At 69.0% G+C, this 47,046-nt stretch carries 52 protein-coding genes and 2 pseudogenes; 30 read left to right on the forward strand and 24 right to left on the reverse strand.

The features are described 5' to 3' along the window. Positions 1 to 190 precede the first annotated feature (190 nt). Entirely contained in the window at positions 191 to 886 is a 696-nt protein-coding gene (gene nucS / locus ACYVHG_RS13700) for an endonuclease NucS (protein WP_461168028.1), read from the forward strand. Continuing rightward, positions 886 to 1,170 (forward strand): hypothetical protein, encoded by a 285-nt coding sequence (locus ACYVHG_RS13705; RefSeq protein ID WP_461168029.1) that lies wholly within the window; start codon positions 886 to 888, stop codon positions 1,168 to 1,170. Before nucS ends, ACYVHG_RS13705 begins: the two co-directional genes overlap by 1 nt. On the opposite strand, the gene ACYVHG_RS13710 is transcribed toward ACYVHG_RS13705, so the two are convergent. Next, positions 1,167 to 2,237, reverse strand: a complete 1,071-nt coding sequence (locus ACYVHG_RS13710; RefSeq protein ID WP_461168030.1) for a hypothetical protein — start codon at positions 2,235 to 2,237, stop codon at positions 1,167 to 1,169. The genes ACYVHG_RS13705 and ACYVHG_RS13710 overlap by 4 nt on opposite strands. Before the next feature lie 108 nt (positions 2,238 to 2,345). Continuing rightward, positions 2,346 to 2,849, reverse strand: coding sequence for a methylmalonyl-CoA epimerase (gene mce, locus ACYVHG_RS13715; protein ID WP_461168031.1), 504 nt, complete (start codon positions 2,847 to 2,849; stop codon positions 2,346 to 2,348). Between the two features lie 51 nt (positions 2,850 to 2,900). On the opposite strand from mce, the gene ACYVHG_RS13720 reads away from it, so the two are divergent. From ACYVHG_RS13720 to ACYVHG_RS13745, 6 genes are all read left to right on the forward strand, one after another. Beyond that, positions 2,901 to 4,115, forward strand: coding sequence for an acetyl-CoA C-acetyltransferase (locus ACYVHG_RS13720; protein WP_461168032.1), 1,215 nt, complete (start codon positions 2,901 to 2,903; stop codon positions 4,113 to 4,115). A gap of 8 nt (positions 4,116 to 4,123) precedes the next feature. Continuing rightward, complete coding sequence (locus tag ACYVHG_RS13725) at positions 4,124 to 4,489, forward strand: DUF3817 domain-containing protein (RefSeq protein WP_461168033.1); 366 nt, start codon at positions 4,124 to 4,126, stop codon at positions 4,487 to 4,489. A gap of 68 nt (positions 4,490 to 4,557) precedes the next feature. Beyond that, a complete protein-coding gene (locus ACYVHG_RS13730; RefSeq protein ID WP_461168034.1) occupies positions 4,558 to 7,503 on the forward strand; it encodes an AMP-binding protein in 2,946 nt (981 codons plus the stop codon). 66 nt (positions 7,504 to 7,569) lie between these two features. Beyond that, positions 7,570 to 8,571, forward strand: coding sequence for a tetratricopeptide repeat protein (locus ACYVHG_RS13735; protein ID WP_461168035.1), 1,002 nt, complete (start codon positions 7,570 to 7,572; stop codon positions 8,569 to 8,571). Positions 8,572 to 8,608: 37 nt separating this feature from the next. After that, positions 8,609 to 9,874, forward strand: coding sequence for an ABC transporter substrate-binding protein (locus tag ACYVHG_RS13740; protein ID WP_461168036.1), 1,266 nt, complete (start codon positions 8,609 to 8,611; stop codon positions 9,872 to 9,874). A 17-nt stretch (positions 9,875 to 9,891) separates the two neighbouring features. After that, positions 9,892 to 11,313 (forward strand): acyl-CoA synthetase, encoded by a 1,422-nt coding sequence (locus tag ACYVHG_RS13745; RefSeq protein ID WP_461168037.1) that lies wholly within the window; start codon positions 9,892 to 9,894, stop codon positions 11,311 to 11,313. A gap of 12 nt (positions 11,314 to 11,325) precedes the next feature. On the opposite strand, the gene ACYVHG_RS13750 is transcribed toward ACYVHG_RS13745, so the two are convergent. Then, positions 11,326 to 12,219, reverse strand: a complete 894-nt coding sequence (locus ACYVHG_RS13750; protein WP_461168038.1) for a LysR family transcriptional regulator — start codon at positions 12,217 to 12,219, stop codon at positions 11,326 to 11,328. A 99-nt stretch (positions 12,220 to 12,318) separates the two neighbouring features. On the opposite strand from ACYVHG_RS13750, the pseudogene ACYVHG_RS13755 reads away from it, so the two are divergent. Next, positions 12,319 to 13,647, forward strand: a pseudogene (locus ACYVHG_RS13755) (malate:quinone oxidoreductase); the annotation flags it as partial. 84 nt (positions 13,648 to 13,731) lie between these two features. On the opposite strand, the gene ACYVHG_RS13760 reads toward ACYVHG_RS13755, so the two are convergent. The 10 genes from ACYVHG_RS13760 to pucL form a co-directional block, all read right to left on the reverse strand. Continuing rightward, positions 13,732 to 14,469 (reverse strand): MBL fold metallo-hydrolase, encoded by a 738-nt coding sequence (locus tag ACYVHG_RS13760; RefSeq protein ID WP_461168039.1) that lies wholly within the window; start codon positions 14,467 to 14,469, stop codon positions 13,732 to 13,734. Continuing rightward, positions 14,469 to 16,661, reverse strand: a complete 2,193-nt coding sequence (gene glgB, locus ACYVHG_RS13765) for a 1,4-alpha-glucan branching protein GlgB (RefSeq protein WP_461168040.1) — start codon at positions 16,659 to 16,661, stop codon at positions 14,469 to 14,471. Before glgB ends, ACYVHG_RS13760 begins: the two co-directional genes overlap by 1 nt. Before the next feature lie 45 nt (positions 16,662 to 16,706). Continuing rightward, entirely contained in the window at positions 16,707 to 18,707 is a 2,001-nt protein-coding gene (locus tag ACYVHG_RS13770) for an alpha-1,4-glucan--maltose-1-phosphate maltosyltransferase (protein WP_461168041.1), read from the reverse strand. Between the two features lie 48 nt (positions 18,708 to 18,755). Further along, a complete protein-coding gene (locus ACYVHG_RS13775; RefSeq protein ID WP_461168042.1) occupies positions 18,756 to 20,789 on the reverse strand; it encodes an ATP-dependent DNA helicase in 2,034 nt (677 codons plus the stop codon). A 68-nt stretch (positions 20,790 to 20,857) separates the two neighbouring features. Then, positions 20,858 to 22,000, reverse strand: a complete 1,143-nt coding sequence (locus ACYVHG_RS13780; protein WP_461168043.1) for a glycerate kinase — start codon at positions 21,998 to 22,000, stop codon at positions 20,858 to 20,860. 8 nt (positions 22,001 to 22,008) lie between these two features. Continuing rightward, complete coding sequence (gene gcl / locus ACYVHG_RS13785) at positions 22,009 to 23,838, reverse strand: glyoxylate carboligase (protein WP_461168044.1); 1,830 nt, start codon at positions 23,836 to 23,838, stop codon at positions 22,009 to 22,011. Between the two features lie 54 nt (positions 23,839 to 23,892). Beyond that, positions 23,893 to 24,774, reverse strand: a complete 882-nt coding sequence (locus ACYVHG_RS13790; RefSeq protein ID WP_461168045.1) for a 2-hydroxy-3-oxopropionate reductase — start codon at positions 24,772 to 24,774, stop codon at positions 23,893 to 23,895. A 24-nt stretch (positions 24,775 to 24,798) separates the two neighbouring features. Then, positions 24,799 to 25,644, reverse strand: a complete 846-nt coding sequence (locus ACYVHG_RS13795) for a hydroxypyruvate isomerase family protein (protein WP_461168046.1) — start codon at positions 25,642 to 25,644, stop codon at positions 24,799 to 24,801. Between the two features lie 322 nt (positions 25,645 to 25,966). Continuing rightward, positions 25,967 to 27,331 carry a nucleobase:cation symporter-2 family protein gene (locus ACYVHG_RS13800; protein ID WP_461168047.1) on the reverse strand — a complete coding sequence of 455 codons (1,365 nt, stop codon included), beginning with the start codon at positions 27,329 to 27,331 and terminating at the stop codon, positions 25,967 to 25,969. A gap of 13 nt (positions 27,332 to 27,344) precedes the next feature. Beyond that, complete coding sequence (gene pucL / locus ACYVHG_RS13805; RefSeq protein ID WP_461168048.1) at positions 27,345 to 28,250, reverse strand: factor-independent urate hydroxylase; 906 nt, start codon at positions 28,248 to 28,250, stop codon at positions 27,345 to 27,347. 162 nt (positions 28,251 to 28,412) lie between these two features. On the opposite strand from pucL, the gene ACYVHG_RS13810 reads away from it, so the two are divergent. Together ACYVHG_RS13810 and ACYVHG_RS13815 are read left to right on the forward strand one after the other, a co-directional pair. Beyond that, positions 28,413 to 28,655 carry a thiamine-binding protein gene (locus ACYVHG_RS13810; RefSeq protein ID WP_461168049.1) on the forward strand — a complete coding sequence of 81 codons (243 nt, stop codon included), beginning with the start codon at positions 28,413 to 28,415 and terminating at the stop codon, positions 28,653 to 28,655. After that, positions 28,648 to 29,019 (forward strand): helix-turn-helix domain-containing protein, encoded by a 372-nt coding sequence (locus ACYVHG_RS13815; protein WP_461168050.1) that lies wholly within the window; start codon positions 28,648 to 28,650, stop codon positions 29,017 to 29,019. The genes ACYVHG_RS13810 and ACYVHG_RS13815 overlap by 8 nt, the downstream gene beginning before the upstream one ends. Here ACYVHG_RS13815 and ACYVHG_RS13820 read toward each other — a convergent pair. Then, entirely contained in the window at positions 29,000 to 29,296 is a 297-nt protein-coding gene (locus tag ACYVHG_RS13820) for a TetR family transcriptional regulator C-terminal domain-containing protein (protein WP_461168051.1), read from the reverse strand. The two genes, ACYVHG_RS13815 and ACYVHG_RS13820, sit on opposite strands and share 20 nt — an antisense overlap. A 133-nt stretch (positions 29,297 to 29,429) precedes the next feature. Beyond that, positions 29,430 to 29,606 (reverse strand): annotated as a pseudogene (locus ACYVHG_RS13825) (hypothetical protein); the annotation flags it as partial. 15 nt (positions 29,607 to 29,621) lie between these two features. On the opposite strand from ACYVHG_RS13825, the gene ACYVHG_RS13830 reads away from it, so the two are divergent. After that, positions 29,622 to 29,909: an alpha/beta fold hydrolase gene (locus ACYVHG_RS13830; protein WP_461168052.1), complete on the forward strand. Its 288-nt coding sequence runs from the start codon at positions 29,622 to 29,624 to the stop codon at positions 29,907 to 29,909. A gap of 6 nt (positions 29,910 to 29,915) precedes the next feature. On the opposite strand, the gene ACYVHG_RS13835 is transcribed toward ACYVHG_RS13830, so the two are convergent. Beyond that, entirely contained in the window at positions 29,916 to 30,464 is a 549-nt protein-coding gene (locus ACYVHG_RS13835) for an isochorismatase family protein (RefSeq protein ID WP_461168053.1), read from the reverse strand. Between the two features lie 10 nt (positions 30,465 to 30,474). After that, positions 30,475 to 31,803 (reverse strand): nicotinate phosphoribosyltransferase, encoded by a 1,329-nt coding sequence (locus ACYVHG_RS13840; RefSeq protein ID WP_461168054.1) that lies wholly within the window; start codon positions 31,801 to 31,803, stop codon positions 30,475 to 30,477. 18 nt (positions 31,804 to 31,821) lie between these two features. Here ACYVHG_RS13840 and clpS point away from each other — a divergent pair, with 18 nt between their 5' ends. From clpS to ACYVHG_RS13895, 11 genes are all read left to right on the forward strand, one after another. Then, positions 31,822 to 32,142 carry an ATP-dependent Clp protease adapter ClpS gene (gene clpS / locus ACYVHG_RS13845; protein WP_461168055.1) on the forward strand — a complete coding sequence of 107 codons (321 nt, stop codon included), beginning with the start codon at positions 31,822 to 31,824 and terminating at the stop codon, positions 32,140 to 32,142. Next, complete coding sequence (locus tag ACYVHG_RS13850) at positions 32,143 to 32,754, forward strand: DUF2017 domain-containing protein (protein WP_461168056.1); 612 nt, start codon at positions 32,143 to 32,145, stop codon at positions 32,752 to 32,754. A 37-nt stretch (positions 32,755 to 32,791) separates the two neighbouring features. Next, entirely contained in the window at positions 32,792 to 33,259 is a 468-nt protein-coding gene (locus ACYVHG_RS13855) for a M67 family metallopeptidase (protein WP_461168057.1), read from the forward strand. After that, a complete protein-coding gene (locus tag ACYVHG_RS13860; protein ID WP_461168058.1) occupies positions 33,259 to 33,531 on the forward strand; it encodes a MoaD/ThiS family protein in 273 nt (90 codons plus the stop codon). The genes ACYVHG_RS13855 and ACYVHG_RS13860 overlap by 1 nt, the downstream gene beginning before the upstream one ends. Next, positions 33,528 to 34,514 carry a PLP-dependent cysteine synthase family protein gene (locus ACYVHG_RS13865; protein WP_461168059.1) on the forward strand — a complete coding sequence of 329 codons (987 nt, stop codon included), beginning with the start codon at positions 33,528 to 33,530 and terminating at the stop codon, positions 34,512 to 34,514. The genes ACYVHG_RS13860 and ACYVHG_RS13865 overlap by 4 nt, the downstream gene beginning before the upstream one ends. Positions 34,515 to 34,555: 41 nt before the next feature. Next, complete coding sequence (locus ACYVHG_RS13870; protein ID WP_461168060.1) at positions 34,556 to 35,209, forward strand: rhomboid family intramembrane serine protease; 654 nt, start codon at positions 34,556 to 34,558, stop codon at positions 35,207 to 35,209. Between the two features lie 28 nt (positions 35,210 to 35,237). After that, positions 35,238 to 35,999, forward strand: a complete 762-nt coding sequence (locus ACYVHG_RS13875) for a cyclic nucleotide-degrading phosphodiesterase (RefSeq protein ID WP_461168077.1) — start codon at positions 35,238 to 35,240, stop codon at positions 35,997 to 35,999. A gap of 62 nt (positions 36,000 to 36,061) precedes the next feature. Beyond that, entirely contained in the window at positions 36,062 to 36,844 is a 783-nt protein-coding gene (rph, locus tag ACYVHG_RS13880; protein WP_461168061.1) for a ribonuclease PH, read from the forward strand. Further along, positions 36,841 to 37,470: an RdgB/HAM1 family non-canonical purine NTP pyrophosphatase gene (rdgB, locus tag ACYVHG_RS13885; protein WP_461168062.1), complete on the forward strand. Its 630-nt coding sequence runs from the start codon at positions 36,841 to 36,843 to the stop codon at positions 37,468 to 37,470. The genes rph and rdgB overlap by 4 nt, the downstream gene beginning before the upstream one ends. A 75-nt stretch (positions 37,471 to 37,545) precedes the next feature. Next, positions 37,546 to 38,772, forward strand: a complete 1,227-nt coding sequence (locus ACYVHG_RS13890; RefSeq protein ID WP_461168078.1) for an LCP family protein — start codon at positions 37,546 to 37,548, stop codon at positions 38,770 to 38,772. Positions 38,773 to 38,840: 68 nt separating this feature from the next. Then, the gene (locus tag ACYVHG_RS13895) at positions 38,841 to 39,122 is read left to right on the forward strand and encodes a hypothetical protein (protein WP_461168063.1); all 282 of its coding nucleotides are present in this window, start codon (positions 38,841 to 38,843) and stop codon (positions 39,120 to 39,122) included. A gap of 163 nt (positions 39,123 to 39,285) precedes the next feature. Here ACYVHG_RS13895 and ACYVHG_RS13900 read toward each other — a convergent pair whose 3' ends face one another. From ACYVHG_RS13900 to ACYVHG_RS13925, 6 genes are all read right to left on the reverse strand, one after another. Next, the gene (locus tag ACYVHG_RS13900; RefSeq protein WP_461168064.1) at positions 39,286 to 40,425 is read right to left on the reverse strand and encodes a tyrosine-type recombinase/integrase; all 1,140 of its coding nucleotides are present in this window, start codon (positions 40,423 to 40,425) and stop codon (positions 39,286 to 39,288) included. Next, on the reverse strand, positions 40,425 to 40,640 hold the full coding sequence (locus ACYVHG_RS13905) for a DUF3263 domain-containing protein (protein ID WP_461168065.1): 216 nt from the start codon (positions 40,638 to 40,640) through the stop codon (positions 40,425 to 40,427). The genes ACYVHG_RS13900 and ACYVHG_RS13905 overlap by 1 nt, the downstream gene beginning before the upstream one ends. Further along, on the reverse strand, positions 40,634 to 41,065 hold the full coding sequence (locus tag ACYVHG_RS13910) for an ImmA/IrrE family metallo-endopeptidase (RefSeq protein ID WP_461168066.1): 432 nt from the start codon (positions 41,063 to 41,065) through the stop codon (positions 40,634 to 40,636). The genes ACYVHG_RS13905 and ACYVHG_RS13910 overlap by 7 nt, the downstream gene beginning before the upstream one ends. A 60-nt stretch (positions 41,066 to 41,125) precedes the next feature. Then, on the reverse strand, positions 41,126 to 41,542 hold the full coding sequence (locus ACYVHG_RS13915; RefSeq protein WP_461168067.1) for a PIN-like domain-containing protein: 417 nt from the start codon (positions 41,540 to 41,542) through the stop codon (positions 41,126 to 41,128). Beyond that, the gene (locus tag ACYVHG_RS13920; protein ID WP_461168068.1) at positions 41,511 to 42,176 is read right to left on the reverse strand and encodes a hypothetical protein; all 666 of its coding nucleotides are present in this window, start codon (positions 42,174 to 42,176) and stop codon (positions 41,511 to 41,513) included. Before ACYVHG_RS13920 ends, ACYVHG_RS13915 begins: the two co-directional genes overlap by 32 nt. A 93-nt stretch (positions 42,177 to 42,269) precedes the next feature. Continuing rightward, complete coding sequence (locus tag ACYVHG_RS13925) at positions 42,270 to 42,839, reverse strand: helix-turn-helix domain-containing protein (RefSeq protein ID WP_461168069.1); 570 nt, start codon at positions 42,837 to 42,839, stop codon at positions 42,270 to 42,272. A 308-nt stretch (positions 42,840 to 43,147) separates the two neighbouring features. Here ACYVHG_RS13925 and ACYVHG_RS13930 point away from each other — a divergent pair, with 308 nt between their 5' ends. Together ACYVHG_RS13930 and ACYVHG_RS13935 are read left to right on the forward strand one after the other, a co-directional pair. Further along, positions 43,148 to 43,363, forward strand: coding sequence for a helix-turn-helix domain-containing protein (locus ACYVHG_RS13930; RefSeq protein ID WP_461168079.1), 216 nt, complete (start codon positions 43,148 to 43,150; stop codon positions 43,361 to 43,363). 60 nt (positions 43,364 to 43,423) lie between these two features. After that, complete coding sequence (locus ACYVHG_RS13935) at positions 43,424 to 43,618, forward strand: hypothetical protein (RefSeq protein ID WP_461168070.1); 195 nt, start codon at positions 43,424 to 43,426, stop codon at positions 43,616 to 43,618. Here the strand turns inward: ACYVHG_RS13935 and ACYVHG_RS13940 are convergent. Beyond that, the gene (locus ACYVHG_RS13940; RefSeq protein WP_461168071.1) at positions 43,615 to 44,295 is read right to left on the reverse strand and encodes a hypothetical protein; all 681 of its coding nucleotides are present in this window, start codon (positions 44,293 to 44,295) and stop codon (positions 43,615 to 43,617) included. The two genes, ACYVHG_RS13935 and ACYVHG_RS13940, sit on opposite strands and share 4 nt — an antisense overlap. 79 nt (positions 44,296 to 44,374) lie before the next feature. Here ACYVHG_RS13940 and ACYVHG_RS13945 point away from each other — a divergent pair, with 79 nt between their 5' ends. From ACYVHG_RS13945 to ACYVHG_RS13965, 5 genes are all read left to right on the forward strand, one after another. Next, positions 44,375 to 45,196: a phage antirepressor KilAC domain-containing protein gene (locus ACYVHG_RS13945; RefSeq protein WP_461168072.1), complete on the forward strand. Its 822-nt coding sequence runs from the start codon at positions 44,375 to 44,377 to the stop codon at positions 45,194 to 45,196. Further along, a complete protein-coding gene (locus tag ACYVHG_RS13950) occupies positions 45,193 to 45,924 on the forward strand; it encodes a hypothetical protein (RefSeq protein WP_461168073.1) in 732 nt (243 codons plus the stop codon). The genes ACYVHG_RS13945 and ACYVHG_RS13950 overlap by 4 nt, the downstream gene beginning before the upstream one ends. Then, positions 45,921 to 46,121 (forward strand): hypothetical protein, encoded by a 201-nt coding sequence (locus ACYVHG_RS13955; protein WP_461168074.1) that lies wholly within the window; start codon positions 45,921 to 45,923, stop codon positions 46,119 to 46,121. The genes ACYVHG_RS13950 and ACYVHG_RS13955 overlap by 4 nt, the downstream gene beginning before the upstream one ends. After that, a complete protein-coding gene (locus tag ACYVHG_RS13960; RefSeq protein WP_461168075.1) occupies positions 46,118 to 46,339 on the forward strand; it encodes a helix-turn-helix transcriptional regulator in 222 nt (73 codons plus the stop codon). The genes ACYVHG_RS13955 and ACYVHG_RS13960 overlap by 4 nt, the downstream gene beginning before the upstream one ends. A 112-nt stretch (positions 46,340 to 46,451) precedes the next feature. Further along, the gene (locus tag ACYVHG_RS13965; protein ID WP_461168076.1) at positions 46,452 to 46,781 is read left to right on the forward strand and encodes a hypothetical protein; all 330 of its coding nucleotides are present in this window, start codon (positions 46,452 to 46,454) and stop codon (positions 46,779 to 46,781) included. Positions 46,782 to 47,046 lie beyond the last annotated feature (265 nt).

Genomic DNA, 47,046 nt, shown 5'->3' on the forward strand with positions numbered 1-47,046 from the left:
GCCGATGGTACTGCACTCGTGAGGGTGTGGGAGAGTAGGACACCGCCGGACTAAAATTAGATACGAGGACCCCCGGGTCGGTGAGCAGAAGTGCTCCCGACTCGGGGGTCTTCGGCGTTGCTGGAGCCGTTTCACGGCTTCTCCGGGCGCGCACAGTGAGGCCCGGTTCGGGTGCCGTAAGGTGAATGTTGTGCGTGTCGTGATTGCCGAATGCCAGGTCGACTACGTGGGCAGGTTGACTGCCCACCTCCCGATGGCCCGCCGGCTGATCCTGGTCAAGGCGGACGGCTCGGTGAGCATTCACGCGGACGACCGGGCGTACAAGCCGTTGAACTGGATGAGTCCGCCCTGCCGGCTGGAGACGTCCCCGAAGGGTGAGGGCGCCGAGGATCTGCCCGAGGGCCAGCAACTGTGGATCGTCCGGAACAAGGCCGACGAGCAGCTGCGCATCCTGATCGGTGAGGTCGAACACGACAGTAGTCACGAGCTCGGTGTGGACCCGGGACTGGTGAAGGACGGTGTCGAGGCCCACTTGCAGGAATTGCTGGCCGAACACACCCACACCTTCGGAGCGGGCTTCACCCTGATCCGCCGCGAGTACATGACCGCGATCGGCCCCGTCGACCTGCTGTGCCGGGACGCCGACGGCCGGACCGTGGCGGTGGAGGTCAAGCGGCGCGCCGAGATCGACGGCGTCGAGCAGCTCACCCGGTACTTGGACCTGCTCAATCGGGATCCGCTGATCGCGCCGGTCACCGGGATCCTCGCCGCCCAGCAGGTCAAACCGCAGGCGCGGACCTTGGCCGAGGACCGGGGGATCCGCTGCGTCACCGTCGACTACGACGTGCTGCGCGGGACCGAGGACACCTCGTACAAGCTGTTCTGATGGCCCGTCGCCCGGTATCACGTCGACGTGCGGGCGGCACACCGCGGCCGCTGAGTGCCGGGGGATTCGGCGAGCGGGTCGAGTTCGAGGATCGGGCCTACCAGGTCCGTACCGTCACCGGGGCCGGCGCGTCCAAGGCCTACCGCTGTCCGGGCTGCGACCAACCGATCGCCGTGGGCGTCGCGCACGTCGTGGTGTGGCCGGCCGCGGAGTCCGGCGGTGTCGCCGAACGGCGGCACTGGCACACCGGCTGCTGGCGCCGTGAGGCCGCCCGGAGGGGCTAGTTCTCGGTGACGGTGACCTTCTCGGAGACCGGCTCGCCGGAATCCTCGGCTGCGGCGAAATCAGCAGCTCCCAAGATGTCCTCAGCACGTTCGGTAGCGGTGGGCGAGACCTCGGTGAGCTGATCGGCCTTGGGCGCTGCGGCAGGTTCGAAACCGGCCGGCGCGACTGTGCGGCCCACCGTCTCGGACTCGGTGTCACCGGTCGCCAGCGCCTCGGGCACGAGCGAGAGCTGACGGCGCACCGTCTCCAATTGATCGAGGATGGACGTGCGCAGCGATTGCATGTCCTCGGTGACCCGCCGCGCCTGCGCGATCTGCGCTGCGATCTTGGTGTTGGTGTCCGCGAGCTTCTGCTCGGCGGTGGCGTTGGCGGTGTTGAGAGTCTGATCGGCACGTTCGTTCGCCGAATCGATGCGCTCGCGCGCCTCCGCCTTGGAGGTGTCCTCCAACTCGGTGATGGTGCGGATGGCCTTGTCCCGGCGCAGGGACATGGCCATGTCGAAATCGTTCTGCACCCGCTCGCGGTTGTCCGCCGAGGAGCGCTCGAGCTGTTCCGCGTCCGCCTGTGCCTGCGCGACGATCCGATCGGCCTCGTCGCGTGCCTGCGACATGGTGTTCTCGTGCTCGACCTCCATGGCCTCGCGCCGGGTGGCCATGTCGGTCCGGATCCGGTCGGCCTCACGCCGGGTGGTCTCGGCCTCCTGGCGGGCCAGCGAACGCACCTCGGCGGCCTCGTTCTCGGCCGCGGCCCGGATCTCGGAGGCCTCGTCGGAGGCCAGGCGCATCATCCGGGCGATCCGGTCGCTCATACCCTCGGCGGTGGTGGGCGGGACGCTGAGCCGGTCCACCTCACGCCGCAGGTTGTCGATCTCGTCCTGGGCCTCGTCGAGCAGGTCGGTCAGCTCGCGGGCGTGCGCCGAGGCGGCGTCCCGGTCCGCCGCGAGAACCCGCAGCTCAGCCTGGTAGCGGCGGAACTGCTCGGTGACCTGGTCACGGTCGTAGCCACGAAGCACCACCGCGAACGGTGCCGGGGCCGAGCCGCCCGAGGTGTTGTCCGAATTCGCCATGCACCGATGGTACTTCGGCGCCGCCCCGGCCTGGTTCCAGCAGGGCCGTAGCGTCCGAATCGTTACCGCTGCGCGAGCCGTTGCGTGAACCGTCCGATGCGGGTGGTCTCAGCTCGCGGGCTCGACCAGCTCCACCAGCACACCACCGGCGTCCTTCGGGTGCAGGAAGTTGATCCGCGAGCCCGCGGTGCCGGCGCGCGCGGCGTCGTACAGCAGTCGGACGCCCTGCGAGCGCAGGTGCGCACTGACCGCGTCGAGATCCGTGACGCGGTACGCCAGTTGCTGCATCCCTGGTCCGTTGCGGTCCAGGAACTTCGCGATCGTCGATTCCGGGGTCAGGGGCGCCAGGATCTGCACCTGGGCCGAGCTCGACGGGGCCGCACCGCCGACGAGCAGGGAGGCGGGGGAGAGCATCGCCTCACGCACCCCCTGTTCGGTGTTGATCTCCTCGTGCGTGCACACCATCCCCAGGACCCGCGCGTACCAGTCGAGCGCGGCGTCGAAATCGGCGACCGCGATACCGACGTGGTCGATGCCCAACAGGTATTGCGCCGGGACGGCGTGTGCCTCGGGAGCACTGTGGCCGGAATGCTGCGATTGGCTCTCAGTCATGTCTCGAATGTAGCTTTATGGGCGAAGACCGATGCCCCCTAGGAGGTACCTGTGGCCCAGTCCGCAACCCGCGAGGATCCCACGGTCATCGTGGCCGGCGCCCGCACCCCGTTCGGCAAGATGCTCGGCTCGCTGAAGTCGCAGTCCGGTACCGATCTCGGTGCGGTCGCGATCCGCGGAGCACTGGAGCGCAGCGGTGTGGACCCGCAGACCATCGATTACGTCATCATGGGACAGGTGCTCACCGCGGGGGCCGGTCAGATGCCCGCACGGCAAGCGGCGATCGCGGGTGGGGTCCCGTGGGACGTGCCCACCTTGACCATCAACAAGATGTGCCTGTCCGGGATCAATGCCATCGCGCTGGCCGATCAGTTGATCCGCGCCGGTGAGTACGAGGTCGTCGTCGCCGGCGGCCAGGAATCGATGACCCGCGCTCCGCACCTGCTCGCCGGCAGCCGCGAGGGTCACAAGTACGGCAGCGCGACGATGCTCGACCACGTCGCCTACGACGGCTTGCACGACGTCTTCACCGATCAGCCGATGGGTGGGCTCACCGAGCAGCTCAACACCACCGACACGGTCACCTACTCCCGGGAGGAGCAGGACGTCTTCGCCGCCGATTCGCACCGCAAGGCGGCGCGGGCCTGGGCCGAGGGCAAGTTCGCCGACGAGGTGGTCCCGGTCGAGATCCCGCAGCGCCGCGGTGAGCCGATCCGGGTCACCGAGGACGAGGGCGTCCGTGCCGACACCACCGTCGAGACGCTCGCCAAGCTCCGTCCCGCCTTCGCCAAGGACGGCAGCATCACCCCGGGCAACGCCTCGCAGTTGACCGACGGTGCGGTCGCCGTGGTGGTCATGCGTAGGAGCAAGGCGCAGGAGCTGGGACTGGACTACCTGGCGGAGATCGGTGCGCACGGTGTGGTGGCCGGCCCGGACTCGTCGCTGCAGCACCAGCCCTCGAATGCGATCAAGAAGGCCTGTGAGAAGCAGGGGATCGAGCCGGCCGATCTCGATCTGCTGGAGATCAACGAGGCCTTCGCGGCGGTGGGCCTGGCCTCGACCGCCGATCTCGGCGTCGACCCGGAGCGGGTCAACGTCGACGGTGGCGCCATCGCCATCGGTCATCCGCTCGGCGCCTCCGGCGCCCGCATCGTGCTGCACCTGGCGCTCGAGCTCGCGCGCCGCGGCGGCGGCACCGGCGCCGCGGCGCTGTGCGGCGCCGGCGGCCAGGGCGACGCCCTGATCATCACCGTCCCCGGGAAGTGAGAACAACTGTGAACGAGTCGATCGCGTCGAAGATCGTCCTGGCGTTCAAGGTCGTGGCCTTCGCCGAGGCCCTCACGTGGATCTGGCTGCTGTTCGGCATGTACGGCAAGTGGGTCGGCGGGAACGAGGAGGCCGTCGCCAAGCCGGGCATGGCCCACGGCATCGTCTTCATGGTGTTCGTGGTACTCACCCTCGTGGTGGCGAAGATCCGCAACTGGGACCTGAAGACCCTCGCGCTGGGACTGGCCTCGACGATCCCGCCGCTGTGCTCGGTGATCTTCGAACTGTGGGCGCAGCGCGCCGGCAAGCTCGACCCGCAGGCGACCTCCGGGTCCGCCCCGGCGGCGCGGAGCACCGACGCGATCGGCAGTTAGGGCACGCCGTGCCGCGCCTGCGGGTACGTTGAGTCCGCGATTCGGTCTGCATTCGACGGAAGGCGGTCATGGTGGACATCCTGGGTGGCCTGCCGGGCGGAAAGGCGCTCGGCGCGTCGGTGAACCGGCTGCGGGCGACCGCGCGTAACGGCTACGAGGTGCTTACTCACGGAGGGCTCGAGACCGGGGCGAAGCCGTCGCCGTTCGCCGTCGTCGAACGATCCCCGATGTATCGGCTGCGCCGGTACTACGCCGATGCCGCGCCGGCACCGGCGGAGGACGACCGTCCGGTGATCCTCCTGGTCCCGCCGATGATGGTGGATGCGAACGTCTTCGACGTGACCGCGGAGAACGGTGCGGTCTCGGTGCTGCACCGCGCGGGCATCGACGCGTGGGTGATCGATTTCGGTTCGCCGGACCGCGAGGAGGGCGGTCTCGAACGCAATCTCGCCGATCACGTGGTCGCGACCTCCCGGGCGATCGACAAGGTCGCCGCGGTCCGCGGCCGCGACGTGCACCTCGGCGGCTACTCGCAGGGCGGTATGTTCTGCTACCAGGTGGCCGCCTACCGTCAGTCCCGGTCGCTCGCCAGCCTGATCACCTTCGGCAGCCCCGTGGACATCTCCGCGGGCCTCCCGCTCGGCGCACCCCCCACCCTGGTCAACAAGGGCGCCGAATTGGTCGCCGATCACGTCTTCAGCCGGTTCTTCCTGCCCGGGTGGATGGCGCAACGAGGCTTCGAACTGCTCAATCCGGTCAAGGCGGTGCGCTCGCGGGTCGATTTCGTGCGGCAACTCCACGACCGCTCGGCGCTGTTGCCCCGTGAGGATCAGCGTCGTTTCCTCGAGGCCGACGGCTGGGTCGCGTACTCGGGCCCCGCGGTCGCGGATCTGCTCAAGCAGTTCGTGGTGCACAACCGCATGCTCACCGGTGGCTTCGCGATCGACGGTGAGGCGGTCACCCTGGCCTCGATCACCTGCCCGATCCTCGCCTTCGTGGGACTCGCCGACCAGATCGGACGTCCCAGCGCGGTGCGCGGCATCCTGCAGGCCGCGCCGATGGCCGAGGTGTACGAGGCCCAGGTGTCGGCCGGGCACTTCGGGCTGGTGGTGGGTTCGTCCGCCGGCGCGATCACCTACCCGACGGTGGCGCGGTGGGCGAAGTTCCAGGACGGAAGTGGGCCGCGCCCGGAGAACATCGAGCCGATGGCGCCGCACGACGGCAGTGACGGGGCGGTCAACCCGCTGGTCGCAGGGGTCGCGGGTATGGCCACCGTCGGGTTCGTCGCGGCCCGCGACGTGCTCGACGCGGCCTCCGCCACCGCGGCCGGTGCCTCGGCGGTGGCGCGGGAGGTCACGCGGGGTCTGCCGAAGCTCGCACGACTGGGGCAGTTGCAGGCCCATACCCAGGTTTCGCTGGGCAAACTGCTGGCCGAACAGGCGGCGCGGGACCCGCACGGCGAGTTGTTCCTCTACGAAGACCGGGTGCACACCAAGCAGGCGGTCAGCGAGCGCATCGACCGGGTGGTCAGCGGACTGCTGCAGGTGGGTGTGCGGCAGGGCGAGCACGTGGGAGTGCTCATGCACACCCGCCCGTCGGCGCTGGTCGCCATGGCGGCGCTGTCACGACTCGGCGCTGTCGCGGTGCTGCTTCCGCCGGGAATCGACTACGGCGCGGCGCTCGGGCTCGGTGAGGCGACCTCGGTGATCACCGATCCGGAGCACGCGCAGGATGCGACCGCGGTCGCGGAACGGGTCTTCGTGGTGGGCGGCGGCGACCGCCGCGACCGGCCCGGTGCCGCTTCCCAGGACCTCGCCGCCGAACTGGTCGACCTGGAACAGGTCGACCCCGACGATGTGCGCATCCCCGGCTGGTACCGCCCCGACGCGGGCCTGGCCCGCGATCTGGCGTTCGTGATGTTCTCGGTGGTCGGGGAGTCGCTGCGGGCCAAGCGGGTGACAAACGGCCGGTGGGCGTTGTCGGCGTTCGGCACCGCGTCCGCGGCTCGGCTGTCCGAGAGCGACACCCTCTACTGCCTCACTCCGCTCAGCCACAGTTCCGGACTGATGACCAGCCTCGGCGGTGCTCTGGCCGGGGGCTCGCGGATCGCCCTGACCCGCGACTTCGATCCCACCCGGTTCATGGTCGAGGTGCAGCGCTACGGCGTCACCGTGGTCTGCTACACCTGGAACCTCATGCGCGCGGTGCTCGACACCCCCGATCTGCAGGTTCCCCGCTACCACCCGGTCCGGGCGTTCATCGGTTCCGGGATGTCGGCCGAGCTGTCCCGGCGGGTGTCCGAGGTCTTCGGTGCCCAGGTGGTCGAGTTCTACGCCTCGACCGAGGGCGAAATCGTGCTGGCGAAGGTCCGCGGCGACAAGCCCGGCGCCAAGGGCCGCCGGTTGCCGGGCAGCGCCGAAGTGGCTCTGGTCGACTACTACTTCGATTCCGGGCGGTTCGTGGAGAACGAGGAGGGCTACCTCCAGCAGGTGCAGCGCGGCGAGGTCGGTGTGCTGATCGGCCGTGCCGATCCGGACACCACGCACCGGGACGCGCTGCTGCGCGGGGTGTTCCGGCCGGGTGATGCCTGGTTCTCCACCGGCCACCTGTTCCGTCAGGACGACGACGGTGACTACTGGCTGGTCGACGACCTGCGCACGGTCGCGCTCACCGATCGCGGCCCGGTGTACTCGATCCCGATCACCGATGTGCTCGAGCAACTCGGGCAGGTCGATCACGCGGTGGTCTACCAGGTTCCGGACGACGGGCTTCAGGCCTCGACGCGGGTGGTCGCCGTGGTCACGCTCCGCCCCGGTGGGACGCTGACCGCGGACGAGGTCACCGCCGCGTTCGCCGGCCGGCAGGGCCAGTACCCCGATATCGTCTCGGTGGTCGACGAGGTCCCGCTCACCAGCTGGTTCCGGCCCCGCCATCGCGCACTGGTCGAACGCGGCGTACCGGAGCCCGGCCCCTCGTCCTGGCGGTTCGATCCGGAGCACGGCCGATACCTGTGACCGGTGCTCGCCGAGGGCGAACACCGCGGGCCGGGCGGGCCTGGCGCGGCGTGCCAAAATGGTGGGGTGACTACACCGCGCGCCCCGCGAGGCGCTTCGAAGCAGGATCAGGAGCGCGCTCTGCGCACTGCGGCGGCCATGGCGGGAGCGGTGGACCTGTCCGCGCTCAAGGCCCGTGCGGATGCCGCCGCGGCCCAACAGGCGCGAGCGGCCGGTGGCGCCGCGGACGCCGCCGCGTCTGATTCCGCGGCACCTGCGCCGGGACCTGCGGGATCCGGTGTCGGTGTGATCGACGTGACCGATCAGAGCTTCCCCGCCGAGGTGATCGACCGCTCGGCGAATCAGCTGGTGGTCGTGCTGCTGATGGCCGGCTACAGCGAGCAGTCACAGGCCATGGCCGCGATGCTGGGTTCGCTCGCCGCCGCGGACGGTGGCCGGTGGACTCTCGCGCGGGTCGACGTCGACGGCGCCCCGGGCGTCGCGCAGGCGTTCGGAGCGCAGTCGGTGCCCATGGTGATCGGCGTGGCAGGGGGCCGTTCGGTGACCGCGTTCGCCGGCGCGCAGCCGGAGCCGGCGGTGCGTCAGTGGCTCGGAGATGTGCTCGCGCAGTTGCCGCCCGAGTTCGGCGGCGGGCCGGTGGACCGGGCCGAGGCCGCGCCGGACCCGCGTCGGGAGGCGGCCGAGCAGTTGGCCGCCGATGGCGACTACGAGGGGGCGCGCGCGGCGTACGAGGCGATCGTGCACGCGGATCCGGGCGATGCGGAGGCGGCCGCTGCGGCCCGGCAGATGGCGTTCTTCGCACGTGCCACCACTGTGGAGCCGGGTGCGGCCGCGCGGGCGGAGTCCGCCGGCGGTGACGTGTCCGCCGTTCTCGACGCCGCCGACGAGGAGCTCATGGGCGGAGCGCACGAGGCTGCGTTCGCCCGCCTGATCAGTGCGATCCGGGTGTCCGCCGGTGACGATCGCACGGCGCTGCGGACCCGCTTGATCGAGCTGTTCGATCTCTTCGATCCCGCGGATCCGTCGGTGCTGGCGGCCCGCCGCGATCTGGCAGCCGCGCTGTTCTGAGTGTGGGCACTCGGAACCGGTTTGACATACTGATCCAGTGATTGCGAGAACGTGGGCGACGGTGCCGGTGTCCCGTCGTTCCGTACTGGCCGGACTGGGAGTTGCGGGGCTGTCCGGCACCGTGGCGGCGTGCGGTCGCACCGGCCCGGAAGTGAGCCGCCGGGATCTGCAGGCGTGGTTCCACCAGTACGGGGAGAAGGGCGCCTCGGAGGCGCTCGACCGCTACGCGGCACAGTTCCCCGGCGGTGGTGTCCGGGTGGGGATCTTCCCCGGCGACTACGAGCAGCGGGTGACCTCGGCGCTGGCCGAGGGCACCGGACCGGACGTCTTCGAGTTCCCGAACGGTCCGTCCATCGACATGATCGCCGCCGGCCAGGTGGTGGACCTGACGGATCTGTTCGGCGACGTCCGTTCGGACTTCACGCCGGCGCTGCTGAACCGGATGACCCACCGCGGCCGGATATTCGGGATTCCCCAGGTCACCGACGTACAGCTGCTGGTGTACCGGCGTTCGACGTTCGCGCAGGCCGGTGTGGTTCCACCGCGCACCCTGGACGAGCTGATCTCGGCGGTCAAGGAGCTCGACCGCGGAGCGATGAAGGGCCTGTTCCTGGGGAACAGCGGCGGCGCGGATGTGCTCGGTGGTGTGCTGCTGTGGTCCTCGGGGCACGACTACATCACGCCGGAGGACGAGCCGGGCTTCGTCGACGAGGAGGTGGCCGTCGGTCTGCGTGCCATGCGTGAGCTGTACACCTCGGGGAATCTGCTGCTCGGGTCGCCGCAGGACTGGGCCGACCCGGCTGCGTTCATCGAGGGCCGCACCGCCATGCAGTGGACCGGTCTGTGGGCGCTCCCGGCGATCCGGGCAGCGCTGGGCGACGACTTCGGTGTGCACCCGTTCCCGGCGATCGGCCGCAACGGCGGCGCGAGTGTGCCCTTCGGTGCCTACGGAACCTGCGTCAGCGCCGGCGGCGACGTGGCCCGGGCCAAGGAGTTCGCCAAGTGGTTGTGGATCGAGCGCAGTGACCTGCAATTGGACTGGGCGCAGGCCTACGGCCTGCATGTTCCCGCGCGACGCTCGGTGTTGCCCGCGGCCACCATCCTGGCCACCGGCGCCTACAACGAGGCGGCGCAGCTGGTCTACTCGGTGGGGCGCCCGCAGACGCCGCTGCTGTGGACCGCGCGCAGTGCCACCACCTACCGTGACGCCCTCGACCGAGTGATCCGCGGTGGCGCGGATCCGATGACCGAACTGCGGGCCGTGGCGGCCGTGGTGCGGGAGGAACTGAAGCGCCTGCGCTGAGGCATAGGCTGGTTGCCATGCTCCTGCCGTACACAGTGACCCCCGTTCCGCCCGGCTCCGACGAGACGCCCGCGGTGACCGTGGACGGTCGCACGCTCTCGCGCACCGATCTGATCGGAGCGTCCACGGCGGTCGCCGAGCGGCTCGGCGGCCTGGGTGTCCGCGGACCGGTCGCAGTGTGGGCGGAGCCGACGCTCGCCACCGTCGTCGCGCTGGTCGGGGCGCTGCGCGCCGGGGTGCCCGCGGTTCCGGTCCCTCCTGATTCGGGCTCCGGCGAGATCGAGCACATCCTCACCGACTCCGGCGCGCAGGCCTGGTTGGGTGCCGCGCCGCGGACTGCGGGGGTGCAGCTCCCGACGGTTCCGGTCCGGGAGCACGCCCGGGGCTGGCACAGCCTGCCGGAGCCGCATCCGCGGTCGACCGCGCTGATCATGTACACCTCGGGGACCACCGGTGCACCCAAGGGGGTTCCGGTCCGGCGGGAGGCGATCGCGTCCTGCATCGACGCCCTGGCCGATGCGTGGTCCTGGACCGATGCCGACACTCTGGTGCACGGTCTGCCGCTGTTCCACGTCCACGGACTGATCCTGGGGATGGTGGGTGCGCTGCGCGTGGGCGGCCCCGTCGTGCACACCGGCAAGCCCACGCCGCAGGCCTATGCGCAGACCCCCGGCACGCTCTACTTCGGTGTGCCGACGGTGTGGTCGCGGATCGCGCGGGATCCGGAATCGGCTGCGGCGCTGAAGCGGGCCCGATTGCTGGTCTCCGGGAGTGCGCCGCTGCCCGCGCCGGTCTTCGAGCGGATCGAGGAGCTCACCGGACACCGGATCGTCGAACGGTACGGGATGACCGAGACCCTGATCACCGTCAGCGCCCGCGCCGACGGTGAGCGGCGACCGGGATGGGTGGGACTGCCGCTGTCCGGTGTGCAGACCCGCCTGGCCGGCGAGCACGGTGAGCCGGTCCCGCACGACGGTGAGTCGATCGGTGCCCTCGAGGTCCGCGGCCCGATGGTCGGCACCGAGTACCTGGGCAGGCCGGAGGCGAGTGCGCGATCGTGGTCCGCGGACGGCTGGTTCGCCACCGGCGACGTCGCGGTGATCGACCCGTCAGGGCTGCACCGCATCGTGGGCCGGGCCGGAACCGACCTGATCAAGACCGGTGGCTTCCGGGTGGGAGCGGGGGAGATCGAGGCCGCCCTGCTCGGGCACCCGCGGGTGCGGGAGGCGGCCGTGATCGGCATCGCCGACGACGACCTGGGGCAGCGGCCGGTGGCGTTCCTCGTCACCGACGGTGCCCGGGATGAGGCGGCGGCCACCGAGATCATCGAATTCGTCGGCCGGACGCTCTCGAAGCACAAGCGTCCCCGGGAGGTCCGTTTCGTCGATGAACTCCCGCGCAATCCGATGGGCAAGGTGCAGAAGTCGCTGCTGGAGTAACAGCCGGAGCGATCAGAACACCGGGTCCGGTCGGCGGGTGAGGATGAACTCGTGCAGCCGTCGGGCCGGCGGGGCCAGTGTCGCCGTCGCCCGCGCGAGCGATATCGCGCGTCGGTGGGAGCCCGCCAACGCCACCTCCACCATCGCCGACGGGGCTCGATCGTCGTGGGGCAGGAGCGCGACTCCCAGGCCGCGCGCCACGAGCTCGCGGATGGTCGCGAACTCGGTCGCTTCCATCGTGATCGAGGCGGTGAATCCGGCGTCGGCACACCATTTCTCGGTGATCGTGCGCAGGTGGTAGCTGGGTGGGTTGGCGATGAAGCTCTCCCCGCGCAGTTGGTCGAGCCGGATGCGCGCCTCCCCGGCGAGGCGATGATGGCCGGGGAGCGCCGCGAAGACCTCCTGGGCGCCGATCACCTCCTGGTGCAGCCGCTGCGGGGGAGGGATCACCACGGCGAGATCGAGTGCCCCGGTGTCGAGATCGCGCACCAGCTCGGATCCGTGTGCCTGTTTGAGATTCACCGTGACGCCGGGGTGGCCGCGACGGAAGGCGGACAGCAGGTCGGGGATGGTCCCGGTACCCATGGTCAAGGGGAAGCCGAAGCGTACGGTGCCGTTCTCGGCGTCGGAGTCACCGGTGGTCTCGTCGATCGCGAGCGCGAGATCCTGGAGCGGCTGCCGGATCCGTTGCGCGAGGTGCGCTCCGGCAGGGGTGAGCCGGACGGTGCGGCCGGAGTGGATGAGCAGTGGCGTCTTCAGGTCGTTCTCCAGGGCGTGGATCCGCCGGCTCATCGACGACTGCGGGACACCGAGTGCGGCCGCCGCACGAGTCATGTGTCCGTCGTGCGCGGCCAGTGCCGCGAGTGCGGCGAGCTGGGGCGTGAACAGACTCAGCGACTGATCCATATTCAGATCATATCTCTGCAATAGCTCATTGGACGGATGGATTGCGGGTCGCGGAGGCTGAGAACGGCTCGCAGTACCGACAGTCTCCGGGAGGAACCGATGACCAGCAGCTCCGCACCGCACTTCGACGCCGACGTGGTCCTGATCGGCGGCGGCATCATGTCGGCCACGCTCGGCGCCATGCTCGCCGACCGCCCCGGATTGCGGATCCTGATGCTCGAACGCGGCGAAGCACTCGCAACCGAGAGCAGCGGCCCGTGGAACAACGCCGGAACCGGGCACGCCGGCTTCTGCGAACTGAACTACATGCCCGACCCTGACGATCCGGCCCGTGCCCTGTCGATGGCGCAGCAGTACCGGCAGACCCGCGCGTGGTGGCAACGATTGATCGATGCCGGCCGGCTCGACGGTGCCTTTCTGCGGCCGGCGCCGCACATCAATGTCGTCTTCGGCGAGCGGGACCGGGATTACCTGCGGCGCCGTTACCAGAGCCTGCGCCGGCATCCGGACTTCGTGCAGATGCAGTTCACCGAGGACCCCTCGGTCATCCGGGAGTGGGCACCGCTGGTGATGCACGGCCGTGCCCCGGGATCGATGTGGGGGCGCATCGCAGCGACGCGCCACCCCGGCGGCACCGACGTCGACTTCGGTGCCCTCACCGAGGGGCTGACCGAGATCATGCTGCGGGCGGGCGGTGAGGTCCGATTCGGGCATGAGGTGACCCGGCTGCGCCGTGATCTCGCCGGCTGAACGGTGCGCGGACGCCACTCGGGCGGGCGTTTCGAGATCCGCGCCCGGCGGGTCTTCGTCGGGGCGGGCGGCCAGGCGCTGCGGTTGTTGCAGAGCGCCCGCCTGCCGGAGGTGCGCGGTTACGCGGTGCTTCCGGTGGGGGCGGCGTTCCTGCGCTGTTCGGCACCGGAAGTGGTCGCCCAGCACGATGGAAAGGTATACGGGCAGGCCGCGATCGGGGCCCCGCCGATGTCGGTGCCGCATCTGGACCGGCGCAGTGTGCAGGGCCGGGACTATCTGATGTTCGGCCCGTACGCCACGTTCAGTACCAAGTTGCTCAAGCGCGGCAGCCGCGCGGACTTCTTCCGCACCCTGCGGCCCGGGAATCTGCACGTGATCGCCGCTGCGGTGGCACAGAATCCGCTGCTGGTGCGCTACCTGGTGACCGAACTGGCCGCGGGGAGGAAGAAGCGGTTCGCGCAATTGCGGCAGTACTTCCCCGACGCCGATCCGGCGCAGTGGGAGTTGATCACCGCCGGGCAGCGGGCGCAACTGGTGACCGGCGATCCCCACCGTGTGGGAGTACTGCAGCAGGGGACCGAGCTGGTCACCGGAGCGGACCGCACCGTGGGCGGTCTGCTCGGCGCCTCACCCGGGGCCAGTACGGCCGTCCCGATCATGATGGAACTGTTGCGGCGCTGGGAGATCTGACCACCGCGGTGCCGTTGTCATACATGGCGCCGCGGTGGCCGAATCGCCCTGCGAGGGCGGAGATCGGGCGGATCAGAGCGCGGCGCGAGCCTGCGCCACAGCGTCGGCCGGGTTGCCGCGCCACGGCTCACCGTGCCCGGGAGCGATGGTGTCGGCGTCGAGATCGGCGATCGCGTCCAGGGTCCGGGCGGTGCCCGCCGGGTCATGACTGAAGAAGCCGGGCAACAGCTGCGGGCCCGTGCTGCCGGACAGCGGGTGCCCGGTGACCAGCGCATCTCCGGTGGCGACAACGCCGCCGGGCAGCAGGAATGCGGTGTGTCCGGAGGTGTGGCCCGGGCACGGCACCGGTACCGGAGCGCCCGGCAGATCCAGGGCGGCACCCGCTGCGGGCACCGTGAACGGCTGTGCGTAGGGCATCTCCACATGATCGAGCGCACCCACCCGGATCACCCCGGCCAACCACTTGAGGGTGCGTGGGCGCCAGGCGATCGGCACCAGGTCGAGCGGCTTGGCCTGCTCGTGCACCTCGCCGTGCGCGTGCGCGATCTCATCCGGATGCGCGAGCACCGTTGTGCCGTAACGTTCGTGCAGTTTCGCGATGCCGCCCACATGGTCGATGTGCGCGTGCGTCACCAGGATGGCCCGGACGTCCTCGGGGCGGCGTCCGATCGACGCGAGCTCCGCCTCCACCCGGTCGACGTCGCCCGCCCAGCCCGCATCGATCAGGGTGACGCCGTCACCGTCGACCAGCGCGAGGAAGTTGACGTGCGTGCCGCGACCGAACCAGACGCCGCTCGATAGTTCTTGCATTACTTTCCTTCGAATGTGAGCCAGACGGCGGAGTTCGGCCCGAGAACGACCTCCGCGGAGGCGGAACGGCCGTGCCACGGCCGTTCTTCAGCCATCACGCCGCCCATGTTGCCGGCGCCGGATCCATAGTACGCGCTTGAATCAGTGTTTACTATCTCTTGCCAATAGCCTACGTGGGGCACTCCCACCCGGTAGCGCTCATGCGTCTGACCGGAGAAGTTGTAGAGGCACAGAACTACGGATCCGTCACTGCCCCAACGCAGGAAGCTCAGCACGTTGTTCTGCGAGTCGTTGGCATCCACCCACTCGTAACCCGTCGGGGTGCTGTCCCGGCTCCACAGCGCCGGATGCGCCCGGTACGCGGCGTTGAGATCGCGGGTGAGCGCCTGAATGCCGGTGTGCAGCTCACCCTCCCAGCCCTCGAGGTCGTCCCAGTTCAGGCTCCGCTCCTGCGACCACTCGCCGACCTGTCCGAACTCCTGGCCCATGAACAGCAATTGCTTACCGGGGTGGCCCCACATGTACGCCAGCAGCGCTCGGACACCGGACGCCTTGGTCCGCGCGTCGCCCGGCATCCGGGTCCACAACGTGCCCTTGCCGTGCACCACCTCGTCGTGACTGATCGGCAGGACGAAGTGCTCACTCCACGCGTACATCAGCGAGAACGTGATCTCGTGGTGGTGGAAGGAGCGGTGCACCTGATCGCGCCCCAGGTATCCCAGGGTGTCGTGCATCCAGCCCATGTTCCACTTCATGGTGAATCCGAGTCCACCCAGTTCTGTCGATCGGGTCACCCCCGGCCAGCTGGTGGACTCCTCGGCGACGGTCACCACGCCCGGGAAGTGCTTGTGGACGGTGGCGTTCATCTCCTGCAGGAACTCCACCGCTTCCAGGTTCTCCCTTCCGCCGTGGACGTTCGGCGTCCAGCCGCCGTCCGGGCGCGAGTAGTCCAGGTACAGCATCGAGGCCACTGCATCGACCCGGAGACCGTCCACGTGGAACTGGTCGAACCAGTACAGCGCGTTGGCCACCAGGAAGTTGCGCACCTCGCGGCGCCCGAAGTCGAAGACGTAGGTGCCCCAGTCGAGTTGCTCACCGCGTTGCGGATCACCGTGCTCGTAGAGCGGGGTGCCGTCGAACCGGGCCAGCGCCCACGCGTCCTTGGGGAAGTGCGCGGGCACCCAGTCCACGATCACGCCGATGCCGCGGGCGTGCATCACGTCGACGAACTCGCGGAACTCGTCCGGGCTGCCGAACCGCGAGGTGGGGGCGTAGTAGGAGGTCACCTGGTAACCCCAGGAGCCGCCGAAGGGATGCTCGGCGACCGGCAGCAGTTCGATGTGGGTGAACCCGATCTCGCTGACGTAGTCCGCGAGCTGGTCCGCCAGCTCCAGGTAGTTCAGTCCCTGCCGCCACGATCCCAGGTGCACCTCGTAGGTGCTCATCGGGTGGTGGGTGGGGATCTGCTTGGCGCGCTCGGCGATCCACGACCCGTCGCGCCAACGGTGCGCGCTGGTGGTCACGATCGACGCGGTGGCCGGCGGCCGTTCGGTGCGCCGCGCCATCGGGTCGGCCTTCTCCACCGGGCCGTTGCCGGTGAAGATCCGGAACTTGTAGGCCGCACCCTCGCGCACGCCCGGTACGAAGACCTCCCAGACACCGGAGGAACCCAGCGAACGCATCGGATAGGACTCGCCCGCCCAGTACTCGAAGTCGCCGATCACCGTGACACCACGTGCACTCGGTGCCCACACCGCGAACGAGGTGCCGTCGACCTCACCGTCTGGGGTGGTGTAGCTGCGCACCTGCGCGCCGAGCACCTCCCACAGCCGCTCGTGCCGGCCCTCGCCGATCAGGTGCAGGTCCATCTCGCCCACGGTGGGTAGGAACCGGTAGCCGTCCGCGACGACCGTTCCGCCCGCCGGGTACTGGACCTCGAAGCGGTAGTCGATCAGGTCCTCGATCGGGACCTCGGTGCCCCACAACGGACCGTCGATGCGGGCCAGCGGGAAGTGCTCGCCGCCGATCACCGCGGCGACGGCGGTGGCGCCGGGTTTGAGTGTGCGCAGCACCGTGCCGGTGGGGGTGGGGTGGGCCCCCAGGATCGAGTGCGGGTCGTAGTGCTCTCCAGACAGCAGGCGCGCCACGCTCTCCGGGGCGACCTCCGCTGCAGCGGAGTGGTTGTCGTTCATCCGGTCACACCTTCCTCGCCGGTTCGGCGGATCGCTCGGGATTCGCTAGGGCTCCCGATACGACAGCTCCAGGCATCGTTGCCGATCCATCCGGGGCAGCGCCAGGATGTGCGCCACATTCCGCCACGGCTCGAGCCGCACGAAGTTGTCGGCGCCCCACTGGTACACCTCGCCGGAGACCTCGTCGTGCACCTCGAAACGCTCGTGCCAGTCCCGGCCGATCGCCGGCAGATCCAGGCGGACGGTGCCGGACTCGGACCCGAACGGGTTGAGGTTCACCACGATCAGCACCAGATCGCCGGTCGAGGCGTCGTACTTGCTGTACGCGATCAGAGCGTCGTTGTCGCTGTGGTGGAAGTGCAGGTTGCGCAACTGCTGCAGGGCGGGGTGCCGACGGCGGATCTGGTTGAGCCGCGCGATCCACGGTTCCAGCGACTCCCCGCGGCTCTGCGCCTGCTTGTAGTCGCGCGGCCGCAGCTCGTACTTCTCGGAGTCGAGGTACTCCTCGCTGCCCGCGCGCACCGGGACGTGCTCGTAGAGCTCGTATCCGGAGTACATGCCCCAGCTGGGGGAGAGTGTCCCGGCCAGCGTCGCGCGGATGGCGAACATCCCCGGACCGCCGTGCTGCAGACTCTCGTGCAGGATGTCCGGCGTGTTCACCCAGAGATTGGGGCGGCACAGATCGGCGTTGGCGGCGTGCTCGCGACCGAACTCCTCGAGTTCCCACTTCGCGGTCCGCCAGGTGAAGTAGGTGTAGCTCTGCGTGAACCCCGCCTTGGCCAGGCCGTACATGCGGGCCGGGCGGGTGAAGGCCTCGGCCAGGAACAGTACGTCCGGGTTGACCCGCTTGACCTCGGTGATCAGCCAGTGCCAGAAGTCCGGCGGTTTGGTGTGCGGGTTGTCCACCCGGAAGATCTCCACCCCGCGCCGTACCCAGAACATGGTCACCCGCAGCAGTTCCCGGTAGATGCCGGTGCGGTCGGTGTCGAAGTTGATGGGGTAGATGTCCTGGTACTTCTTCGGCGGGTTCTCCGCGTACGCGATGCTCCCGTCGGGCAACACGGTGAACCACTCCGGGTGCTCGGCCGCCCACGGATGATCAGGTGCGGCCTGGAAGGCCAGATCGAGGGCTATCTCCATCCCGAGCTCCCGCGCCCGGCGGTTGAACTCGTCGAAGTCCTCCAGCGTGCCCAGGGCCGGGTCCACCGCGTCGTGACCGCCCGCAGCGGAGCCGATCGCCCAGGGCGAACCCACATCGTCCGGCTCGGGGGTCAGGGTGTTGTTGCGTCCCTTCCGGTTGACCGTGCCCACCGGGTGGATCGGGGGGAGGTAGACGACGTCGAACCCCATCTCGGCGATTCGGGTCAGATCCTCGGCGGCGGTGAGGAAGGTGCCGTGCACCGGCCTGCCCTCGGTGTCCCAGCCGCCGGTCGAGCGGGGGAACAGCTCGTACCAGGAGCCGAACAGCGCGCGATTGCGGTCCACCCACACCCGGAAGGTCCGGGACTTGGTCACCAGCTCACGCACCGGGCGGTCGGTCAATAGCGCGGTGACCTCCGGGTGCAGCGCCGGGCTGGTGCGTTCGACCAGGCTGCGGTCCTCGGCTCGCAGTGCGTGCGCGGCGGCCGTCAGTGTGTCCCGGGCCGGACCTTCCAGCTCGGTGGCGGCACGATCGAGCAGGCGCGCCCCCAGTTCCATATCGTTCGCCAGTTCCGTCGTGCCCTGGCCCGCGGCGAGCTTCTTGCGCACCGCATCACGCCAGGTGCTCGCCGGATCTGACCAGCCCTCGATGCGCAAGGACCAGTATCCGGTGCGGTCCGGACGGAACACCGCGTGGAAGCGGTCGGGCTGCGCCGACTCGGTCATCCGGACAGTGGAGGAGATGCCGTCCGGGCCGGTCACCACGACCGATGCCGCGACCGCGTCGTGGCCCTCGCGCCACACCGTCGCAGCTACCGGCACGACCTCGCCGACCACTGCCTTTCCGGGGTACTGCCCGCAGGACACCACGGGTTCGATCTCGTCGATACCGATGCGGCCGGTCACGTCGTCAACGGTAGTCGACCTGTCCGGATCGTGTGTGGCTACTCCGGCTCAGGACTGCGCCAGCCGCTGGAGCGCGGCCACAGCGGTATCGCGGTCGGCGGTCTCCCAGAACGGGGGCAGTGAGGCACGCAGGAAGCCTCCATACCGGGCGGTCGCGAGCCGTGGATCGAGCACCGCCACCACCCCGCGGTCGTCGGTCGAGCGCAGCAGTCGGCCCACGCCCTGCGCGAGCAGGAGGGCCGCGTGGGTGGCGGCCACAGCCATGAAGCCGTTGCCGCCGCGGGATTCGACGGCGCGCTGGCGGGCGGTGAGCAGCGGATCGTCGGGCCGGGGGAACGGGATCCGGTCGATCAGCACCAGTGACAGCGACGGTCCCGGCACGTCGACGCCCTGCCACAGGCTCAGGGTGCCGAACAGGGAGGTCGACGGGTCGGCGGCGAAATCCCGCACCAGCTGACCGGTATTGCCCTCGCCCTGGCACAGGATCGGCAGGTCCACTCGCTCGCGCAGCGCCTCGGCGGCGGCCTTGGCGGCGCGAGTGGAGCTGAACAGGCCCAGAGTGCGGCCACCGGCCGCGGTGAGCAGGGTCTCGATCTCATCGAGGGTCGCGGTGGCGGTGCCGTCGCGACCGGGTGGTGGCAGCTTGGTCGCGACGTACAGGATCCCGGACCGGGCGTAGTCGAACGGTGATCCGACGTCGATGTGGCTCCACTCCAGTCCGGCCTCGGGGGGCCTGCCCGAGGCGAGTGCCGGATCACGGTCCGGGGCGGCGCCGCCGGAGCGGGGCAGGCCCCAGGACCCGGCGACGGTGTCGAATCCGCCTCCCACGGCCAGCGTCGCGGACGTGAGTACCACGGTCGACTCGCCGAACAGGCGCGAACGCAGCAGCCCGCCCACCGACAGCGGCGCCACGAACAGTGCGCGGCGGAAGCCGCCACCCTTGACCGGGATGTCGGAGGTCCACACCACGTCCCGGCGCTTGGCCTCATCCGGCTCGTCGAATGCGGTCAGCACCCGCACCGCGGTGTCGTGCACCTCGTCGAGTGCGGTGATCGCGGCGCTGCGAGCGGCGGCCGCATCGGAGTCCAGGCTCGCCCCGCGAGCAGGTCCCACGGCGGTGCGGGTCGCCCAGGCGGCGTCGCGCACCGCGGCCAGGGCCGGACCCCCGCCGTCGGGCAGGCCGAGCCAACGCCGCGCACCCGCCGCGTCCAGCAATTGCGTGAGCCCTTCCGAGGCCGCGACCAGGGCGTCGGCGATCTCCTCCTCGACCAGCTTGCCGGCGCGTCGGGCCGCGGCTGCCACGGCCGGGCCGGTGAGTTCGGCGGTGGCCACCGAGGTCACGCGGTCCACCAGTTCGTGCGCTTCGTCGACGATCACCGCGTCGTGCTCGGGTAGCACGTTGACCTCGGTCATCGCGTCGATCGCCAGCAGGGCGTGATTGGTCACCACCACGTCCACCCGGCCGGTGCGTTTGCGGGCGGCCTCGGCGAAACAGTCCTGCCCGTAACTGCAGTTGGTGGCGCCCAGGCATTCGCGGGCGCCCACACTGACCAGCCGCCAGGACTGGTCGGAGACCGCCGGGGTCAACTCGTCGCGGTCACCGGTCTCGGTGTCACTGCTCCACTCGCGCAGCCGCTTCATCTCACGTCCCACCCGTGAAGCGGCGAACGGATCGAACAGTTCCTCACTGTCCGGCTCGGAGGCCACTGAACTGTGCAGCTTGTTCAGGCAGAGGTAATTGCCCCGGCCCTTGAGGATCGCGAACTCGGGTTCGCGTCCCAGGGGCTTGGCGAGCGCCTTGGCCAACCGCGGCAGGTCGCGGTCCACGAGCTGCTGCTGCAGGGCGATGGTGGCAGTGCTCACCACCACGGTCTTTCCGGAGGTGACCGCATGGCGGATCGAGGGCACGAGATAGGCCAGGGATTTGCCGGTGCCGGTGCCCGCCTGGACGGCGAGGTGTTCGCCGGTGTCCAGGGAGTGCGCCACAGCGGCGGCCATCCGCACCTGGCCCTCACGCTTGCTGCCGCCCAGTGCGGTGACTGCGGCGTCCAGCAGTTTCGGCACGATCGGCGGCTCGGTCACCCGGAGAGTCTAGCGGCCCGGTAGTGCGAGGACGGCGGCCCGATCGCCGAGTGCGTCCCCGGTTCGGGTCACGCGCGTCTGCCCGCGCATCCGGAGGCGATCGACCTGCCGACGGTGCGCAGCAGTGCGGCTGCGTCGGTCATACACCGCTGCGGATCGGGTTCGAGCGCGGACAGCGCGATCGCGCGACGGAAGCCGGCGCGGTGGATCTGGTCGGCGTCGAGTGTGCTGCGACCGGCGACTGCGAGCACCGGGACCCCGCGCTCACGGGCGGCTGCCGCGACTCCGGCCGGCGCCTTGCCGTGCAGTGTCTGTTCGTCCAGGGAACCCTCACCCGTGATGACCAGGTCGCAGGAGGCCAGCTTCACCGCGAAATCGGTGAGCTCGAGCACGATCTCCACTCCGGGGCGCGCCCGGGCGCCGAGGAGCGACATCGCGCCGAACCCGGCGCCGCCCGCTGCGCCGGCACCCGCGGCGGCGCGCAGATCCCGCCCGGTCGTGGCCCTGACCAGGTCCGCCCAGGTGCGCAGGGCATCGTCGAGCACCGGGATGTCGGCCGGGTCCACTCCCTTCTGCGGGCCGTACACCGCCGCCGCCCCGTCGGCCCCGAGGAGGGGATTGTCGACATCGCAGGCCAGGGTGAACCGGGCGCTGCGCGCCGCGCGATGCAGCCCGGACAGGTCCAGCCGTGTCGCCTGCAGCAGTCCGCCGCCACCCGGTGCGACGGGTCTGCCATCGGCGTCGGTGATCTCGGCTCCGAGCGCGGTGAGCATCCCCGCTCCGCCGTCGGTGGACGCGCTGCCGCCGAGACCGATCACGATCTCCCGGGCGCCGTGGTCCAGAGCGTGTGCGATCACCGTTCCCAGGCCCGCGGTGCCCGCCTGCAGCGGGGCGAACCGGCCGCCCGGGAGTAGTCCCAGGCCCACCGAGGAGGCGAGCTCGACCACCGCTTCGTCGCCGCGGCGGGCGTAACCGGTGCGGTGCACCTCACCGGTCGGGCCGGTCGTGACCACGTGCACCCGGTCCCAGCCGGCCGACACCGCGGCGTCGACGGTGCCCTCACCGCCGTCGGCGATCGGGGCCCGGACGCACAGCCAGTCCGGGGCGACGTCGGCGATGCCGCGCGCCAGCGCGTCGGTGACCGCCGCCGCGGACAGTGAGCCCTTGAACTTGTCCGGTGCGAGCAGCACCGTCGTCGGATCGGCGGTCATGCACCCTCCTAGTCCAGCAGCAGGAGCGCGGTGGGCGCATCGCCGCCGGCGGTCGCGAGGTCCTCGAACTCGGTGACGTCGTCGAGTTCGGTACCCATAGCGATGTTAGTGACCCGTTCCAGGAAGATCTCGACGATCACCGGAACCCGGTGCTCGCCGGCCAGTGTCCGGGCTCGGTGCAGTGCCGCGGCGATCTCCGCCGGGTCGATCACGCGCAGTGCCTTGCAGCCCAGGCCCTCCGCCACCTTGACGTGGTCGACGCCATAGCCCTTGGGAACCGGCGGCATCCGGTCGGCGCCGCCTGAGCTGTCCGCAGCGGTGCAGTCGTCACTCTCGGCGTTGATGTTGTCGAAGCCAAGCTGGACGCAGAAGTCCATATCGAAGATGCGCTGCGCCTGACGGATCAGACCCAGGTAGGAGTTGTTGACCACCACGTGCACGTAGGGCAGGTTGAACTGCGCCGCGACCGCGAGTTCCTCGATCATGAACTGGAAGTCGTAATCACCGGAGAGGGCTACCACGTCGGCGCCGGGCTCGGCCGTGACCACGCCCAGTGCCGCTGGGATGGTCCAGCCCAGTGGCCCGGCCTGGCCGCAGTTGATCCAGTGCCGCGGTTTGAAGACGTGGAGGAACTGCCCGCCGGCGATCTGCGACAACCCGATCGTGCTCACGTACCGGGTGTCCCGGCCGAAGACCCGGTTCATCTCCTCGTACACCCGCTGAGGCTTGACAGGGATGTCGTCGAAATGGGTGCGGCGCTGCATCGTCCGCTTCCGCTCGGCACACTCGCCGACCCATGCGGTGCGGTCCGGGAGGGTTCCGGCGGAGCGGCGTTCGCGGGCTACCGTCACCAGGAGGTCGAGTGCTGCGCCGGCATCGGAGACGATGCTGTAGTCCGGAGCGAAGACCCGTCCGATCTGCGTGGGATCGATGTCGATGTGGACGAATCTGCGCCCCGCGCGGTAGGTGTCCAATCCGCCGGTATGACGGTTCGCCCACCGGTTGCCGATTCCCAGGACGAAGTCCGAGGCCAGCAGGGTGGCGTTTCCGTACCGGTGCGCGGTCTGCAGGCCCACCATCCCCGCCGCCAGAGGGTGATCGTCGGCGATGGTTCCCCACCCCATCAACGTGGGGATCACCGGTACGTTCAGCAGCTCGGCCAGCTGCACCAACTGCTCCGCGGCGTCGGCGTTGACGATGCCGCCACCGGCCACGATCAACGGGCGGTGCGCGGCCGTGAGCATGTCCAGAGCCTTCTCGGCCTGTGCGCGGGTGGCGGCGGGCTTGTGCACCGGCAAGGGGGCGTAGGTCTCGGGGTCGAAGTCGATCTCGGCGAGTTGTACGTCGATCGGCAGGTCGATCAGTACCGGACCGGGCCGCCCCGAGCGCATCAGGTGGAAGGCCTGCGCGAACACCCCGGGAACCTGAGCGGGTTCGAGCACGGTGACGGCCATCTTGGTGACCGGGGCGGCGATCGAGGCGATGTCGACCGCCTGGAAATCCTCCTTGTGCAGGCGCGCCACCGGCGCTTGGCCGGTGATCGCCAGGATCGGGATCGAATCGGCCATCGCCGAGTACAGGCCGGTGATCATGTCGGTGCCCGCCGGTCCGGAGGTACCGATGCACACACCGATGTTCCCGGCCCTCGCCCGGGTGTACCCCTCGGCCATGTGGGAGGCGCCCTCGACGTGCCGGGCCAGTACATGGCCGATCCCGCCGTGGGCGCGTAGCGCCGCATAGAACGGGTTGATCGCCGCACCGGGTACGCCGAACGCCTGGGTGGCGCCTTCGAGTTCGAGGATCCTGGCCGCTGCTTCGGCGGCGCGCATACGAGCCATGTCGGTTCTCCTGTCGGGGACTGGTACTGGGGCTGGAGCTGAGATCTGGCGGGTTCACCCGGCGCGGCCGGAGAGCCGCTCGACGCCGCGCAGCAGTGCGCTGTGGTCGAGACCGGCGTCCCCGTTGACGCGGGCCGAGGCCATGAGCTGTGCGACCAGTGCGCCCACCGGAGTGACCACACCGGCCTCCCGAGCGGCGGCAGTGACGATGCCGAGATCTTTGTGGTGCAACTCGATCCGGAACCCGGGTTCGAATTCGCGGTCGAGCATCCTCCGTGCCTTCTGATTCAGCACCGCCGACCCGGCGAGTCCGCCGCCGAGGACCTCGACCGCGGCGGCGGTGTCCACCTCGTAGGCCTCGAGGAAGACGATCGCCTCGGCGAGCAGTTCGAGGGTGCCGGCCACGATCAGCTGGTTGGCGGCTTTCACGGTCTGGCCCGACCCGTTGGGGCCGACGTGCACGACGGTCCTGCCCACCACGTCGAGGACCGGGCGGGCGGTGTCGAAGTCGTCCGGTGAGCCCCCGACCATGATCGAGAGCGTCGCGTTCACGGCTCCGGCCTCACCCCCGGAGACCGGCGCGTCGAGCATCCGGAAGCCCCGGGTGCCGGCCTGTTCGGCGAGCGAGCGGGCCACGTCGGGCCGGATACTGGAGAAGTCGATGATCAGGGCGCCGTCGGGGGCGTTGTCGAAGACCCCGCCCTCCCCGGCCAGGACGGTCTCGACGTCGGGGGAGTCCGGGACCATCAGGGCGATGATCTCGGCGTCCGCGACGGCTTCGGCGATGGAGGACGCCCCCGTTCCGCCGGCGTCGATCAGTGGCGCGGTGCGTTGTGGGGAGCGGTTGAATCCGGTGACGGTGTGTCCGGCCTCGGCGAGGTGCACGGCCATGGGGCTGCCCATGATGCCGAGTCCGATGAATGCGATGTTGGTCATGTCAGACTCCTTGGTGGGTCGAGTTCAGGACGCGGAGAGACCACGGGCCGAGCCCGCAGCGCGTTGTGCGCGGGGGAGCCAGGCGAACGGATCGGCGTGGGTCTGCTTGTACTCCAGTCCGATCGGGCCGGCGTATCCCACCTGCAGCAGGTGCCGGAGATGATTCTCGAGGTCGAGTGCGCCGGTGCCGGGCTCGCCTCGCCCGGGCGCGTCCGCGATCTGGACGTGGCCGATCCGGCGGGCATGGGTGTCGATCACCGCGGTCAGGTCGTCACCGTTGACCTGCAGGTGGTAGAGGTCGGCGAGGAGACGCAGGTGATCGGGTGCCCCGGTGGCGTGCACCCGGTCGATCACGGCGATCGCGTCCGCCGCGGTCTTGAGCGGGTAGCGCGGGGCGCCGCTGACCGGTTCGATCAGCACCACAGCGTCGATGGCTGCGGCGGCGCGGGCCGCTGCCGCCAGGTTCTCATCGGCGACGTCGTCCTGGGCCCCGGGGTGCATACCGTCGATCCGGTTGCCGTACAGGGCGTTGAAGGCCGGTGTGCCCAATCGCTGGCCGATGCCGATGGTGATCGCGATGTTGTCGCGGAACTCCGCCGCGCGGGCGGGGTCGGAGAGGATGCCACGGTCGCCGCCGGGCATGTCCCCGGCGGCGAAGTTCAGCCCGGTGAGCCGGACCCCGGCGTCGTCGATCGCGGTGACGAAGGCGTCGACCTGCCGGTCGCTCGGAGTGGATGTGGGGAAGGGCCACCAGAATTCGACGGCATCGAAGCCTGCGCTCCGGGCTGCGCGGGGCCGGTCGAGGACCGGAAGATCGGCCAGCAGGATCGAGCAGTTGACGGTGTAGGTGAAGGTGGTGTTCGCGTTCATCAGGACTCCTTCGTCAGACCGGAGGGAGGTGCAGAGGATCAGTGGGCAGCCGGCCGCACGGAGCCGGGACCGGGCGCAGGCGCCGGAGTGGGACGCAGGAGTCCTGAGCGCGACATTGAGACCAGGACGCTTCCGTATATCGAAAGAAAATGTTCCGCCCAATGGAATAGTTGCATGTGATGCCCATCACGTCAAGGTCTTACGAGGATCGGCTGGGGGCGGCCAGCGGGGTGAGGGCGATCGAGTGGACACGACGGAGATCGGGAGGTGCGCAGCACATCCCGATCTCCAGCCGACACCGTCGGGCCGGCTCGTCGGTGGTTCAGCCGGGGGGCCGATTACCCCGCTCGTCGCGTGCGGCTGCCACGACCGAGACGTCCGGCCGATTACCGGCCCTGATCTCGTTGAAGACAAGGTTGAGGGCCACCGCCACCACTGCTGCCGCGCTGATCCCGGAATGCATGACAGTGCTCACCGAAGTCGGGAACGCGTCCCAGAACGTCGGGGCGGCCACCGGAATCATGCCCATGCCCAAGGCGACCGCCACGATCACCATGTTCAGGTTCCCCTCGTAGTCCACCCGGGACAGGGTCTTGATCCCGCTCGCGGCGACCGATCCGAAGAGCACCAGACCGGCCCCGCCGAGGACCGGATACGGGATCGCGGCGACCACCCGGCCGACCACCGGGAGCAGGCCCAGCAGCGCCAGGATGCCGCCGCCGACGGCGACCACGTATCGGCTCTTGATCCCGGTCAGTGCCACCAGTCCGACGTTCTGCGCGAAGGCGGTACAGGGAAACGCCCCGAACAAGGGGGCCACGGTGGTCGAGGCCATATCCGCGCGCAACCCGTCGGCGACCCGCTTGCGGTCGACCGGGGTGCCGACGATCTCGCCGATCGCCAGGATGTCTGCGGTGGTCTCGGTCATGATCACCAGGATCACGATGGTCATGGAGATGATCGCGCCGATCTGGAAGGTCGGCGACCCGAAGTGCAGGACCGGTGGCAGGGCGAAGACGGGGCCGCTGCCGACCTTGGAGAAGTCGACGTCACCGAGCAGGGCGGCCACCGCGGTGCCGATCACGATGCCCAGCAGAATCGACAGCCGGGAGATCGCGCCCTGGAAGACCCGGCTGATCGCCAGGATGATCAGCACCGTCAGTGCGGCCAGCCCGATATTGGCCATCGACCCGAAACCTGCTGCGCCGGCGCCGCCTTGAGCCCAGGTGAAGGTCACCGGGAACAGGGACAGGCCGATCACCGTGATGATGGTGCCGGTGACCACGGGCGGGAAGAACCGCACCAGTCCGGCGAACACCGAACTCAGCGCCAGACCGATCAGCCCGGCGACGATGATCGCCCCGAAGATCGGTCGCACGCCGCCTTCGTCGGCGATCGCCACCATCGTCGAGACGCTGGCGAAGGATAGTCCCTGCACGATCGGTAGACGGGCGCCGAAAGGGCCGATGCCGATCGTCTGCAGGACGGTGGCCAGACCGCTGAGGAACAGTCCCGCCGTGACCAGCAGGCCGACGTCGGAGGCGGACAGCCCGGCCGCGGTGCCCACGACCAGTGGTGGTGCGATGACGCCGCCGTACATGGTGAGGATGTGCTGCGTCCCGTAGAGCAGGAGCTTGCCGAAGGGGAGCCTCTCGTCCTCCGGGCGCGCGATCGTTGCTGAGGTCATCGTGGTGCCCCGGTCAGCAGAATCCGGGTACGCCGTGCCAGGCGGAGCCGGGGTCGGAGGCGTCGTCGCGCACCACGCTGGCCTCGATCAGGCCGTAGGGGCGGTCTGCCGCGATGAAAACCTCACCTGGATTGTCGACGCCGAACGGCGACAGATCGACCAGGAAGTGGTGCTTGTTGGGCGCCGAGAACTTGATCTCGGACACCTCGGGGTGCTGCTCGAGCACGCTCTCGCCCATACCGTAGAGCGTCTGCTGGAGAGCCTTGCTGTGGATCTGTGCGAACCGTTCCAGCAGGAGCGCGCGGATCGAGGCGAAGGAGGCGTCCCAGTCCACATCGGTGTGTTCGTACCGCCACTTGGTGACCAGCGAGGTCGCCAGAATGCGATCGTCGGTCTCCTGCAGTGTCGTGTACTTGTCCTTGAGGAAGCCGTGGAACTCCGAGCCGGTGGTCTTGAGCAGGGTCAAGTCGTGGATGCCCGAGACGACGTGTGCCGTGCGGTCGGGGCCGCGGCCGTCGATGTTGACGACGGTCGACCGCACGCCGCCGCCGGCCCGGACGAAGGAGTGATCGTGGCCCGCACCGTCGACCTCGATCCGATCCCACGGGTACTCGTGCACTTCGATGCGGGCACCGTCGGCCCGGGGCGTGGAGTCGATGAAGTGTCCGCCCAGGGTCAGCGCGTACTCCTCGATCGCTCCCACGCCCTGTTCTTTGGCGAAGGCGAAGGCGGTGTTCTTCTGGGTGTCGGTGGGCAGGACCGCGCCCTGGTCGCCGCTGATGTGCGCGTCCCGGAAGTCGCCGCGGAGAGCCGATGACACGTTCAGGTCGCGGAGGTGATGGCGCGCTGTGTCGCGGTACACGCGGACGACGCGGTTCTCGGCCTTGCCGTACTGGTTGGGACCCAGGTGGACTGCCATTCTGACCAGCTTCTTTCGTGTGTGGGGTGGGGATCGGGCTGATTCGAGGTCGGAGTTCTTCTTTCGTAATGCGGAAGCGGTGTTCCGATGATCGAAGAATGGCATGTGATCTCCATCACGTCAACAGTTTGTTGAAATCAGCTCCGGGGCTACCATTCGGCCATGCGATTGAGTGCGGAGTTCACCAGCGAACCTTTCCGCGGGGAGGGGGAGGTGCCCTCGCACGCCGAGCGCGCGGTGGCCGCCATCCGGGCCTTCGGGCTCGACCACGACTTCGGGCCGTTCGGCACCTCGGTCAGCGGCGACGCCGACGCGGTCCTTCGAGTTCTGAGGTCGGCGCTCGCCGAAGCCTTCGCCGCCGGCGCGGCGCGGGTCACTGTGCAGGTGGACCGGGCCGATGATTGAATCCGAGCATCCGCTGGTCGGAGCGGTCGCGGAGTTGGTCGAGCGGGTCGGTGGTCAGATCGTGCCGATCGACCGGATCGCCGACGGTGACGTGCCGCTGGTCTGGGACGGGGGCGCCGTCGCAGCGGTTCGCCTGCCGGCGAGCGCCTCGCCGGCCGGAGACCTCGGCGCCCTGCTCGCGAGCCTGGCTGCGGAGTTCGGGGCACCGCTCGACGGCCTCGATCGTGCCGGGAAACAGCGCGCGGTGCGGATACTGGAGGAGCGTGGCGCCTTCACCTACCGCAAGTCGGCGGAGACGGTGGCTGAAGTCCTCGGCGTCACCCGGTTCACCGTCTACAACTATCTCAATCGGATCCGGGGCTGATCCCGGCGAGCGCGCAGATCGCCGCCCTGGCCTCGTCCGCGGTGGTGACGCCGATCAGAACGCGGTAGGCGAGACCGTCCGCGGCGGCCAGCAGTGTTCGTGCGCGGTCGCGGTCTCCGTGAAGGAGGTCGGTGGCGAGATCTTCGGTGCCGCGCAGCGCCTCGTCGACGATCGCCCGCAGGCCGGCGTCGGTGACCGCTTCGGCGAGGAAGGCGTACCAGACCTTGGCTCCCGGCCGCTGCGTGCCATCGGTTCCGATCGCGTGCGTGAGCAGCATCAGGAGGGCTTCGTCGAGGTCGTCCGGGATCGGGATGCGTCTGCTCGGCGAGCGCGAGGTAGGACGTGAGGGCGTGGCGGATGATGGTTTCGCGGGTGGGGAAGTAGTGCTGGACGCGCCCCATGGAGATCTCCGCCTGTGCGGCGATGCTGCGCAAGGTGACCGCCGCGATGCCGCGTTCGGCGATGATCTCCCACACCGCCCGGTCGATCGCCGCCCGGCGCGCTGCGTGATCCACCTGCTTCGGCATCGGGGCCACCATAGCAATGCAGCCGCATCGGCACATTGATACAATGCGAGTGCATTGCATCGGAAGGGGTGCGAGATGGGGCGACGAACCCGGATCGACGCCGGCGCCGTCGGATATCGGGCGCAGCTCCCGACACCCGAACTGCCCGGTGCCGAGGCGCTCGCCCGGCTGGCGATGCCGGTCTTCGTCGGGCTCGGCGCAGGCAGCGCGGTCACCGACACCGCGGCGGCCGCTCGCAGGGCCCGCACCCTGCCCGGCGCGACGGTCCGCGTCTGGCCGGACGGCACCCATTCCCTCCCGATGCAGTACCCCGACGCGCTGTGCGCCGAACTGGCGGCGTTGATCGCCCGGCAGCCCGGCTGACCGAGCTCAGGCGACGGTGATCCCGGCTGCGGCGAACTCCGCCAGGGTCGCGTGGGTCGAGGCCTCGGCCACCCCCGCTGCGTAATCGGTGAGAACGCGCACCGTCAGGCCCGCGGCGCGAGCGTCGAGCGCAGTGGCGCGCACGCAGTAGTCGGTGGCGATACCCGCCACGTCCACCGTCGAGATCCCGTGCGCGGTGAGCCATTCCGCCAGCGAGGCGCCGTCGGCATCGTGTCCCTCGAATCCGGAGTACGCCGCCGAGTACGCGCCCTTGCTGAACACCGGCACGCCGTCCGGTAGGCGCAGATCCGGGTGGAACCGAGCACCGTCGGACCTGGCGCGGCAGTGCGGCGGCCAGGTGTTGACGAAGTCCGGCGTCGGCGAGAAGTGTGAACCCGGATCGATGTGCCAGTCCCGGGTCGCGACCACCGTCGAGTACCTGCCGAACAGATCCCGGCCGATGGCCCGCGCCACCCGCGCGCCGCCGTCCACGGCCAGCGAGCCGCCCTCGCAGAAGTCGTTCTGCACGTCCACGACGATCAGTGCGGTGCTCATCCGGTTCTCCTCAGGGGCGTTCGGCGGGAGGGGCTTGGAAGCGGGTGGAGATCGCGGGTTCGCCGTTCGACAGGCCCAGGCCCTCCCACGGCAGGGTCACCAGAGCCTCGCGCAGGTGAGTGCGCGCATCCTCCAGGGAGGGCAGGTCCGGCACCTGCTCGCCGCCCCGGACCAGGGGGATCTGCAGTTCGATCGCGGTCAGATGCGACGGGACCGCCGGGATGTCGCCGGGACGCAGCAGCACCTCCTCGACGATCGTGCCGGTGGAACGGGCGAGTCGGACCGCTCGCTTCTCGCCGCCGTGGGTCTCCTTGTGCGAGCTGCGCTTGGCGACCGGCCGGCCGTCGACCTCGACCAGCTTGTAGACCATGCCCGCGGTGGGGGCGCCCGACCCGGTCACCAGGGACGTGCCGACGCCGTAGACGTCGATCGGCTCTGCGCGGAGCGCACCGATCGCGTACTCGTCCAGATCGCCGGAGACCACGATCTTGGTCCGCTCGGCGCCCAGTCCGTCGAGCTGAGCCCGTACCTGACGGGTGATGATGCCCAGGTCGCCCGAGTCGATCCGGACCCCGCCCAGCTCCGGCCCCGCCGCACGCACCGCGCGGTTGACCCCCTCGGTGATGTCGTAGGTGTCCACCAGCAGAGTGGTGCCGGGCCCCTGCGCCGCGACCTGCGCCGCGAACGCGGCCTCCTCGTCGGGGCCGTCCGGGCCGGTGTGCAGCAGGGTGAAGGCGTGCGCCGCGGTACCGCCCGACGGTACGCCGTAGGTCCGGGCCGCCTCCATGTTCGAGGTGGTGGTGAAACCCGCCAGGTAGGCGGCACGGGCGGCCGACACCGCGGCCCGCTCGTGGGTCCGCCGCGAACCCATCTCGATCAGTGGCCGGCCCGCGGCCGCGGAGACCATACGTGCGGCGGCCGACGCGATCGCGCTGTCATGGTTGAGGATCGACAGGATCAGCGTCTCCAGGATCACCCCCTCGGCGAAACTCGCCCGCACCGTCAGGACGGGGGACCCGGGGAAGTACAGCTCACCCTCGCGGTAGCCGTCGATCTCACCGGTGAACCGGTAGTCACGCAGCCAGGCCACGGTCTCGGCGTCGAGGAAGCGCTCGGCGATTGCCAACTCCTGCGGGCCGAACCGGAAACGGCGGAGTTCGTCGAGAATACGAGCGGTACCAGCGACGACGCCGTACCGCCTGCCCTCGGGAAGCCGGCGCGCGAAGACCTCGAAGACGCACGCGCGGTGCGCCGTGCCGTCCTTGAGGGCGGCCGCGAGCATGGTCAGCTCGTACTGATCCGTCAGGAGTGCGGAACTGGCTCTGTCATCCACCGTCACACTGGGTACCCTAGAACCATGACCGAGAGCAGCGCAGGGGCACCGGGCGCAGGCGCGCTGCCCGGCTCGTCCGCGGTCCTCGAGCGCAAGTCCGAAGAGGCGATCGACAAACCCTGGGTCACCATCGTCTGGGACGATCCGGTGAACCTGATGTCGTACGTGACCTTCGTTCTGCGCAAGATCTTCGGTTTCAGCACCGCCAAGGCGAAGGAACTGATGATGCAGGTACACACCGAGGGCAAGGCGGTGGTCTCCACCGGAGACCGTGACAAGGTCGAAGGAGACGTCCGCAAGCTGCACGCAGCCGGACTCTGGGCGACGATGCAGCGAGACGACTGAGTGCGGAACTGGCAGATCAAGCGAGGTGGACGCGGAGAGATCCGGTTCGTCTCGAAGATGGACCCCGAGGAAGTGGGGCTGGTGCGATCCCTGGTCGGGTCGCTGGTCGAGTTGTTCGACGAGCGGGAGGATTCCGCACCGCACGACGAACTCGCCGAACTGACCGGACTGCGGACCGGGCACAGCGAGCCGCCGGCTGAGACGGTGTTGCGGCGACTACTGCCGGACTTCTACCGCCCCGACGCGAACGCCCCCGGCGCCGTCGAGGTGCCCGTCGGAGAACACGCCCGGGACCTCAACGGTGCGTTGCGCTCGCTCAACGAGCCCGAGGTGATCGACGCCAAGCGCACCGCCGCGCAGACGGTCCTGGCCACCCTGCCCGAACGGGCCGGAACTGTCAGCCTCACCCCGGACGAGGCGCAGGACTGGCTGACCTGCATCAACGACCTGCGGCTGGCGCTCGGCACACTGCTCGGCATCACCGCCGACCTACCGGACGGGCCCGCATCGGCCGATCCGGCGCGAGCCGGACACGTCGACGTCTACCACTGGCTGTCGGCACTGCTCGACGTGCTGGTCTCGGTGATGCTCGACCACCAGGTGGATCAGTAGCCGGAATACCCGGCGCCGCGACCGGGTTGTTCGAACCGTGACCGACGAGACCGAGACGTCCGGCCCGTCCGGCGGCCCCGGCCCCACGGGCCTGAGGATCCGCCGCGCGCTGGTGGAGCAGATCATCGCGCATGCGCGCCGGGACCACCCCGATGAGGCCTGCGGTGTGATCGCCGGCCCCGAGGGCACCGACCGCCCGGAGCGGCTGATCCAGATGCTCAACGCCGAGCGCTCGCCGACCTTCTACCGATTCGACTCCGGTGAACAGCTACGGGTCTGGCGGGCGATGGAGGAGGCCGGCGAGGAGCCCGTGGTCATCTACCACTCGCACACCGCCACCGAGGCGTATCCGTCACGCACCGATGTCGCGTTCGCATCCGAGCCCGGCGCCCACTACGTGCTGATCTCGACCCGCGAGGAGCTCGGCGCCGACGCCGAGGTCCGCAGTTTCCGCATCGTCGATTCCGTGATCACCGAAGAGCCCGTTCACATCCTGGAGGTCTGATGTCCGTCACCGTGTCCATCCCCACCATCCTGCGCCCACTCACCGGGGACCAGAAGCGGGTGCCCGCCGACGGTGCCACGCTCGCCGCCGTCATCGACGACCTGGAGACCCGTCACGCCGGGCTCAAGGACCGCCTGATCGCCGACGGCGCTCTGCACCGCTTCGTCAACGTCTACGTCGACGACGAGGACGTGCGGTTCACCGGCGGCCTGGACACCCCGATCTCCGACGGTGGCACCGTCACCGTTCTGCCCGCAGTGGCCGGCGGATGAGGTTCGACTCGCTGCTCGACTCGCTGGGCGGGACTCCGCTGGTCGGGCTGCCCCGGCTGTCGCCGCGCTGGTCCGGCGACCTACCCGGCCCGGACGGCCGCCCACTGCCGCATGTGCGACTGTGGGCGAAACTCGAGGACCGGAATCCCACCGGGTCCATCAAGGACCGCCCGGCGCTGGCGATGATCGAGCAGGCCGAACGAGAGGGGCGGCTGCGCCCCGGCGACACGATCCTCGAACCCACCTCCGGCAACACCGGGATCAGTCTGGCGATGGCCGCCAAACTCAAGGGCTACCGGCTGGTGTGCGTGATGCCCGAGAACACCTCGGCCGAGCGACGACAACTGCTCACCATGTACGGCGCGCGGGTCATCGGCTCACCCGCCGAGGGCGGCTCGAACCGCGCCGTGGCCCGGGCCAAGGAACTCGCCGCCGAACACCCCGACTGGGTGATGCTCTACCAGTACGGCAACCCGGCCAACGCCCGCGCCCACTACCGGGGTACCGGACCCGAGCTACTGGCGGACCTTCCGGAGATCTCGCACTTCGTGGCGGGCCTGGGAACCACCGGAACCCTCATGGGCACCGGCCGGTACCTGCGGGAGAAGGTCCCCGGCGTGCAGATCGTGGCCGCCGAGCCGCGCTACGGAGAACTCGTCTACGGGCTGCGGAACCTCGACGAGGGTTTCGTCCCCGAGCTGTACGACGAATCTCAGCTCACCCGGCGGTTCTCCGTCGGCGCGTACGACGCGCTGCGCCGCATGCGGCAGCTGATCGACGAGGAGGGGATCTTCGCCGGGGTCTCCACCGGTGGAGTGCTGCACGCTGCGCTGGGCGTCGCGAACAGGGCCCTGGACGCGGGGGAACGGGCCGACGTGGCCTTCGTGGTCGCCGATGCGGGATGGAAGTACCTGTCGACCGGTGCGTACGACGGTACGTTGGAAGATGCGGAGGAGGCCCTGGAGGGCCAGTTGTGGGCCTGAACCTCATCCGGTACGCGGGTCGCCCGCTTGAGGAGGTCACCATGACGTTCCCCGGCAACGACGATGCCCGGACCGGGACGCGTTCGCGCAGCGCCGGTCGCGCGGTGGTGCGTTCGATGATCGCCATCGGTGTCTTCGTCGCCGGCCTGTGGTTGCTGGAGGGCATCGACACCGCGATGGGCAATGCACTCGACCAGTGGGGCATCCACCCGCGCGGTCCGGAAGCCGTCCGCGGGGTCGCGCTCGCCCCGCTGCTGCACGGGGGGTGGGGTCACCTGGCCGCCAACAGTGTGCCCGCTCTGATCCTCGGCTTCGTCGGACTCGTCGCCGGGGTGTGGCGGTTCGCCTTCGCGACCGCGGTGATCTGGCTGGTCTCCGGCGTCGGTGTGTGGTTCACCGGCGGCACCGGAACCGTGGTGGTGGGTCTGTCCGGGGTGCTGTTCGGCTGGATGACCTACCTCGCTGTGCGTGGCCTGTTCACCCGCAAACCGCTCGATCTGACCGTCGGACTTGCTCTGATGCTGCTCTACGGCGGCATGTTGTGGGGCGTACTGCCAGGTCAGCCGGGGGTTTCCTGGCAGGCGCATCTGTGGGGCGCGGTCGGCGGAATCCTGGCTGCGGTGCTGCTCGGCCGGCGTTCGCGGACCGGCGGCGCCGCCCGCGACTCGCGTCAGGTCGGCGCGATCGCCTCATGACGATCGCGGATCTGGCAGCATGAGCGGCATGCGTCTCACCATCCTCGGGTGTTCCGGTAGCGTCGGCGGTCCCCAGTCGGCCTGCTCCGGGTACCTGCTGGAGGTGGACGGCCAGGATCCGGTGGTGGTGGACTTCGGCCCCGGTGTCCTCGGTGAGCTGCAGCAACGCGTCGATCCGAACACCGTCACCGTGTTGCTCTCACATCTGCACGCCGACCACTGCCTGGACCTGCCCTCGCTGCTGGTGTGGCGTCGCTACCACCCGGTTCCGGCGCAGGGGCGGCAGCGGCTGCTCGGCCCGTCGGACACCCCGGAGCGGATCGGCCGCGCCTCCGCGGAATCGGCGACGATGCTCGACGACATCTCCGACACCTTCGATTTCAGCGCCTGGCGGGAGAACGAGGACCACACCGTCGGCGCTCTGGCAGTGCGCCCGCTACGCATGTTCCACCCGCCGGAGTCGATGGGGCTGCGGATCACCGGTCCGAGCGGTGCGGTGCTCGCCTACACCGGAGACACCGGTGTGTGCGAGAACCTGGTCGAACTCGCCCGCGGCGCCGACGTTCTGCTCGCCGAGGCCAGTTGGACCCATGACCCGGGCAACCGCCCGGTCGGCGTGCACCTGTCCGGCCTGGAGGCGGGGGAGGCCGCGGCTGCGGCCGGTGTCGGAAGGCTGCTGCTCACCCACATCCCGCCCTGGACGTCCCGTGAGGCGGTGATCGCCGAGGCGCGCTCGGTGTACCACGGCCCGGTGGACGCCGTCAGCGGCGGTGACGTCTTCGAGCTCTGACGCACCGGCGGACTCGGTCGCTCTCCCCGTGCCGGACCAGCGCGAGACGATAGGCTGAGCGGGTGAGCAGACGCGCAGACGGCAGGGCCGACGACGAACTCCGCCCCGTGACCATCACCCGGGGATTCACCCGTAATCCCGCGGGATCGGTGCTGGTGGAATTCGGTGAGACCAAGGTGCTGTGCACCGCGAGCGTCGAACTGGGAGTCCCCGGCTGGCGCCGAGGTTCCGGCCAGGGATGGTTGACCGCCGAGTACGCGATGCTGCCCGGCGCCACCCACGAGCGCAGCCGGCGTGAATCCACCAAGGGCAAGGTCGGAGGCCGCACCCACGAGATCTCCCGGTTGATCGGCCGTTCCCTCCGGGCGTGCATAGACCTCGCCGCGCTCGGTGAGAACACCATCGCGATCGATTGCGATGTGCTGCAAGCGGACGGCGGCACCCGCACCGCCTCGATCACCGGTGCCTACGTGGCACTCTGCGACGCGGTCACCTACCTCGGTGCCGCCGGGAAACTGACCGACCCGCAGCCCATCTCGTGCGCGATCGCCGCCGTATCAGTGGGCGTCGTGGACGGCCGGGTCCGCCTGGACCTGCCCTACGAGGAGGACTCCCGCGCCGAGGTGGACATGAACGTCGTGGCCACCGACACCGGCACGTTGGTGGAGGTCCAGGGAACCGGTGAGGGCGCGACCTTCGCGCGCACCACCCTGGACTGGATGCTCGATTCGGCGATCGCGGGTACCGAGAAGCTGTTCGCGGTCCAGCGGGAGGCGCTCGCCGCACCGTACCCGGGCGCGTTGCCGGAGACCGAGGGCGAGCCGAAGAAGAAGTTCGGCCAGTGACCGGCGGGCGCCTGCTGCTGGCCTCACGCAATGCCAAGAAGCTCCGCGAGCTGCGGCAGGTGGTCGCCGACGCGGGCATCGTCGGCCTCGAAGTGGTGGGGCTCGACGAGGTCGCGCCCTTCGACGAGCTTCCCGAGGATGCGCCGTCGTTCGAGGGCAACGCGCTGATCAAGGCCCGGCAGGGCTACCGCGAGACCTCGCTGCCGTGCCTGGCCGACGATTCCGGGATCTGCGTGGATGCGCTCAACGGTATGCCCGGCGTGCTGTCCGCGCGCTGGTCCGGCCGGCACGGTGACGACGCGGCCAACACCGCGCTGCTGCTCGCCCAGCTCGCCGACGTCCCTGATCAGCGCCGCGGTGCCGAGTTCGTCTCCGCCTGCGCTCTGGTGATCGGGCCGGAGGAATCGGATCGGACGACGGTGCGCGGCACCTGGCGCGGCACGATCGTGCGCGGGATGCACGGCGACGGCGGATTCGGCTACGACCCGGTGTTCGTGCCGGAAGGCTCGGAACGGACCGCGGCGCAACTGACCCCGGAGGAGAAGAACGCCGTGAGCCACCGCGCGCGGGCCCTGGCCCAGCTGGTCGAACCGCTGCGCGCACTCGCGGCGCGCATCCCCGAATAGGGAGGTTCTACGCGGTAGCCTCTCCGCGTGAACCGCAGACCGTCCGGGTTGCGTGGGGGCCGCGTGGCCCTCGCGATGCTGTCTGCTGTGGTTCTCGCGCTCAGCGGAACGCTGTGGTGGAGCAGCAATCTCGTGATCGGCGGATTCAACGTCTCCGGTGCGCTCGCCGAGGCCAAGGTGGCGAAGTCCACCGGTGGCGCCCGCAACATCCTGCTGATGGGCCTGGACACCCGTCGCGACCAGAACGGTGATCCGCTGCCCGCGGATGTGCTCAGCCAATTGCACGCCGGCACCAGCGACAACGGCGGATACAACACCAACACGCTGATCCTGATGCACGTGCCGGCGGACGGTAGGAGCGTGACCGCGTTCTCCATCCCCCGTGACGACTACGTCCGGCTCGAAGGCGTGCAGACCCGCACCAAGGCGAAGATCAAGGAGGCCTACGGCTTGCGCAAGGCCGAGGTCGAGGATCGACTCGCCGCCGAAGGGGTTTCGGACCGCCGGGAGATCGAGCGCCGCAGCCGCGAGTCCGCGCGGGCGGCGACCCTCGCCACCGTCGAACGGCTCGTGGGTGTGCCGATCGATCATTTCGCGGAGGTGAGCCTGGTGGGCTTCTACGACCTGGCGAAGACCCTCGGCGGAGTCGAGGTGTGCCTGAACAATCCTGTGCGCGACAGCTATTCCGGGGCTGCATTCCCGGCCGGCCGGCAGAAGCTCAACGCCGCACAATCGCTGGCCTTCGTGCGGCAACGGCACGGTCTCGCCGACGGTGACCTCGACCGTACGCACCGCCAGCAGGCGTTCATCGCAGGTGTCATGAACGCGCTGCAGAAGCAGGGCGTGCTCGCAGACATGCGGAAGATGCAGTCGCTGATCTCGGTGGCGCAACAGGACGTGGTGGTCTCGGACGGCTGGGATCTGCAGCAGTTCGCCAAGCAGGCCGGACGGATCGCGGGCACCGACCTGACCTTCACCACCCTGCCGGTGCTGGGCTACGACATGATCGACGGCCAGGCGGTCAACATCATCGACCCCAAGGCCGTTCGCACCCAGGTGCAGAAGGCCTTCGGGCAGTCGGTTCCCGAACCGGACGGATCCACACCCGATGACTCGACGCCGGTGCCGGGCACTGCGGCGGGGGCCGCGATCGCGCCGAATCAGGTGGGCTTCACCGCACCGCGGCAACCCGCGACGACCACTGTGCCGCCGACCGGGCAGACGGTGCCGGTGCGCCCGGCCGGGCCGGTTCCCGATGCCGGGACGACCTTGCGCGGTGGCGGGATTCCGTGCGTCGACTGATCGTCGCCGGGCTAGTGTCATCGCTGTCCGATGTTCGTTCAGAGTCGACCAGAGCAGAGAAGAGACCCATGACTGAGAGCAAGATCGGCATCCGCCTCGGAGCGGTCGTCCTGACCGTCGCCGCACTGGTCCTGGCCGGTTGTTCGAAGCAGGGCGCCGACACCACCTGTGAGAACTACCAGAAGATGTCCGACGCCGACCAGCGCGAGCAGGTGACCAAGCTGTACAAGGACAAGCACGGAGAGGAACCGTCGTCGATCGTCGTCGGCGGGCTGCAGCAACAGGCGATTCTGTTCTGCAAGACCGCCGGGAAGCCGGACTCCAAGATCAAGGAGATCCCGATCTCCTGATCGGACGGCGATCAGCGGTGGGCCGAGGTCGGGTCTGCGCGGCGCGGTCGAGGATCACCGTTGGTGGGTGCGCCCGGGGAGACTTGAACTCTTTCCCGACCCCTGGTCAAGGGGCTGGAATAGCCCCTGACCTCGCGATATGGTCACAGTCGGTCACTGGCTATCACCGCTGTTCGGCGGGAAGTGTGCCCAAAATGTGCCCACGGGCGGTGTCCATCGCCGCCGCCACCACATCCAAGTCCTCGTCGAACAGGTCGCTGTACACATCCAGCGTCATCGCGGCCGACTTGTGCCCCATCATCGCCTGAACCGCTTTCACGTGCGCGCCGGCCTGCACCGCCAGGGACGCCGCCGTGTGCCGCAGATCGTGCGCGGTGACCCTCGGAACCCCGGACCGCTTCACGGCCTGCTCCAGCCATCCTGTGCCGTTCTCCGGCAGCTTCTGATGCCCCCCGTCCGCGCCCGGGAAAACCAACTCGTCCCCGTCTCGGCCCTCCACGTGCTCGGCGAGCATCACGGCCAAGAACGCGGGCAGGCCGACCGTGCGGGACTCGTGCGCCTTCGGCGTGCCGACCACCACGGAGCGCTTGACGAGTACCGCGTTCTCGACGACTGCGATCCGGCGGCGATCGAAGTCCAGGTGCTTCACGCGCACCGCGGTCGCCTCGCCCCATCGCAGCCCCGTGTACGCGAGCATGTACACCAGCACCTCTCGTGTGCCCGCCTTGGTGGCGAGGTCGCGCACCTGCTCGTGCGTGAGGTACGTCCGCGGTCGCTGCGGCTTCCGCGGGAGGTTCTCGACGCCGCGCGCCGGGTTCTTCGCCAACCGGTTCGCCTTCACCGCGCTGTCGAGAATCCCTGCGAGGATGCTGTGCGCCCGGAGCACCACCACCGCTCCCGCGCCACCACGAACCACGTCCCCGCCGCCATCAACCTCATCCACCTGCATCGCGGTGATCCAGTCCTCGACTGCGGCGCGGGTGATCGTGTTCACTGGCCGGTCGGCCCACTTCGGTTGGACGTGGACGCGCCACGCGGTGTCGTACGAGTGGTACCCGGAGGGTTTCATCGACACCTTCTTCCCGGCGAGCCAGTCCGGCGCGAGCTCGCCGACGGTGATGCGGCCGAGGGCAGGCGCGACGTAGTCGCCGGTGAGCTTCTGCACCTCGACGGTGCTTGCGAACGTCTGGGCGTCGCGTTTCGTTGTGAACCCGCGCTTCTTGGTGGTCGCGCGGTCGGGTGTGCGGTACCGGACCATGTATCGGCGGCCGGCCTTCGTCTCGTACGGCTCGATGGTGGCCATCAGCGCGATCCCTTCCGGGCGATCCGCCGCAGCCGCAGCACGACGCTGGGGGAGTAGGCCAGCGCCTCCGGCCGGTCGATCAGTCGGATGAGCTGCTGGTAGTACCGCACCGGCGTGACCCCGAACTGGTCGGTGATGGCGTCCTCCTTGGCGCCCCGCTGCTGCCACCACTGGGCTTCGAAGTCCAGGATCGCGCGCTCACGGTCGGTCAGCACGGCCAGTCCTCCACTCGTTCGTCCACCCAGGCTCGTTCGTCGTCGTCGAGGGCACGCACCCGGGTGAGGAGTGTGGGCACGTCGACCCACAGTTCGTCTGCGACTTCGGTGGCGTGCCGCGCCCAGCGGAGGACGTCGACGAGGTCTTCGAGTTCGATGAGCCGGCGCGCCGCGATTGTGTGGACGGCGGTCTCCTCGCGGGCCTGCAGCACCGGGTCGCGCGGGTAGACGCGGCGTTCGTCGTGGACGAGTTCGTGCGCGATGGTGCATCGGCGTTCGGCTTGGGTGAGGTCGTCGGCGAGGTGGATTCGGCGGCCGTTGATGCACCCGGCGATGGTGCTGTTGCCGAGGTCGCTGAACCGGATCTCCAGCCAGTTCCGGCCGCGGGCTTCCCGCCAGGGATGCCACGGTGTGGTTCTCGTCATACCGGCTGTTGTACACGTACGGACCGACAGAAAACGCGCTGACCAGGAACTACACAGATGTCATTCGAGGCGCCGGCGAGTGGGTGGACCGCTCGTAATCTGAATGAATGCAGGGCCTGGCGTCTTGATGACGCTCTTAATCAGCCGAATGTTCTGGCCGACCACCATCGCCGATTCGAGCCGACTCATGGTCGCCTTCATAGCGATGAGCCGAGCACCATACTCGCGCACGCAGGCGATCTCGTGGGGGACCTTCCAGATCTCGGGATTGGCTGTCAACGCGACGACTCCATTGCGCCCGCAGTACTCGATCCACTCGACGTCGGGCATCGTCTGCGAGTACTCCTTGCCGAAGACATCAGCCAGGGTCGCAGTCCTGATCTGGTACAGCCTGCCCAACGGTGCCACAAGCTTGGGGCTCGCACACCTGTCGATCAGGACGTGCTCACGCGAACGCAATGAGTTCGTCGCGGTCATCGACCACCCGCTGCACGTCGTGCTCGTCGAGATCGAAGTCCTCGGCCACGCTGCGTATCGAGTCCCCAGCCTCGACCGCTCCGAGCACCGCGAAGGCCGGAACGCCGTTCCGGAACGAGGGCCTGCCTGCATTCAGCCGTGGATCGATGTACAGGATGGCTTCGTCCTCCCCAAGTTCGACCTTGAACCTTATGGGTACGTCCTGGTCGTCCAGATCCACCGCCCGAAGGTATCGGTCGAAGATCTTCGGGGCCTGTACCTGCTGATCCGCGATTCGGATGAAGAGGTCGCCATCCGCGTCGGGTGCCTGTTCGTAGAGGTGCCCGACGGCGTCGACGAACAGCTTCGGCTTGGCCAGGACGAACTGGTCGCCGGTTCGTTCGCGGAGCATCTCGACAGCTGGCGCGATCTTCTGCATCGAGGTCATCTTGCGTAGGGCGCTTAGCGACCACGCCTCCACGAGGCCAGACAGAGGGATTGTCGGCCAGCCGCGGCGAGCGTTCGGCACGACGTGCACGAGAGGAGCGCGTGTGGCAGTGGGCTTTGCCCACGACCGCAACGTGGCTTCCTTCATGCCGACGATTCGCGCCACTTCGGGGAAGGTGCAGATCGGCGACGTGTTGGCGATGGTCATCTACACCCTCTCCTCTCGCTACGGCGGATGTTAGTTGCTGCTGCTGATTCTTCGCTGGGGGTGTGACAGATTTCGCCTGATTGTTCCATCTGCTCACGCGCCACCCTCCGGGCCGTCGGGATCCGGCAGCTCGCCGGCCTCGTCCTGGCGGCGTCGGATCTTCCGCCCGACCGGCTCGTGGCCGAGGTCACGTGCGGCCCACTGCTCGTCGTTGGGGAGGGGTGGGGGCTTGCGGCGGCGGTCCGCTAGGTTGCGGACTTGCCCAGGTGTCTTCTGGGTTTGTCTCGGCGGGTCCTCGGTGCCCTTGGGCGGGGCCGGCGCAACAGAAGTAGACGTAGCAGCATGATTGATTCGCCTCCGGATCTCGTTCAGCAAGGCGTCCGTGGACACCTCGTTGAGGGTGATCGTCAGGGCGGTTCCGTCGTCGCTGTAGTCCGCGAGTGATCGAGCAGCCGCGATGCGCACGGTCTCGGCGGGGATGCCGAATCCGCGAGCGAGCCCAGTGATCGTCGCGGCGTCCGGCATCTGCCCGAGGTGTTCCCGGTTGTCTCGCAGGATGTTGGACACCAGCTGACGACTCAGCCCTGAACGTCGCACGAGGTCGGTCTGCCGCCAGCCGCGGGCGTCGAGCTCGCTCTGTACGAACCGTTGGTACTCGTGCATGTGGACGACCTTCTCGGGTATGGCGTGGTGTGTCTACGGCGCGCTGCCTGCGGTGTCAACAAGGGTTTAGTCTCTCGGCAGCCCATTGTGTCAAGCAGTTGGCGACACGTCCAATGCAGCTTTGACCTGCTACGTGCTGAATCACAGGGGTGTAACTGCTTGACTATCTGTCCGGTTGGGATGGACACTTGTCGTGAAGCGCTTGACAACCAAGCTGAGAGGGGAGCATCATGAATCACGTCACCCGCAGGAAGCGATCGAAGGGAAGGTGGATGCGGCTTCGCGACACGGCGCTGTTGGTCGACTACATGAACGCGCAGAAGTTCTCGCAGGCGCGGCTTGCGCGATACGCCGGGGTGTCACGACAGTTCGTCAATCAGCTTGTGCACGGGGATCGACGTACGTGCACGACTCAGGTGGGCCGGCTCATCGAGGAGGCGCTGTGCGTCCTCCCGGGGACGCTGTTCGTGCGAGAGGAGTCGCCCACTACGACTACGTCCGTCAAACGGACTACGGCAGCCTGACGAAAGCAGAAGCCCCGCCGGTCAGGGCGGGGCTTCCAGAACAACAAGAGGAGGTGAGAGGTGACATGGGATCCAGCACAGTTCTCGGGCGAGCAGCGGCACGCCGCAACGCTGGCACTACTCGAAGCGCAAGGCAAGGTGTGGCGGCTGGACACCGAGGTTTTCGGGCCGGAGCACTCGCAGGCGATGCGCTATGCGTACGGCCTAGTCGAGGACGTGATCGTGGAGATGGCCTTGGCTTGGAAGCCGAGCTAACTGAGCCCCTTCAGCGCGAGCAGAGCGGTTCCGCTCGACAGCCCTGCCAGGGTCGATGTGGCGTACGGGTACACGAACGTGTGCAGGAGAGTCTTCCATCGGCCGACGGACTCGGGGTCCGTATCGGACTCAGCGGTGACACCAATCGCTCCGAGGAGACGTTCCAGGGCTGTGGCGAGCTCGAAGTCACCCGCTGCGTCGAAGTGGTCCAGGCACCACTGTGCATGGTTGATCACGTTGACGAGGTGCATGCGCAGGTGTGCGGGCGCGCCGCTGTTGTTCAACACCTGCGTCGCCGCGCTGAGGAAATCCTGCACGGACTGCCGGGCTTCCGGGGTGGCCTCGGGCACCTCGTAGTCGAGCAGCCCGCTCAGAGCATGCAGAAAACGAAGCGACTGGACGTCAATCCCTCCGCTCCCAGCGGCCACCCAGCCGCTTCCGAACGCGAATACGTGCGCGCACCAGTTGGAGAACTCGTCGCGGTAGACCGTGACGTTCCGCCCCTTGCTGCTCATCAGGTTCAGCAACTCGTCGATTGCCTCGAGGTGGCGAACGGCTTGTCGGTGCGCGCTCCACGTGACCGATTCGGTTCCCATTTGGCGCGCATCGTTCGCGGGCTGGCTGGGCGCGTTCCACGCGGTCAGTTGCGCATGCAGCAACTCAGCTGGGTTCGCCATCGGACTCCTTCGTCCTACAAATCACCCCCCGCCCGGGCATGGGCGAGGGGCAATCACAACAACTGATCGGAGAGATCAAGTGCACAACAACGATATCAGCCCGGCATTGCCGGAGGGTGGCTCGCCACTCGATGCGGGCCGGACGCCGTGCCCACAGGGTGGCGAGGACCGCTGGTCGACCCGATGGCTCATGGAGAAGATGGGCTACCCCCGGTGGAGCGACTTCGAGCCGGTGATCGAGCGGGCCAAGACGGCCGCTGCGAACCAGGGCTTCAATGTTCGGACCCTTTTCAGGATCAACCCTGAAAAGACTGGTGGACGCCCCCGGACTGACTACCAGGTGACCCGATTCGCCGCGTACCTGATCGCGATGAACGGCGACCCGCGGAAGCCCGAGGTTGCGGCGGCACAGGCGTACTTCGCGATCCGCACCCGCGAGGCTGAGACCCGTCCCGCAGTGAACGGCTCGGACATCACCCGCCTCGAGTTGATCGAGATCGCGCGCAACGCGGAGATGGAACGTCTCGCGCTCAAGGCGGAGAACGAGCAGCTCGCCCCGAAGGCCGAAGCGTTCGACAGCTTCATCGACGCGACCGGCAAGTACGGGGTCGGTGCGGTGGCGAAGATGCTCGGCACCTCGCAGAACAAGCTGTTCCGGGATCTCCGCAACGCGGGCGTCCTGATCGCGAAGGGCTCGATGCGGAACACCCCGTACCAGCAGTACATGCGGTACTTCGAGGTGAAGGCGCATGAGTACGAGCGGAACTCGGGTGAGATCGGCTGCTCGTACACGACGTATGTGCAGCCTGCGGGAATCGCGTTCATTCAGCGGAAGCTGGGATTGCCCGCGATCGACCCGATCCACGAGTCCGCGCTGACCGGTGAGGCGGTGGACGCATGACGACCATCAAGATCACCGTCGGCGGCACCGTCGTCGAGGTCGAGCCCGCGAAGCCGCGTACGACGACGGTCTACAACGTCGGCGTCTCGTCGCCGCAGGCCGTGATCCAGCGGATCGAGGAAGCGCAGCGGCGTGAAGCGGCGATGCGTCGAGCCGGCATGGCCGACCCGACGACCCCGTCACCGTCCGTCGATGATTCGCCGCTCGAGGTTGCCGATCGCCGTGACGAACAGGGACAGGGTGCGCCCGAGATCGCGGTCACGATCCCCAGTGCGCTCCTCGCCAGCCTGAATCACCTGCTCGATGAGGGCGGCTGTGATTGGCATGTCCGCGGGGATCTTCCCCTCGAACGCGGCGCGGAACTCATCGGCGCTGGGCGGGGGTCCGCTGCGGTCGCTGAAGTCGACCATGATTCTTCTCCTTCGTCGGGTTGTGGTGACACGACGGTAGGAGATGGTGGCGGGCCGGGCAGCCGAATCGAGCAGCCCGGTCCCGCGCCGACCGTCATCCTGAGCCGGTTCATGGACGCGCTCGGCGTGAAGCCGGCCGCGCAGGAGGAGTGCGTGGAGTTCTTCCTCCGTGGCGACGACGTCGGTCAGGTGTTCGGGCTCGATCCGGTGGCGTACCTGCGTCGCTGCTACGGGCTGGCAGCTGAGTTCCAGTTCGAGCCATATCAGGCGGGGCTCATGATCGACGCTCTCGCGACGGCCCTGCGGGGTGCGCGATGACCGCCGCGGTTGTTCGGTCGGTCCGATTCCCCGACGGCAGTGTCCTCGACGGCCTGAACGTTGCGGTGCTGCAGCGGGACCAGTACGTGGACAACGACACCGGGGAACTGGTCGTCGATTGCCTGGTCCAGCACGAGGTGTTCGCGGAGCCGTACCCGATGCGGGTCGAGGCGTCCCGGATCGAGGTGATCGCGTGAGCGCGAAGTCGTTGCGACCGGAGGCGCCGCTCGCAACATCCAGGCAGGTCGCAGACCACTTGGGTGTCGACATCGAGACGTTGGCGAACTGGCGGTACCTCGGGAAGGGGCCGGTGTTCGTGAAGGTCGGCGGCGCAGTCCGTTACGACTGGGCGGACGTCGCCACGTGGATCGCGGGGCAGAAGTGCCAGCGCACGGACGTGAAGGCGGCGTCATGACCTGGCTGTTCGAGGTGCTGCAGGGCGTGAACGGGTTCCTGTTCCTGGTGCTGGCGCCACTGTCGTTGGTGCCACTGCTGGTGCATGACCGTCGGGAGCGGAGGGCCGGCCGGTGACCCCCGCAGATCAGGAGATGGAGCGGGTCGTGGCCGCGCAGGCGAAAGCCAGGCACGACGATCCCGCCGCGGTGATCGGCCGACTCAACGTCGAGTTGGATCGGGCGGCTGATGACCGGCGGTGCTTGATGGCTCAGGTCGCGGACATGGGTGGCCGTGTGCGGCAGATCGCTTCACCGCTGTGTGTGGCGTTAATGCGGGATGACCTGGACGAGTTGGGTTTGCGGGAGGTCATCGCTGCTGCTGTGGACGCGCTGGATGACGCTTCTGCCCAGCCGGCGCGGGTGTTGTCGCAGTTGGCGGACACGTGGAGGGCTGAGCGGTGAGCGCGGAGGCGGTGCTGGCTGTGGCGGTGATCGCCGTCGGCTTGCTGGTCGTGTGCGTGTTGTCGGCGGGGATGGCTGTGCTGCAGCGGCGTGTGGATGCGCTGGATTCGCGGTCTCGGTCGGCGGTGGAGGAGGGGTGCGGTGGGGATGTCGCTGCACTCGCGGACGAGAGGCACCCGGAATGAGCTGGGTGATGACGTGGGAGCTTGCCCCGGTTCTCCGGACACCTGATCTGTAGCGTCGTTGCTACAGGAGAGGAGTCCAT

The organism is Tsukamurella serpentis (assembly GCF_054780975.1).

Excerpts from the sequence above, each read along its gene's own strand:
- ACYVHG_RS13705 (WP_461168029.1), top strand. The coding sequence starts at position 886 with ATGGCCCGTCGCCCGGTATCACGTCGACGTGCGGGCGGCACACCGCGG.
- ACYVHG_RS13710 (WP_461168030.1), bottom strand. The coding sequence starts at position 2,237 with ATGGCGAATTCGGACAACACCTCGGGCGGCTCGGCCCCGGCACCGTTC.
- mce (WP_461168031.1), bottom strand. The coding sequence starts at position 2,849 with ATGACTGAGAGCCAATCGCAGCATTCCGGCCACAGTGCTCCCGAGGCA.
- ACYVHG_RS13730 (WP_461168034.1), top strand. The coding sequence starts at position 4,558 with ATGGTGGACATCCTGGGTGGCCTGCCGGGCGGAAAGGCGCTCGGCGCG.
- ACYVHG_RS13745 (WP_461168037.1), top strand. The coding sequence starts at position 9,892 with ATGCTCCTGCCGTACACAGTGACCCCCGTTCCGCCCGGCTCCGACGAG.
- ACYVHG_RS13750 (WP_461168038.1), bottom strand. The coding sequence starts at position 12,219 with ATGGATCAGTCGCTGAGTCTGTTCACGCCCCAGCTCGCCGCACTCGCG.
- ACYVHG_RS13760 (WP_461168039.1), bottom strand. The coding sequence starts at position 14,469 with ATGCAAGAACTATCGAGCGGCGTCTGGTTCGGTCGCGGCACGCACGTC.
- glgB (WP_461168040.1), bottom strand. The coding sequence starts at position 16,661 with ATGAACGACAACCACTCCGCTGCAGCGGAGGTCGCCCCGGAGAGCGTG.
- ACYVHG_RS13780 (WP_461168043.1), bottom strand. The coding sequence starts at position 22,000 with ATGACCGCCGATCCGACGACGGTGCTGCTCGCACCGGACAAGTTCAAG.
- gcl (WP_461168044.1), bottom strand. The coding sequence starts at position 23,838 with ATGGCTCGTATGCGCGCCGCCGAAGCAGCGGCCAGGATCCTCGAACTC.
- ACYVHG_RS13790 (WP_461168045.1), bottom strand. The coding sequence starts at position 24,774 with ATGACCAACATCGCATTCATCGGACTCGGCATCATGGGCAGCCCCATG.
- ACYVHG_RS13795 (WP_461168046.1), bottom strand. The coding sequence starts at position 25,644 with ATGAACGCGAACACCACCTTCACCTACACCGTCAACTGCTCGATCCTG.
- ACYVHG_RS13800 (WP_461168047.1), bottom strand. The coding sequence starts at position 27,331 with ATGACCTCAGCAACGATCGCGCGCCCGGAGGACGAGAGGCTCCCCTTC.
- pucL (WP_461168048.1), bottom strand. The coding sequence starts at position 28,250 with ATGGCAGTCCACCTGGGTCCCAACCAGTACGGCAAGGCCGAGAACCGC.
- ACYVHG_RS13810 (WP_461168049.1), top strand. The coding sequence starts at position 28,413 with ATGCGATTGAGTGCGGAGTTCACCAGCGAACCTTTCCGCGGGGAGGGG.
- ACYVHG_RS13815 (WP_461168050.1), top strand. The coding sequence starts at position 28,648 with ATGATTGAATCCGAGCATCCGCTGGTCGGAGCGGTCGCGGAGTTGGTC.
- ACYVHG_RS13820 (WP_461168051.1), bottom strand. The coding sequence starts at position 29,296 with ATGCTGCTCACGCACGCGATCGGAACCGATGGCACGCAGCGGCCGGGA.
- ACYVHG_RS13830 (WP_461168052.1), top strand. The coding sequence starts at position 29,622 with ATGGGGCGACGAACCCGGATCGACGCCGGCGCCGTCGGATATCGGGCG.
- ACYVHG_RS13835 (WP_461168053.1), bottom strand. The coding sequence starts at position 30,464 with ATGAGCACCGCACTGATCGTCGTGGACGTGCAGAACGACTTCTGCGAG.
- clpS (WP_461168055.1), top strand. The coding sequence starts at position 31,822 with ATGACCGAGAGCAGCGCAGGGGCACCGGGCGCAGGCGCGCTGCCCGGC.
- ACYVHG_RS13860 (WP_461168058.1), top strand. The coding sequence starts at position 33,259 with ATGTCCGTCACCGTGTCCATCCCCACCATCCTGCGCCCACTCACCGGG.
- ACYVHG_RS13865 (WP_461168059.1), top strand. The coding sequence starts at position 33,528 with ATGAGGTTCGACTCGCTGCTCGACTCGCTGGGCGGGACTCCGCTGGTC.
- ACYVHG_RS13870 (WP_461168060.1), top strand. The coding sequence starts at position 34,556 with ATGACGTTCCCCGGCAACGACGATGCCCGGACCGGGACGCGTTCGCGC.
- ACYVHG_RS13875 (WP_461168077.1), top strand. The coding sequence starts at position 35,238 with ATGCGTCTCACCATCCTCGGGTGTTCCGGTAGCGTCGGCGGTCCCCAG.
- ACYVHG_RS13890 (WP_461168078.1), top strand. The coding sequence starts at position 37,546 with ATGCTGTCTGCTGTGGTTCTCGCGCTCAGCGGAACGCTGTGGTGGAGC.
- ACYVHG_RS13895 (WP_461168063.1), top strand. The coding sequence starts at position 38,841 with ATGACTGAGAGCAAGATCGGCATCCGCCTCGGAGCGGTCGTCCTGACC.
- ACYVHG_RS13900 (WP_461168064.1), bottom strand. The coding sequence starts at position 40,425 with ATGGCCACCATCGAGCCGTACGAGACGAAGGCCGGCCGCCGATACATG.
- ACYVHG_RS13910 (WP_461168066.1), bottom strand. The coding sequence starts at position 41,065 with ATGACGAGAACCACACCGTGGCATCCCTGGCGGGAAGCCCGCGGCCGG.
- ACYVHG_RS13915 (WP_461168067.1), bottom strand. The coding sequence starts at position 41,542 with ATGACCGCGACGAACTCATTGCGTTCGCGTGAGCACGTCCTGATCGAC.
- ACYVHG_RS13920 (WP_461168068.1), bottom strand. The coding sequence starts at position 42,176 with ATGACCATCGCCAACACGTCGCCGATCTGCACCTTCCCCGAAGTGGCG.
- ACYVHG_RS13925 (WP_461168069.1), bottom strand. The coding sequence starts at position 42,839 with ATGCACGAGTACCAACGGTTCGTACAGAGCGAGCTCGACGCCCGCGGC.
- ACYVHG_RS13930 (WP_461168079.1), top strand. The coding sequence starts at position 43,148 with ATGAACGCGCAGAAGTTCTCGCAGGCGCGGCTTGCGCGATACGCCGGG.
- ACYVHG_RS13940 (WP_461168071.1), bottom strand. The coding sequence starts at position 44,295 with ATGGCGAACCCAGCTGAGTTGCTGCATGCGCAACTGACCGCGTGGAAC.
- ACYVHG_RS13950 (WP_461168073.1), top strand. The coding sequence starts at position 45,193 with ATGACGACCATCAAGATCACCGTCGGCGGCACCGTCGTCGAGGTCGAG.
- ACYVHG_RS13955 (WP_461168074.1), top strand. The coding sequence starts at position 45,921 with ATGACCGCCGCGGTTGTTCGGTCGGTCCGATTCCCCGACGGCAGTGTC.